50 protein-coding genes and 1 tRNA gene (1 of these 51 only partly in view) are annotated in these 57,671 nt (G+C 58.9%); 22 read left to right on the top strand and 29 right to left on the bottom strand.

The window, feature by feature from the left end; all coding sequences use genetic code 11:
• The 3 genes from HMPREF2765_RS03630 to HMPREF2765_RS03620 form a co-directional block, all read left to right on the top strand.
• Positions 1-1,263, top strand: partial view of a DEAD/DEAH box helicase gene (locus HMPREF2765_RS03630; RefSeq protein ID WP_070604289.1) — the final stretch only. It extends 1,806 nt beyond the left edge of the window; the window shows 1,263 of its 3,069 coding nt (coding positions 1,807-3,069); its start codon lies off the left edge, out of view; the stop codon is at positions 1,261-1,263.
• A 244-nt stretch (positions 1,264-1,507) separates the two neighbouring features.
• Positions 1,508-2,686: an amidohydrolase gene (locus HMPREF2765_RS03625; protein WP_070604288.1), complete on the top strand. Its 1,179-nt coding sequence runs from the start codon at positions 1,508-1,510 to the stop codon at positions 2,684-2,686.
• 124 nt (positions 2,687-2,810) lie between these two features.
• The gene (locus HMPREF2765_RS03620; protein WP_070604287.1) at positions 2,811-3,545 is read left to right on the top strand and encodes a polyprenol monophosphomannose synthase; all 735 of its coding nucleotides are present in this window, start codon (positions 2,811-2,813) and stop codon (positions 3,543-3,545) included.
• A gap of 277 nt (positions 3,546-3,822) precedes the next feature.
• On the opposite strand, the gene HMPREF2765_RS03615 is transcribed toward HMPREF2765_RS03620, so the two are convergent.
• The 6 genes from HMPREF2765_RS03615 to HMPREF2765_RS03590 form a co-directional block, all read right to left on the bottom strand.
• A complete protein-coding gene (locus HMPREF2765_RS03615) occupies positions 3,823-4,161 on the bottom strand; it encodes an RNA polymerase-binding protein RbpA (RefSeq protein ID WP_005506034.1) in 339 nt (112 codons plus the stop codon).
• Between the two features lie 189 nt (positions 4,162-4,350).
• Positions 4,351-5,346 carry an SPFH domain-containing protein gene (locus HMPREF2765_RS03610; protein WP_070604286.1) on the bottom strand — a complete coding sequence of 332 codons (996 nt, stop codon included), beginning with the start codon at positions 5,344-5,346 and terminating at the stop codon, positions 4,351-4,353.
• 93 nt (positions 5,347-5,439) lie between these two features.
• On the bottom strand, positions 5,440-5,889 hold the full coding sequence (locus HMPREF2765_RS03605) for an NfeD family protein (RefSeq protein ID WP_070604285.1): 450 nt from the start codon (positions 5,887-5,889) through the stop codon (positions 5,440-5,442).
• Between the two features lie 543 nt (positions 5,890-6,432).
• Positions 6,433-7,503 (bottom strand): anthranilate phosphoribosyltransferase, encoded by a 1,071-nt coding sequence (gene trpD / locus HMPREF2765_RS03600; RefSeq protein WP_070604284.1) that lies wholly within the window; start codon positions 7,501-7,503, stop codon positions 6,433-6,435.
• Between the two features lie 103 nt (positions 7,504-7,606).
• Complete coding sequence (locus HMPREF2765_RS03595; RefSeq protein ID WP_049358261.1) at positions 7,607-7,960, bottom strand: HesB/IscA family protein; 354 nt, start codon at positions 7,958-7,960, stop codon at positions 7,607-7,609.
• A 234-nt stretch (positions 7,961-8,194) separates the two neighbouring features.
• The gene (locus tag HMPREF2765_RS03590; protein WP_049327183.1) at positions 8,195-9,589 is read right to left on the bottom strand and encodes a M20/M25/M40 family metallo-hydrolase; all 1,395 of its coding nucleotides are present in this window, start codon (positions 9,587-9,589) and stop codon (positions 8,195-8,197) included.
• 127 nt (positions 9,590-9,716) lie between these two features.
• Here HMPREF2765_RS03590 and HMPREF2765_RS03585 point away from each other — a divergent pair, with 127 nt between their 5' ends.
• Positions 9,717-10,346 (top strand): DUF3043 domain-containing protein, encoded by a 630-nt coding sequence (locus HMPREF2765_RS03585; protein ID WP_049349625.1) that lies wholly within the window; start codon positions 9,717-9,719, stop codon positions 10,344-10,346.
• A gap of 231 nt (positions 10,347-10,577) precedes the next feature.
• Here HMPREF2765_RS03585 and HMPREF2765_RS03580 read toward each other — a convergent pair whose 3' ends face one another.
• The 8 genes from HMPREF2765_RS03580 to HMPREF2765_RS03545 all read right to left on the bottom strand — a co-directional run bounded on the left by HMPREF2765_RS03580 (position 10,578) and on the right by HMPREF2765_RS03545 (position 20,668).
• On the bottom strand, positions 10,578-11,234 hold the full coding sequence (locus HMPREF2765_RS03580) for a DUF6318 family protein (RefSeq protein ID WP_049349627.1): 657 nt from the start codon (positions 11,232-11,234) through the stop codon (positions 10,578-10,580).
• Between the two features lie 455 nt (positions 11,235-11,689).
• The gene (locus tag HMPREF2765_RS03575; RefSeq protein ID WP_070604283.1) at positions 11,690-13,771 is read right to left on the bottom strand and encodes an AIPR family protein; all 2,082 of its coding nucleotides are present in this window, start codon (positions 13,769-13,771) and stop codon (positions 11,690-11,692) included.
• Between the two features lie 276 nt (positions 13,772-14,047).
• Complete coding sequence (locus HMPREF2765_RS03570) at positions 14,048-15,136, bottom strand: quinone-dependent dihydroorotate dehydrogenase (RefSeq protein WP_049341239.1); 1,089 nt, start codon at positions 15,134-15,136, stop codon at positions 14,048-14,050.
• Positions 15,137-15,205: 69 nt separating this feature from the next.
• On the bottom strand, positions 15,206-15,997 hold the full coding sequence (locus tag HMPREF2765_RS03565; protein WP_049341241.1) for an isoprenyl transferase: 792 nt from the start codon (positions 15,995-15,997) through the stop codon (positions 15,206-15,208).
• A 175-nt stretch (positions 15,998-16,172) separates the two neighbouring features.
• Positions 16,173-17,024 (bottom strand): DNA repair protein RecO, encoded by an 852-nt coding sequence (recO, locus tag HMPREF2765_RS03560; protein WP_070604282.1) that lies wholly within the window; start codon positions 17,022-17,024, stop codon positions 16,173-16,175.
• Between the two features lie 174 nt (positions 17,025-17,198).
• Positions 17,199-17,474, bottom strand: a complete 276-nt coding sequence (locus HMPREF2765_RS03555) for a hypothetical protein (RefSeq protein ID WP_049341244.1) — start codon at positions 17,472-17,474, stop codon at positions 17,199-17,201.
• 403 nt (positions 17,475-17,877) lie between these two features.
• Positions 17,878-18,837 carry an L-lactate dehydrogenase gene (locus tag HMPREF2765_RS03550; RefSeq protein WP_012903553.1) on the bottom strand — a complete coding sequence of 320 codons (960 nt, stop codon included), beginning with the start codon at positions 18,835-18,837 and terminating at the stop codon, positions 17,878-17,880.
• Between the two features lie 289 nt (positions 18,838-19,126).
• Positions 19,127-20,668, bottom strand: a complete 1,542-nt coding sequence (locus HMPREF2765_RS03545; protein WP_070604281.1) for an amidohydrolase — start codon at positions 20,666-20,668, stop codon at positions 19,127-19,129.
• 339 nt (positions 20,669-21,007) lie between these two features.
• Here HMPREF2765_RS03545 and HMPREF2765_RS03540 point away from each other — a divergent pair, with 339 nt between their 5' ends.
• A complete protein-coding gene (locus HMPREF2765_RS03540) occupies positions 21,008-22,093 on the top strand; it encodes a 2,3-butanediol dehydrogenase (RefSeq protein WP_070604280.1) in 1,086 nt (361 codons plus the stop codon).
• Between the two features lie 173 nt (positions 22,094-22,266).
• Here the strand turns inward: HMPREF2765_RS03540 and HMPREF2765_RS03535 are convergent.
• Positions 22,267-22,352 (bottom strand) — tRNA-Leu (locus tag HMPREF2765_RS03535).
• 222 nt (positions 22,353-22,574) lie between these two features.
• Between HMPREF2765_RS03535 and pepN the strand changes: the two genes are divergently transcribed.
• Complete coding sequence (gene pepN, locus HMPREF2765_RS03530) at positions 22,575-25,235, top strand: aminopeptidase N (protein ID WP_070604279.1); 2,661 nt, start codon at positions 22,575-22,577, stop codon at positions 25,233-25,235.
• A 388-nt stretch (positions 25,236-25,623) separates the two neighbouring features.
• A complete protein-coding gene (locus HMPREF2765_RS03525) occupies positions 25,624-26,880 on the top strand; it encodes an HIRAN domain-containing protein (protein WP_070604278.1) in 1,257 nt (418 codons plus the stop codon).
• A gap of 234 nt (positions 26,881-27,114) precedes the next feature.
• On the opposite strand, the gene HMPREF2765_RS03520 is transcribed toward HMPREF2765_RS03525, so the two are convergent.
• The 6 genes from HMPREF2765_RS03520 to HMPREF2765_RS03495 all read right to left on the bottom strand — a co-directional run bounded on the left by HMPREF2765_RS03520 (position 27,115) and on the right by HMPREF2765_RS03495 (position 32,565).
• Complete coding sequence (locus HMPREF2765_RS03520) at positions 27,115-28,302, bottom strand: LCP family protein (protein ID WP_070604277.1); 1,188 nt, start codon at positions 28,300-28,302, stop codon at positions 27,115-27,117.
• A 327-nt stretch (positions 28,303-28,629) separates the two neighbouring features.
• Positions 28,630-28,884 carry a type B 50S ribosomal protein L31 gene (locus HMPREF2765_RS03515; protein ID WP_005506069.1) on the bottom strand — a complete coding sequence of 85 codons (255 nt, stop codon included), beginning with the start codon at positions 28,882-28,884 and terminating at the stop codon, positions 28,630-28,632.
• A 253-nt stretch (positions 28,885-29,137) separates the two neighbouring features.
• Positions 29,138-30,016, bottom strand: coding sequence for a TrmH family RNA methyltransferase (locus tag HMPREF2765_RS03510; protein WP_070604276.1), 879 nt, complete (start codon positions 30,014-30,016; stop codon positions 29,138-29,140).
• Positions 30,013-30,801 (bottom strand): ABC transporter ATP-binding protein, encoded by a 789-nt coding sequence (locus HMPREF2765_RS03505; RefSeq protein ID WP_070604275.1) that lies wholly within the window; start codon positions 30,799-30,801, stop codon positions 30,013-30,015. The genes HMPREF2765_RS03510 and HMPREF2765_RS03505 overlap by 4 nt, the downstream gene beginning before the upstream one ends.
• A 230-nt stretch (positions 30,802-31,031) precedes the next feature.
• Positions 31,032-31,775, bottom strand: a complete 744-nt coding sequence (locus HMPREF2765_RS03500; protein WP_005506073.1) for an SDR family oxidoreductase — start codon at positions 31,773-31,775, stop codon at positions 31,032-31,034.
• Between the two features lie 73 nt (positions 31,776-31,848).
• Positions 31,849-32,565 (bottom strand): beta-ketoacyl-ACP reductase, encoded by a 717-nt coding sequence (locus tag HMPREF2765_RS03495; RefSeq protein WP_005509097.1) that lies wholly within the window; start codon positions 32,563-32,565, stop codon positions 31,849-31,851.
• Between the two features lie 286 nt (positions 32,566-32,851).
• Here HMPREF2765_RS03495 and HMPREF2765_RS03490 point away from each other — a divergent pair, with 286 nt between their 5' ends.
• Both HMPREF2765_RS03490 and HMPREF2765_RS03485 read left to right on the top strand, forming a co-directional pair.
• Entirely contained in the window at positions 32,852-33,079 is a 228-nt protein-coding gene (locus HMPREF2765_RS03490) for a hypothetical protein (RefSeq protein WP_005506080.1), read from the top strand.
• Positions 33,080-33,248: 169 nt separating this feature from the next.
• On the top strand, positions 33,249-33,977 hold the full coding sequence (locus tag HMPREF2765_RS03485; protein WP_070593272.1) for a metal-dependent hydrolase: 729 nt from the start codon (positions 33,249-33,251) through the stop codon (positions 33,975-33,977).
• A 759-nt stretch (positions 33,978-34,736) separates the two neighbouring features.
• Here HMPREF2765_RS03485 and HMPREF2765_RS03480 read toward each other — a convergent pair.
• Positions 34,737-36,335 (bottom strand): ABC-F family ATP-binding cassette domain-containing protein, encoded by a 1,599-nt coding sequence (locus tag HMPREF2765_RS03480; protein ID WP_070604274.1) that lies wholly within the window; start codon positions 36,333-36,335, stop codon positions 34,737-34,739.
• A 292-nt stretch (positions 36,336-36,627) separates the two neighbouring features.
• On the opposite strand from HMPREF2765_RS03480, the gene HMPREF2765_RS03475 reads away from it, so the two are divergent.
• Genes HMPREF2765_RS03475 through HMPREF2765_RS03465 form a run of 3 tightly spaced genes read left to right on the top strand, consistent with a single transcriptional unit; the run spans position 36,628 to position 38,874 of the window.
• Positions 36,628-37,269, top strand: coding sequence for a biotin transporter BioY (locus HMPREF2765_RS03475; protein ID WP_070604273.1), 642 nt, complete (start codon positions 36,628-36,630; stop codon positions 37,267-37,269).
• Between the two features lie 32 nt (positions 37,270-37,301).
• Positions 37,302-38,210, top strand: coding sequence for an energy-coupling factor ABC transporter ATP-binding protein (locus HMPREF2765_RS03470; protein WP_070506319.1), 909 nt, complete (start codon positions 37,302-37,304; stop codon positions 38,208-38,210).
• Positions 38,200-38,874 carry an energy-coupling factor transporter transmembrane component T family protein gene (locus HMPREF2765_RS03465; protein ID WP_070506321.1) on the top strand — a complete coding sequence of 225 codons (675 nt, stop codon included), beginning with the start codon at positions 38,200-38,202 and terminating at the stop codon, positions 38,872-38,874. Before HMPREF2765_RS03470 ends, HMPREF2765_RS03465 begins: the two co-directional genes overlap by 11 nt.
• Positions 38,875-38,952: 78 nt before the next feature.
• On the opposite strand, the gene HMPREF2765_RS03460 is transcribed toward HMPREF2765_RS03465, so the two are convergent.
• Positions 38,953-39,807, bottom strand: coding sequence for a DUF4253 domain-containing protein (locus HMPREF2765_RS03460; protein WP_070593264.1), 855 nt, complete (start codon positions 39,805-39,807; stop codon positions 38,953-38,955).
• Positions 39,808-40,348: 541 nt separating this feature from the next.
• On the opposite strand from HMPREF2765_RS03460, the gene HMPREF2765_RS03455 reads away from it, so the two are divergent.
• Positions 40,349-40,849 (top strand): HD domain-containing protein, encoded by a 501-nt coding sequence (locus HMPREF2765_RS03455; RefSeq protein ID WP_005506097.1) that lies wholly within the window; start codon positions 40,349-40,351, stop codon positions 40,847-40,849.
• Between the two features lie 81 nt (positions 40,850-40,930).
• On the opposite strand, the gene HMPREF2765_RS03450 is transcribed toward HMPREF2765_RS03455, so the two are convergent.
• The 6 genes from HMPREF2765_RS03450 to HMPREF2765_RS03425 form a co-directional block, all read right to left on the bottom strand.
• The gene (locus tag HMPREF2765_RS03450) at positions 40,931-41,509 is read right to left on the bottom strand and encodes an Ltp family lipoprotein (protein WP_070604272.1); all 579 of its coding nucleotides are present in this window, start codon (positions 41,507-41,509) and stop codon (positions 40,931-40,933) included.
• Positions 41,510-41,745: 236 nt separating this feature from the next.
• Positions 41,746-42,075, bottom strand: a complete 330-nt coding sequence (locus HMPREF2765_RS03445) for a metal-sulfur cluster assembly factor (protein WP_012903572.1) — start codon at positions 42,073-42,075, stop codon at positions 41,746-41,748.
• 40 nt (positions 42,076-42,115) lie between these two features.
• Positions 42,116-42,874, bottom strand: coding sequence for a Fe-S cluster assembly ATPase SufC (sufC, locus tag HMPREF2765_RS03440; protein WP_049337645.1), 759 nt, complete (start codon positions 42,872-42,874; stop codon positions 42,116-42,118).
• 19 nt (positions 42,875-42,893) lie between these two features.
• Positions 42,894-44,168 (bottom strand): Fe-S cluster assembly protein SufD, encoded by a 1,275-nt coding sequence (gene sufD, locus HMPREF2765_RS03435; RefSeq protein ID WP_049337646.1) that lies wholly within the window; start codon positions 44,166-44,168, stop codon positions 42,894-42,896.
• Positions 44,168-45,625: a Fe-S cluster assembly protein SufB gene (gene sufB / locus HMPREF2765_RS03430; protein ID WP_049327160.1), complete on the bottom strand. Its 1,458-nt coding sequence runs from the start codon at positions 45,623-45,625 to the stop codon at positions 44,168-44,170. The genes sufD and sufB overlap by 1 nt, the downstream gene beginning before the upstream one ends.
• Before the next feature lie 221 nt (positions 45,626-45,846).
• Positions 45,847-46,695, bottom strand: coding sequence for a helix-turn-helix transcriptional regulator (locus HMPREF2765_RS03425; protein ID WP_049327159.1), 849 nt, complete (start codon positions 46,693-46,695; stop codon positions 45,847-45,849).
• A 174-nt stretch (positions 46,696-46,869) separates the two neighbouring features.
• Here HMPREF2765_RS03425 and HMPREF2765_RS03420 point away from each other — a divergent pair, with 174 nt between their 5' ends.
• The 9 genes from HMPREF2765_RS03420 (at position 46,870) to HMPREF2765_RS03385 (ending at position 57,588) form a co-directional block, all read left to right on the top strand.
• Positions 46,870-48,003: an ABC transporter ATP-binding protein gene (locus HMPREF2765_RS03420; RefSeq protein ID WP_070604271.1), complete on the top strand. Its 1,134-nt coding sequence runs from the start codon at positions 46,870-46,872 to the stop codon at positions 48,001-48,003.
• Complete coding sequence (locus HMPREF2765_RS03415; RefSeq protein WP_070604270.1) at positions 48,000-48,932, top strand: ABC transporter permease; 933 nt, start codon at positions 48,000-48,002, stop codon at positions 48,930-48,932. The genes HMPREF2765_RS03420 and HMPREF2765_RS03415 overlap by 4 nt, the downstream gene beginning before the upstream one ends.
• Positions 48,933-49,617: 685 nt before the next feature.
• The gene (gene tkt, locus HMPREF2765_RS03410) at positions 49,618-51,720 is read left to right on the top strand and encodes a transketolase (protein ID WP_070604269.1); all 2,103 of its coding nucleotides are present in this window, start codon (positions 49,618-49,620) and stop codon (positions 51,718-51,720) included.
• A gap of 171 nt (positions 51,721-51,891) precedes the next feature.
• A complete protein-coding gene (tal, locus tag HMPREF2765_RS03405; RefSeq protein ID WP_070604268.1) occupies positions 51,892-52,992 on the top strand; it encodes a transaldolase in 1,101 nt (366 codons plus the stop codon).
• 276 nt (positions 52,993-53,268) lie between these two features.
• The gene (gene zwf, locus HMPREF2765_RS03400; protein ID WP_070604267.1) at positions 53,269-54,816 is read left to right on the top strand and encodes a glucose-6-phosphate dehydrogenase; all 1,548 of its coding nucleotides are present in this window, start codon (positions 53,269-53,271) and stop codon (positions 54,814-54,816) included.
• Positions 54,813-55,799 (top strand): glucose-6-phosphate dehydrogenase assembly protein OpcA, encoded by a 987-nt coding sequence (locus HMPREF2765_RS03395; RefSeq protein WP_005506118.1) that lies wholly within the window; start codon positions 54,813-54,815, stop codon positions 55,797-55,799. Before zwf ends, HMPREF2765_RS03395 begins: the two co-directional genes overlap by 4 nt.
• Positions 55,792-56,880 (top strand): 6-phosphogluconolactonase, encoded by a 1,089-nt coding sequence (locus tag HMPREF2765_RS03390; RefSeq protein ID WP_070604266.1) that lies wholly within the window; start codon positions 55,792-55,794, stop codon positions 56,878-56,880. Before HMPREF2765_RS03395 ends, HMPREF2765_RS03390 begins: the two co-directional genes overlap by 8 nt.
• A gap of 119 nt (positions 56,881-56,999) precedes the next feature.
• Positions 57,000-57,251, top strand: a complete 252-nt coding sequence (locus tag HMPREF2765_RS09050) for a toxin HicA (RefSeq protein WP_005506120.1) — start codon at positions 57,000-57,002, stop codon at positions 57,249-57,251.
• On the top strand, positions 57,244-57,588 hold the full coding sequence (locus HMPREF2765_RS03385; RefSeq protein WP_070604265.1) for a type II toxin-antitoxin system HicB family antitoxin: 345 nt from the start codon (positions 57,244-57,246) through the stop codon (positions 57,586-57,588). The genes HMPREF2765_RS09050 and HMPREF2765_RS03385 overlap by 8 nt, the downstream gene beginning before the upstream one ends.
• Positions 57,589-57,671: the final 83 nt, after the last annotated feature.

Below are 57,671 nucleotides of genomic sequence, written 5' to 3'. Positions count from 1 at the left end.
CAGGCAGACAAATCGGTCGTCGGCGTCGCCTCCCGCGTACGCAAAAACGAAAGCGCCCTAGAAGGCTACCGCGAAGCAATGGCATGCCACCTGGGCGACTTCACCGAATACGTCCAGCTCAGCCGCCAAATCACCGAACTGGAAAAGAAAGCATCCAAGAGCAACGAACGCCACGCCCGCGCGCAGGCACACCACAGCATCCAACAGCTACTGCCCGGCGACATCATCTACATTCCGCACGGCCGCTCCCGCGGCTACGCAGTCGTCATCACCCGCTCCGATTCGCACGCCGACCCGCGCATCGGCATCGTCACCGAGGACGCGCACCAGCGCACCGCCTCAACCCGCGATTTCGAAGGCGCCGTCGAACCGGTCTCACGCATCAAAATCCCCAAGCGCCTAAGCCTCAAAACCGCCAAGGAACGCCGCGACACCGCAAGCCGCATGCGCCAGGCACTCTACGACGGCCGCGCCCCGCGTGCGCTCGCACAGCAGAACATCCCGGCTCGTCAGAACAGCATTGACGCGCAGCTGGAGGCGCTGCAGGCTCAGTTGCGTAACCACCCGTGCCACGGCTGCTCCGACCGCGCGAACCACATGCGTTGGGCTGAGCGCTGGCAGAAGCTCAACTCCGAGACGGAAGGGTTGCGCCGCCAGATTGCCCGCCGCACCAACACGATTGCGCAGGTCTTCAACCGCATTGCGCGTCTGCTGGAGAGCTACGGCTACGTCGAACGCACCGAGGATAACGAACTGTCGCTAACCACCGGCGGACAGGCTCTACGCCGCATCTACGGCGAGCGCGACCTACTGACCGCTCTGTGCCTGGACGCGCACTTCCTCGACGGACTGGAACCCGCCGCCATCGCAGCAACCGTCGCCGCACTAACCTACCAGGGCAAGCGCGACGCCGTAGAATACCTGGCGCACTACCCGCACCCGTCCCTGCGCGCACCCATCGCGACAATTACGCAGCGCCTCGCCGACCTGAACGCAGCCGAAGAACAGTTCAAGGTCAACCCGACCCCCGCATGCGACTTCGGCCTGGTCGAACCCATGTACGCCTGGGCGAACGGCGCACACCTCGCAAAGGCAATCGAGGACACCGGCCTTGCCGCCGGCGACTTCGTACGCTGGGCAAAGCAGGTACTGGACGCCCTGGACCAGATCGCGCACATCCGTTCACTGGACCCGGTCATCCGCGCCCGCTGTGAAGAAGCAATCGAGGCGGTACGCCGCGGCGTAGTCGCACTCGACGTCTAACCCGCACCGTAGTGCTACACCGTACATAGTGCTACACCGCACCCGACCAGCTCGGGCCACCACCCCCGCGACTGTGTATTGTTCTGTACCATCTAAGTTCCGCCTCATCTAAGGACGAACGAACTACCACAGGCAGCGGGGGTGCTTCTATACTCAAATGAGACGCTCAGCTAAGCTACGCGAGCACAATTGAAGTGCCCGCCCCGTGTGCGCCTCGGCGCGCCTCAAAGGTGAAAGGAATCTAATGTCTACCCGTATTTTTGTAGATGGTAGCGTGTACAGCCCGGTCGACCCGTACGCAACCGCAATGCTCGTCGAAGACGGCTTCGTCCGCTGGGTTGGTTCCGACTCCGGGGCACGTTCAATTGCCGACGAATCAGCCACCATCACCGAACTCGACGGCGCCCTGCTGACCCCCGCCTTTGCGCGCGCACTGGCACCGGTAGCAGGAAAAGAAGCACCCGAAATCCTCGACTACCTGCAGGCATACCGCGCCGCCGGCTACCACACGCACACCCTACTCGCCGGCATGGAAGACGTACCCGACCTCGTCTCCGCACTCAGCTACTACAACGCCGAACACGGCGTACCCGACATCCGCCTCATCCTCAACGCCACCGGCGTAGAAACCGACGAACTAATCAGCGCCATCAAGGCACTACGCCCCCTCACCGAAGGCGAACGCGCCATCAAAGGCCTGCAGCTAGTCGGTATCTCCGTCGCACCCACCGAGGCACCCGCAGCAGCACAGGTAGCCGAAGACGCAGCACTCCTGCTCTCCATCGACGCATCCACCAGCTTTGCCGACGCAGCCGACGCAGCACTCACCGCACGCAAAAACCGCCCCTGGCTGCCCATCCGCCTCGACGCAGCAACCAGCACCCCGCAAGACCCCATCACCGACGAACACCTCATCCAACTAGCAGAAGCACGCATCAACCTCGGCCTGAGCGTCTGCGAACCCGAAGAAGACGAAGCCACCAACGACACCGTCCAGGCACTCCTCGCACACGCCGGGGGAGAAGCGCGTGAGTCTGTTGCCTCAGTCGCCCGCCGCGCAAACGCAACCGGCACCTCCATCGCCCTCGGCTCCGACACCCAACTCTACGCACCCGGCGCCTGGTCCCTCATCCGCGAACTCGTCAACGACGAACACGGCATCTCCGCACGCAGCGCCTTCGCCGCCCTCACCCGCGGCGTATACCGCCTAGCACACGAAGAAAACCCCTTCACCGGTCAGCTCACCCCCGACACCCCCGCATACGTAGCACAATGGCGCGTCGAAGCCCTCATGGTTCAAGCACCCGACTCCCGCGTTGCATCGTGGAGCACCGACCCCCGCGCTCGCATTCCGCTACTTCCGGTGCTGGATGAGGATTCGCCTCTGCCCATCCTGGAATCTGTTTACACTGAAAGTAACTAATTTTTTAGCTTGTCAGAGGCTTTTTATGGGGATAAAACCCCTCAATAATTCATCAATCTGAATGTTTACCCGGTATACTGGATATCTACCGGCCTTGTTTTATATGCACCTGTGAGGGAGTAATATGCGCGTTCTAACTGTCATCCCGACGTATAACGAGAAGGAGAACCTGCCCATCGTGGTTGAGCGTCTTCGTAAGGCAGCTCCCGAGGTGGACATTCTCGTGGTGGATGATAACAGCCCCGACGGCACCGGCCAGATTGCTGATGAGCTGTCGGCTAAGGATTCCCAGATTCACGTTCTGCACCGCACCGTTAAGGACGGCCTGGGCGGCGCATACCTCGCTGGCTTCGATTGGGGCCTTGAGGCAGGCTACGACGTTCTGATTGAGATGGACGCTGACTGCTCGCACCAGCCTGAGCAGCTTCCTTCTCTAGTTCGTGCTGTGGAGGCGGGCGCTGACCTGGCTATTGGTTCGCGTTACGTTCCCGGCGGCAAGACCAAGAACTGGCCGGCTCACCGCCAGGTTCTCTCTCGCGGCGCCAACCTGTACACCCGCCTGATTCTGGGCACCTCCATTAAGGACATTACCGCTGGTTTCCGTGCATACCGTCGTGACGCTCTGCAGCGCCTGAACCTGGACGGTATTGACTCGAAGGGCTACGTGTTCCAGGTTGATTTGGCGTGGCGTTCTGAGCAGGCCGGCCTGAATATTGTTGAGGTTCCGATTACCTTCGTTGAGCGTGAGATTGGCGCTTCGAAGATGGACGGCAACATTATCTTTGACTCCATGTCTAAGGTGACCCGCTGGGGTATGGCTAACCGCATTCAGAAGCTGAGGAAGGCTCTGGGCAAGTAAGCCCGCAACTTCTTTTCTTGCTCAGACGATTCTCGTACCTGAGATTTATACGAAAGACCGGGGCGGATACGTAACGTATCTGCCCCGGTCTTTTTATGCTTTCTGTAGCGCTCTTTCCTGACTCACGCCTGGCTCACGTACTGATCCTGACTCATGCACCGACGGAAGCCAGTACCACAACAAAGAAAAGGCCCGCTAAGAGCACGAGTGGTGCTTAGCGGGCTTTTCTTTACAGCGCGGGCTTCTACAGCGTTTCTACGGAGCCTCTACGGTGCTTTTAGAGCGCGTAGTGCTTGCGGTAGTATTCCAGGCGGTCTTCCAGAGTCTTTTCCAGCTCTTCGATGCTGCGGCGTTCCATGAGCATATCCCAGTGGGTACGTGCGGGCTTCTCTTCTTCGGCGTCTGCGGTGGAGTCGCCGTTGACGAGGTATGCTTCCTTACCGGACTTTGCGGTCCATACCGAGGGGATTTCTGCTTCTGCCGCGAAGGTCACGAAAACGCGGTCACCGTCAGCGGTACGGTATTCGACGCGCTGGCGGGGCGCGGGCTGTACGTTCGATTCGGTTTCCATCGACTGGGAACCCAGGCGCATACCGCGCAGGCTACGATCGCTCATTTTTCCTCCAGTGTCGTCGGGTGCGCTCTTTGGCGCTTTAGGCATAACGTTGGGCGGGGGAGAGCTATTCCCTCGAACGTTTACAAAACATCCATTATATCGGTAATAGTCTCCACCCGCCCAACGTGGTGGTGTTTATTCGGCGTGATTTTTGGTGATTCACGCTTTTTTATGCGTTAGATTTCGCGTTTAGCCGTTGATGCCGTAGCTTCCGGGTGCCTGCGGGGCGCTCTTGGGTGCCTCTGCTGCGGGCTTCTTCGGTGCGTCCGCAAGGTCGGATGCGGGCAGGGTGCCGAATGCGTTGCCGAGGCCGCGCAGTGCATCGCCGAGTTCGGTCGGGATGAACCAGAGCTTGTTGGCGTCGCCTTCGGCGAGCTTGGGCAGGGTCTGCAGGTACTGGTAGGTGAGTAGCTGCTGGCTGGGGTTGGATTCGTGGATTGCTGCGAAGACCTTCTGCACGGCTTCTGCTTCACCGTTTGCGCGCAGGATTGCGGACTGTGCGTCACCTTCTGCACGAAGGATCTGTGCCTGCTTTTCACCCTCTGCACGCAGGATGGCTGCGCGGGATTCACCTTCTGCGGTCAGAATGTCGGACTGCTTCTGGCCTTCTGCGGTGAGGATTGCGGCGCGGCGGTCACGCTCTGCACGCATCTGCTTCTCCATGGAGTCCTGGATGGATACCGGGGGCTGGATTTCCTTGATGTCCACGCGGGAGACGCGCAGGCCCCAGCGGCCAGTGGTGGAGTCGAGTACGCCTCGCAGCTCCGCGTTGATCTGGTCGCGGGAGGTGAGGGTCTGCTCCAGGTTCAGGCCACCGACGACGTTACGCAGGGTTGCGCTGGTCAGTTCGTCTACGGCGCGAATGTAGTTGGTGATTTCGTAGGTTGCGGCCTGGGGGTCGGTGACCTGGAAGTACACGACGGTGTCGATGCCGACCACGAGGTTATCTTCGGTGATCACGGACTGCGAGGGGAAGGAAACGACCTGTTCACGCAGGTCGATGAGGGGCAGCACGCGGTCAACTACGGGGATGACGATGTGCAGGCCGGGGTTGAGAACGGCGTGGAACTTACCCAGTCGTTCGACGATGCCGGCTCGTCCCTGCGGGATGACGCGCACGGTCTTTGCGAGCATCGTCAGCACGAAGAGGATGAGTAGAACCGTCAGAATAAGGCTGATAGGCATTGTTTCTCCTTATCGGTGAGTTATATGGTGTGTTCTAGGGCATCTGAATTGGCATTTGGAGCCGGTATTCAGATGGGTCTTAGTTTGTTGGTCTTAGTCATGGGGGAGAGGCTCTACGATTGCGGTAGCACCCTCAATGGCTCGTACCCTCGCGTGTGATCCTGCTACGAGCGTTCCGGAGGCGGTGCGCGCCGTCCAGGTGTCGCCAGCTAGTACAACCAAACCAGTTTCACTAGTCACATCTTGAGTGACGCGCACCTCAGCGCCAACGAGTGCTTCTGCATTAGTGATAGCTCCGGTGGCTGTTTTATTGAGTTTCTTCAGCAGCGGCGGGCGCAGGCCAAGAACTAAAATCAGGCAGATCACCACGAAAATAACGGTTCGAATCAGCATGTTATCCACGAAGGGCGATATTGCTGCGGTGATGCCTGCGCTGATCGCCAGCATGAGAAAGAACAGGTCGAGGCTGAGCATTTCTATGACGGCGAAAACGAGGGCGAGTGCAACCCAGAGTGTCCAGGGTGTCTCAAAGAGCCAATCCACGAGTTTTCTCCTTTGGTGTACATCAACCGGCGTGGTTGACGTTGGATCTGCACACGAGGCGACAGCACCTTCGTGATGCGGGGTATATCCATTATTTCAGGTGGATTGAGTGCTGGCGACAGTTCTGGTGACTGAGTGAGGTTAATACATGAACTGTTAAGACTTTATTTAGATACGGGGAATCTTTGGTTCATTCTAGACCTCCCTAAAAAGCCGATAATATACATTATGTAAAGTAGACCTATTTTTCACTACCCCACCGGCTGCTCACCGGTGCTTTCTACGCTCAGGCTGGCACGGGTCAAACCTGCGCTCCTCGCAGTGCGACTACACTGTTCCATCCGCGGTTCTGAGCTCCGCACGCCTCACACCTTTCTCTGCGCTCCGCGCACCTCAGCTAGCAGTACGCTCACATGCTCCGAACCTCAGGTTCCTCAGTATCTCCCGGTAAACGACAAACACCCGAGACGAGCTCACACCATTCGGTGCGCCCCATCTCGGGTGCCTATCATCAGCTACTGAGCTTCTTTATTCTGAGCTTCTTTATTCTGCGTGCTTGGAGCTGAACTCTACCCAGGCGTTGAGCACGCGCTCCGCTGCGCCGGATGCAATGGATTCGCGTGCATCAGCCAAAGCCTGGGTGAAACGGGTCTCAAAGCTCTCCCCGTTGACCGGGCGGTACGCGACCAGGCCAGCCGCAGCGTTCATCACCACAGCGTCGTGAATGGCGCGCAGCGGGCTCTTCGGGGACTCGCCCTCCCCCGCCAAAATTGCACGGAAAATGCCCGCGTTGTACTCGGCGTCGCCGCCTCGCAGCTGCTCCAGCGGTGCATTCTGCAGACCATACTCGGTCGGGTCAAAACGGTACTCGGTCAGTTCGCCGTCGACAGCCTCCCACAGGCGGCTCGTAGTCGCGATGGTCAGCTCGTCCAGGCCGTCATCACCGCGGAAAATCAGGGCGTGATCGCCGCGCTCCGCAAAGACGTGAGCCATCTTCTCAGCCATGACCGGGTTAGCAACGCCGATAGCCGAGGACTTCACGCGAGCCGGGTTCGTCATGGGGCCCAGGTAGTTGAACGCGGTCGGAATGCCTAGCAGACGGCGGGTCGGGCCCACGTGGCGCATTGCCGGGTGGAAAGTCATCGCAAACAGGAACGTGATGCCGGTCTCGCGAGCGCATTCGGCGACTGCGGGAATGGGCATGTCGAGGCGGATTCCGAGGGCTTCGAGGACGTCTGCGGAGCCGGATTTGGAGGTGGAGGCGCGGTTGCCGTGTTTGACGACGGTGGCGCCGGTGCCTGCGATGACGAGGGCTGCCATGGTGGAGATGTTGACGGTGTTTTGTTGGTCGCCGCCGGTGCCGACGATGTCTACGGCGTGGGGGTCGATGTCGACGGTTTCGGCTTTGGCAATCATGCCGGCTGCGAGTGCGCCGAGTTCTTCGGGGGTTTCGCCTTTGGAGTGCAGCGCGGTGAGGAAGGATGCGAGGATCGGCTGTTCGGTTTGGCCGGTCATGATGTGGTCCATTGCCCAGGCGACTTCGGTGTCGGTGAGGTTTTGGTGTTTGACGAGCTGGTTGAGGATGTATTTCCAGGTGATTTCGTGCGTAGTCATGTGTTAAGTGTAAAACCCCCGCCGCGTATCTGCATGGTTGGGTGCAGTATGCGAGACGGGGGTTTGTGAGGCGCGTTGCGCTTTAGTGGTGGGTGCCTTCGGTTTAGTGGAAGGAGTCACCGCATGCGCAGGAGCCTGCTGCGTTGGGGTTGTCGATGGAGAAGCCCTGCTTTTCGATGGTGTCTTCGAAGTCGATGGTGGAGCCTTCGAGGTAGGGCGCGCTCATCTTGTCGACGATGACTTCTACGCCGTCGAAGTTGCGGACTGCGTCGCCGTCGAGGACGCGCTCGTCGAAGTAGAGCTGGTAGATGAGGCCGGAGCAGCCGCCGGGCTGGACGGCGATGCGCAGGCGCAGGTCGGTGCGGCCTTCCTGTTCGAGGAGGGTGCGGACCTTGGTCTGTGCTACTTCGGTGAGGTTGACGCCGTGGGTCGGCAGTTCGGTGGTGGTTTCACTCATTGGTGTTGTCCTTTTGTTTTGTTGGTTGCCCGTGTGCGCCGCGTGTGGGTGCGTGTGGGCGTTTTAGCCTTCACGATACGCGCCTGGGTGTTTGATGTACAACCTAGGGTGTGCATAGTTCGCCGGGGGCGTGAGTCTTGGTGTGGGGGCTTGACATGTAATTCTGCTTCTAGGATACCGAAAAAGTGGGGGTTGGGGTTTGTGACCCTTCTCCCCCACTTTTTGTGGATGTTTCTAGCGAGCGCCGAGTGCGCTGAGCAGTAGCGCCTCCGCGAGGATTGCGTTCTTGAAGTCCGGGATGTAGAGGGACTCGTTGGCGCTGTGTGCGCGGGTGTCGGGGTCTTCTACGCCGGTGACGAGGATCTGTGCCTGCGGGAAGAGGTCCTTCAGGTCGGAGATGAACGGGATGGAGCCGCCCATGCCGGTCTGTACGGGTTCTACGTCCCAGGCGGCGCGCATTGCGTCGAGGGCGGTCTGTGCGCCGTCTGCGTCGACTTCGGTGGCGAAGGGCATGCCGGAGTCGACGGCGGTGTAGTTCGCCTGGGCGCCGTGGGGTGCGTGTGCCTTGATGTGTTCGGCGAGGGCGCGGTGTGCGTTTTCGGGGTTGTCGCCGGGTGCTAGGCGGGTGCTGATGCGTGCGCGGGATACGACGGCGAGGGTGTTGGAGGAGGTTGCGATGGAGGGGATGTCCATGCCGATGACGGAGATTGCCGGTTGGGTCCACAGGCGGGAGGCAACGCTACCGGTGCCTGCCAGGGGTACGGTGTCGAGGATGCCGGAGTCGTTGCGGAAGTCTGCTTCGGCGTATTCGAGTTCGGGTTCGGGGGCGCGGTGCAGGCCTTCGACGGCTACGGCGCCGGTGGCGTCGTGCAGGGTTGCGAGGAGCTGTGCCATGAGGGTGTGTGCGTCGAGCATGGGGCCGCCGAACATGCCGGAGTGGATGGCGTGGCTACCGACGCGCACTTCGATGTCGCCGGATGCGACGCCGCGCAGGCTGGTGGTCAGTGCGGGTACGCCGGCACGCCAGTTGGCGGAGTCTGCGACGACAATGTAGTCGGCGGACAGTTCCTCACGGTAGGTGTTGAGGAAGGAGACGAAGGAGGGCGAGCCAGCTTCTTCTTCGCCTTCGATGAAGAGCTTCACGCCGAGCTTGAAGTCCTCGCCGAGGGTTTCGTTGAGGGCTGCGAGCGCGGCGAGGTGCACGAGGATGCCTGCCTTGTCGTCTGCGGCGCCGCGGCCGTAGAGGCGGTCGCCCTTGCGGGTTGCGACGAAGGGGTCGGTGTCCCACAGGTCGAGGTTGCCGGCGGGCTGTACGTCGTGGTGGGCGTAGAGCAGGATGGTCGGGTAGCCTTCTGCGGCGGGGCGGGAGGCGATGACGGCGGGCATGCCCTGCTTTTCGGTGCCGTCGGCGGTGGTGTAGGTGGCGCGTTCGATACGTACGTTGTTGAAGCCTGCCTTGGTTGCGAGCGCGGCGACTGCCTCGGCGCTGCGGTCTACCTGGGTGAGGTCGTGCGATTCCCAGGCGATGGAGGGGATGGCAACGAGCTCGGTGAGGGTCTGCAGGGTTGCTTCGAAGTTTTTGGTGACGGCGTCGCGTAGGGCGCTGTGGTGGGTGAATTCAGTAGTCATGTTTCTACCTTACCCCCACCTTGACCCTGCCTTGGCCCTAACCGTCGGGTGGTTGGGGTTGTTTCAGTGGTTGGTGTGGGCTTGTGGGGGGCGGGTTTGGTGTGTGCCGTTCGGGTATGATGGGAGGGTGTTTGGTCGTAAGAAAGAGAAGGCTGAAGCGGAAGCTGTTCAGCCGCAGGTTGTAGAGGAGCCTCAGGCTCCGGTTAATCCGAAGTTCACCCCGAAGAAGGGCCGTCCTACTCCTTCGCGTAAGGAGCAGCAGGCGGCTCGTCGTCAGCCTCTGGTTGTTAGTGACCGTAAGGAGGCGAAGGCTCGTGAACGTGAGGCGATGGCGAAGGCTCGTGAGCGTCAGAATGATGCGTTGATGGGTGGCGATCAGCGTTACCTGCCCGCCGTGGACCGTGGTTCGCAGCGCCGTTATATCCGTGATTATGTGGATGCGCGCCGCAATATTGGTGACGTCATGTTGTTTGTCATGCTGGCGTTCTTTATTTTTACCCTGTTTATCCCCGGTTTCTTTGGTTCTGCTGAGGCTGCGGATGGTTTCCAGCGTATTACTACGTACGTCCTTTGGGGTCTGCTGCTGCTGTGGATTGGTGATTCCTGGATTCTGTGGCGTGGCCTGAAGAAGAAGGTAATTGCGAAGTTCGGCGAGATGGAGCCTCGTTCCGGTATGTATACGTATAACCGTGTGATGGTTCCGCGTCGTATGCGCCGCCCGGTTCCGATGGTGAAGTACGGCGAGTACCCGCACTAAGTCGTTTGTGCCCTGTAGTGTGGCTCCCTGGTGGCTCTGTGGCTCTGGGGGTTGCGCTTGTTGGGTGTGGGGAGAGGTCCTGAGTATTCTCGGGCCTCTCCCCTATTTTTTATGCCCGCTAATCCTCCATACGCGAAAAGCCACATGTGTTTCGAGAAGCCACTTCTTTGGTGGCTTTTCGAAACACATGTGGCTTCTGGACATATATGTCGCGGCTGGATACCGGTACGACTAGGCTTCGATTCGAGAGTAGAGAATCTGCCATTTACCGTCGCGGTGTTCGAGGGCGAACGTGTAGATTTCTTCTTCCTTGTCGCTGCTCCAGGTTTCTTGGCGGCCGTCGGGTTCCACCTCGGTGTGTTTGTCCCATTCGTGGAGGGTTTCCAGGTAGTAGGTTTGATGGTCGTCAGTCCTGGGTATGCCGGCGGGTTTGAAGTATTCGATGCCGTCGATGACCCAACCGCCGCGCTGGTAGAGCGCTTCTACTTCCTTGTAGATTTTGAGTTCTCCGTCGTTTGAGGTGGAGAGGAATTCGCGTGCTTTGCTGTAGTCGCCGGTTTGGACGCCGTAGTTAATCCACTGGTTCCAGGCGTCCATGGTTTTGAGGAGGCCGTCGGCGGTCTTTGCACGGTAGCCGTCGTCGGGCGCGTTGGGCTTGGGGACGTTTTGGGCGGGGCCTTTGGCGTCTGCTTTGCGGTATTCGCCGCTACCGGCATTGTTGCCGGCGCTACTGCTTGGGCTACTGTTGGCCGCGGCTGCGCCGGATGCGGTGGATCCGTCTCCTGCAGTTGTGATGTCGTGTGGGGCGCAGGCGGCGAGGAGGGTGCTGAGGCTGATGAGTGTGCCGCCGGTCAGCATTGAGCGGCGGTTCAGCGTGTTGGGGTTCATGGTTAGTCCTCCACATCGTTGTAGTGCATGGTCTCCCACTTATCTCCATTATGCGCGAGCGCGCGCTGGGAACCTGTCATTGTTCTTACCCTCTGGGTGTGTGGCTTTCTATCTTGTGGAAAGATTACGAGGACTTCACTTTGGTGGTTGATTCAATCAACCATCGCTCGCCATTATGACGCAACTTAAAATCCCACATATTGTTATTTTGCTCGCTATTTTCCCGGGTTTCCCAACTACCATCCGGCTGAACGTACATCGCATAATGCCAATCACGATAAACACGCCAAGCATAGGTTTCCCCATCCTCACACCAGGGTGCACTGTCAGCAATTGAATAATTTCCTTATTAATACACATCATCCATTTAAATGCTTAATTTAAAACTAATGTTAATGGAAAAATATAGGGGTCTCGATTTTCCGGTTCAAACATCGAGACCCCTTCCACAATACTTATTTTTTAGAGATATAGTTCACAAGACCACTATTCTTATTGATTTCATTATTCTCAATATCTTTATTATTTTCTTTAAATTCTTGCAATGCCCTATTAAATCTCCTGTACGACCTCTCGTACAAGTCCTTAAAATTCTGCTCCTGATACATATCTAGATACATATCTAGAATCTCTCTAGCATCCTTCGAATTTCGACGTTCAGCTATATTTTTCAACTTATTCTTCTCTTCCTTCTTTTCTTCTTCCTTCTTTTCTTTGGGCAAATACTTTTTCTTATAACTTGGAGGCATTAACTCAATCAGTTCGATAAACATAGCATATATGATATGCCACAGATATCTTTCATGCTTGCCACGCTCCTCCCTACTGGGAATATTTTCTGGCTTTACATAACCAATTAGATCAACATACATCTTTGCAACCAAAAAATATGCCGCCCTATTATGATATTCCGAAAATATGTCTCGATGTTTATCAATTGAATCAATCTGATTAATTTTACTTGTCGTTAGGCGCCCAAAGTTACGAGCTGCCATATGTGGAACTTTAAGGTACACAGAACTGAATGACTTTAACAGAATATTTGCATCAACATATTTAGTATTAGGAGCGTAGTGCCTAGACTCACCAGATAGACTCTCATAAAGAAGCTTGCCGGCACTAATTCCCTTAAAATACTCTTCCAGGTTTTTATGGAATTCCCCTCTTGACTCAAACTGGATAGCCTTAACTGGATTTTGGGTATTAGTTGATCTAACAATATCAAGAACTAATTCATCATCTTCACTAACTACAATCCTCAAAGGTACATGAATCAATTCCTTAATATCTTCAATTTCTTTTAATATGGCATTAATTTCTTTCAGACATGCGTCATTAGCCTTCTTATATTTTTTATATTTGTCGCCACTAATCTCATTATTGCAAAACATTTCAAATAATTGAGAGTCTGTTTTTCCTCGAGCATCCAGCGGAACACTATCTTCAATTTTCTTCTTTTCATCCAATGCGGCACGGTAGTAGTCACTTAATATATAGCTAGTTTGGCATCCATTAACAATATTATAATCATATATGGACATGAGACCCTCATCCTTATTCACTTCTGCTCGATTCGCAGTAACTGTAACACCATTATTTTTTGCAAAGAAGTTCCGCCTTCCACTGTCAGAATCCAAGGCTTCTTTAATTGATGAATTGACATTTGTGTTTCCTTGGAAGCTACGCACATTCTTGTGGAAAACATTAATATTAATGTTATCCTCATCGTCATGGATTATCTTTAGATACTCACCTAATGGAAGGTAACCAATATAAACTTCATCAACTCCCCCACCTCCGGTTGACACTTGATAAAGTCCATCATATTTGAACTTTGTACTCTTTTTATCTTGTGTTACTTTTCTATATATAGACAGAAGATGTTCACCATCAATTATTTTAGATTCGCCATACTCACAACTATGAATATTACGTAACACCTTCTTAGCAGATTCATACCTAGGAAGAGCCCTCTTATCCACAGTATCATCAGTGAAGCTATCCGCCGCAGAAACATAGTATGCATATATTTTGGGCTTATTTTTTGGCTTTAGAATTTCCTCAACCATATTCTTCAATTCAATGAATTTTTGAATCCGCTGAGAAAACTTATCTAGATGCTTTTCATCTTCATTAAGAATGGCATCTATTCCCGATGTAAATGACGCGAAATTTGCAATAAAATTTTTGTTATCAAGAATATTTTTTGCCTGAACAAAAATATACTTTACATCAAATTCATCGTCACTGTATTTTAAACTACGGACATCAATTTCATCATTTACTACAACTCCATTGACAATAATTGATATTGCATCTACTCCTTGATCATCCCCTCCCCCACTATGAACACTTATTGGATCCAGCCGGTTATCTATGCTATGCATGGCAGACAGTAGATATCCTGTAAAATATTCAAATAATTTATCTTCATTTGATTCAGTAATTTTAAATTTATCAATAATTTGATTAACAGCGCTCTTTAGTAAAGTACTTTTTTCATATCGTTCGGTAGCTGTCACTTCGGTAGCTGTCACTTTTATTCTCCTTTGGATTATCGTGAGTGGTGCAATCGTCGGTGCTACACCACTCTGATAGTACTATCGCTCCAGGTCAGGGTGCAATCCACAACACACAAAACGCTAACAGAATCTCAGGTAAAAATTCAGCCCCCCTCCCTCAGATACCAGCACAACCACCCCTTACACGTTGAGAGGGCACGCAAAAAAGGGGCACCGCCTCCACCCCCTAGGGTAGAGAACGGTGCCCCTTTCAGTACGACAGGGAGCATAAAGCTCCCGCCCGTAAACCTTTTAGCGGCGAGCGCGGCGCAGCTTCACCAGGCCACGGTTAATGTGTGCCGCCCAGAGCGGACCCTCATACAGGAACGCGGTGTAGCCCTGCACCAGGTCAGCGCCAGCGTCCAGGCGCTCCTGCACATCCTCAGCGGTGGTCACGCCGCCAACGGAGATGATGGCGAGGTCGTCGCCGATTTCGCGCTTGAGCAGGCGCAGCACCTCGAGGGAGCGGGGCTTCAGCGGTGCGCCGGAGAGGCCGCCTGCACCAATTTCCTTGACCTTGGTCATGTCGCTGGTCAGGCCCAGACCGTCGCGGGCGATGGTGGTGTTGGTGGCGATAATGCCGTCCAGCTTCAGCTCCTTAGCGAGGGCTGCCACCTCGATAACGTCCTCATCGACCAGGTCGGGTGCGATCTTCACGGTCAGCGGTACGTGGCGGTTGGGGCATACGCGGTCTGCCTCTTCACGCACTGCGGCAAGCAGCGGGCGCAGCGACTCGATAGCCTGCAGGGTGCGCAGGCCGGGGGTGTTCGGGGAAGAAACGTTGACGACCAGGTAGTCTGCCTGCGGTGCCAGGGTGCGGGTAGAAATCAGGTAGTCCTCGATAGCGTTCTCAAGCTCAACGACCTTGGTCTTGCCGATGTTCACGCCGATGACCGGGCGTACGGCGCCGCGGTATTCGGTTTCGAGGTCTGCGCGGGCAGCAGCAACACGCGGACCTGCCGCTGCGGCACCGTCGTTGTTGAAGCCCATACGGTTGATGACCGCCTTATCTTCCACGAGGCGGAAGAGGCGCGGCTGGGGGTTGCCGGGCTGCGCCTGACCGGTAATAGTACCGATCTCGACGTGGCCGAAGCCGATACCAGCCAGCGCGGCAATGCCCTTACCGCCCTTGTCGAAGCCTGCAGCCAGGCCGAACGGCGAGGGGAAAGTAATGCCCATGACGGTGGTTGCCAGTTCGGGGGCGGGCTGGAAGTACTTGCGTAGCGCGCGGGTGATGCCGACGTTGCGCAGGGTCTGAACGCCCCAGAAGCCGACGTGGTGTGCCTTCTCGGGGTCCATGCCCTTGAAGAAGATGTTGAAGAAGGTCGGGTAGATGCGCATTTGTTCTCCCTAGTGTTGGAGGGTATGGGTGGTTTATGGGGCTATGAGCCGGGACTGTATGCCGGGCTGCTACTTGTCGTTGGCGACGGCGTCGACAGCGCCACCGTAGCGGCGGTCGCGGCGCGCATACTCTTCGACAGCTTCCCAGAGGGTGCGGCGGTCAACGTCGGGCCAGAGCACGTTCATGAAAATCATCTCGGCGTAGGCGCTCTGCCACAGCAGGAAGTTCGAGATGCGCTGCTCACCGGAGGAACGCAGGAACAGGTCAACGTCGGGCAGGTCGGGCTCGTCCAGGTACTTCTGGATGGTCTTTTCGGTAATGTTGCCGGGCTTAATCTTGCCCGCCACAGCGTCCGCTGCGATAGCTGCCGCCGCGTCAGCAATTTCTGCGCGGCCGCCGTAGTTCACGCACATGGTGAGGGTGCAGACGGTGTTGTCGATGGTTTCGCGCTCGCAGTGTTCGAGCTCTTCGATGACGTTCTTCCACAGCTTGGGTCGGCGGCCAGCCCAGCGGATGCGCACACCCCAGGTCTTGAGGGTTGCCAGCTGACGCTGCAGCACCTCGGTGGAGAAACGCATGATGAACGCGACTTCGCTGGGTGAGCGCTTCCAGTTTTCGGTGGAGAACGCATAGGCGGTCACGTACGGGATGCCCATTTCGATAGCGCCCGCGACAACGTCCAGCAGTGCCGCCTCGCCGGCGCGGTGGCCCTCGGTGCGGGGCAGGCCGCGTTCGTTTGCCCAGCGTCCGTTACCGTCCATGACGACGGCGACGTGCTGTGGAATGAACTTCTTCGGAATCGGCGGCGGGGTTGCCCCGGTGGGGTGTGCGGGCGGGGGTACGGGCTGGGTGCGTGCCATGTGTGCCTTTCTTCCCTGGCGGGTTCTCCCCCGGGGTCGTTTGCCTAAATATGCGCCAGATATAAACCTGGCGTGCTGTTAGCTATTTTACCGTGACACAGCGCGCATGGGCGGGTGCTTCGGGGGTTATTTTGCGTCCTGGTTGGCCCATGTTTGACGCATCGGCGTGCATCTTTTACGATGCAGGAATTTCTGCTTCGAGGGCGCTCGCCGTTTTCAGAGGGTGTTCGAGCAGGTTCTGGGTGGTTTTCAGGTAGAGACCCAGAATTTTGGAGGCGACCGGCACCGGTGCTGCGTCAATAGTCGCCCAGGCGCGCGGATCCGCCGATGCGGTAGCGAGCGCATAGCCGAGCTCTTCGGCACGCAGGCCGGTTAGGGGTGTGTCGGTGGCGGGTGCGCATTGGGGGCAGAGGACCGTGTGGTGCCCGTAGGTGTGGGCGGTGTGGAAGGCAATGTACCTGCCGCTTCCGCCTGTGGCGACGGGGGCATTACTGCCTGCCCCGTTATCGCCCCGGCTATCGGCGTTCACGAGCGGGTTTCCGCATCGGGTGCAGTTCTCACCGATGAGCGGCCAGCCGGCGGCGTTCATGCTACGCGCCAGGTAGCGGGTCAGAATCCTCTGCGGCACGTGTTGCCCGTGCGCGAGCGCGGCAAGCGCCCCATGGGTGAGAGTGTAAATATCGGCGGTGCTGTCAGTGTCTTTGGTGAGTGCTTCTGCAAGTTCAGCGATGGTGGAGGCGCACGTGTACGCATCGTAGTTAGCCATGATGGGTGCGGTGTAGGCGTGCAGGGTTGCCGCCTGGGTGATGGTGTGCAGGTTGGTTCTGCCGCGGCTGAAGGACAGGTCGGTGTGCATGAACGGTTCGAGTCGTCCACCGAATTTGGAGGTGGGTTTGCGTACGGCTTTGGCGACGGCGTGGGTGATGCCGCCGTCGCGGGTGAGCATGATGATGATGCGGTCGGTTTCGCCGAGTTTTTGGGTACGGAGGATGAGGGCGGCATCGCGCCAGGTGCGGGGTTCGCTCACGGGTGTCTCCGTTCTCGGTACATGCTCGGTGGGTATCAGGCGGGCGCTGAAGGCAGTAAGCGCTGAGTGCAGGGGCTGCACGGGTGTTGCGGGTACGGTTCGACCCCTGCCGTATTACCCCGCATAGGGGGTACCGGTCAGGGGTCGGTTCGTAACGTATGGGCGAGGCGCTATTTAGTCCTCGTACTCGATATCGTCGTCGTCATCTTCTTCGTCGTCGACCAGTTCATCGAGGTCGTCCTCGTCTTCATCACCGTAGACGCTCAGGGGGGTGACCTCGTTGTGAGCCTCGAAGAGGGCATCTTCGTAGGCTTCGAAGGCGTTGGCGATTTCTACGTACGCCTCATCGACGGCGGGGTCGTGCTCGCCGGTTCGGTTTACGACGGCGGTCAGGTGCGCCTCCAGCGCGTCAAGGAGGCGGGTGAGTTCGGTGCGAGGATCAATGCTCATGCCATTTATTCTACTACCTACAGGCCGATGGTGTGCGCCGGGCGGTCATACGGCGGTTTAAACGCGAAACTATGAACGGGCGCGACAGGTGAATCGGCAGGTAAATTCGGTGCCGTGAAGAGAACACCAAAGCCAGAGCGGTAAGCCCGGTTAGTCAAGCCAGGCTCGGCAAGCCAGGTCGATAAAGCCAGATTGGGCAAGCGAAGCATGCACGCGGCACATCAAGCCCCGCATAAAAACCTCACAGACACAGCGAACCCGCCGTCCCCAGCTTCCCCACTCCTCAAGGGAGCGGGTGCCGGGTGCGGCGGGTTCTTCTGTCGGTTAGCTCAGCTTGACGCTACGCCTACTGAATGTTTGCTTCTTGCGGGTTATGAGCCCGAGAGAATTAGAAGCCGGGTTTTTAGAAGCCCAGGGAAGCTGCGGATGCGCGGATTGCCTCAGCGGATGCCTTCAGCTGTGCCAGCTCAGCCTCGTTCATGGGAACCTCGAGCACGCGCTGGATGCCCTCACGGTTGACGATGGTGGGCAGGGACAGTGCAACGTCCTTGAAGCCGTACAGCTCGCCTGCAATGGTGGTGGAGACGGGCAGCACTGCGTTCTGGCCGCCGAGGAATGCCTCGGCGATACGTGCACCGGAGATACCGATGGCGTAGTTGGTGGAGCCCTTGCCCTCGATAACCTTGTATGCTGCGCGCATAGCTTCGGTTGCCAGTTCTGCACGGACCTCTTCGGTGAAGACGGGCTTGCCGTCCTGCTCCCACTCGGTCAGGGGAACCATACCGATGTTTGCTGCGGACCAGACGGGGAACTCGGAGTCGCCGTGCTCGCCAACAACGTTTGCGTGAACGCTCTTGATGGAGACGCCAGCCTTGTTAGCAATCAGCCAACGCAGGCGGGAGGAGTCCAGAACGGTACCGGAGGACAGCACGCGGTTTGCGGGCAGGCCGGTAATCTTCTGGGCCACAACGGTGAGAACGTCACAGGGGTTGGTGACGAGCATGATAATCGCGTTGGGTGCTACGGACAGAATGTTCGGCAGCAGCTTCTCGAGGATTGCGACGTTTGCGCCTGCCAGTTCGAGGCGGGGCTGACCCGGCTTCTGGCGAGCACCAGCGGTGATGATGACCATGTCGCAGTCGCGCAACAGCTCGATGTCGTCGCCACCGGTTACGGTTGCTTCGTGTGCGAACATTGCACCGTGTGCGATGTCCAGTGCTTCAGCGTGTGCACGCTTGCCGTCGATGTCGTACAGGACGATTTCGTCTGCGGAGCCGCGGACCATAGCTGCGTATGCGGTTGCGCTACCGACGCCGCCTGCACCGATGACGCCGAGCTTGGTGGGGTTGTTGACACCGTTCATTGCTGTATGCCCTCTTTTCGTGAGAGTTATCCGTGTGGTGCGAGAGGATTCTCGCGGGGTTTATTAGGAAGCGGGTGTGTGCCTCGGGGTTGAATTTCCTTGGATGGGCGTCCTTCCCCGGTGAGCTTGCTTCGTTACTTTCTATTATGCCGCAGATTCTGCGTTTTGTGTTGGGTTATTTTGCTTTTTTCGATGGGTGCTGGTGACTTTATGGGCTATTAGGGGTGTTTTTCACTCATAAAACCAAATAATGACCTTCTGACCTTTTGAGCAAGCTCACATGTCGCTCTCACATATCACTAAAGTAGCCCTCAACATCCACGGCACCGCCGGAAGCCTCAAAATCAGCACGAACCGCCTGCGCCAACTTGTCGTCAATCAGGAAATCCAAAGCCACAGACGCCAAACCGAACGCCGCATCCAGGGCAGCATCCACCGCCGCCGGAGTGTCCGCACAGTGCGCGAACTCCACCGTGTGCATACCGGTACCTTCGGGCGCAATCTGAATCAGCGGGTGAATACCGGGCACGCGCAGGCTCACATTACCGAAATCAGTAGAAGCCGCCAGGGTGTCACTGACCGTGCCAGGCGGGTACGGGTGGCGACCCACCGAACGCTGAGCCGAAACCCAACGCTTCAACAGCGGACGGTTCGTGCGCACTGGCATGGTCATCGGCGAAGAATCCCACGTCACCTCCGCACTCACACCAGCCATAAGCGCCGCACCGCGCAGCACCTCCTCAACCCGTCGCGACAGCGCACGCAAAGTCGGCGCGTGCTTAGAACGGATATTAATGTGCAGGCTCGCGGAAGCAGGAATCAGGTTCGGGGCGTCCCCACCGTGGTCAATAATCGCGTGAATACGGTCAGAACCGGGAATCTGCTGACGCAACAAACCCAAACCCTGATACGCCAGATTCGCCGCGTCCAGGGCGTTACGACCCATAAACGGGTGCGAGGAAGCATGCGCGCTCACGCCCGTGTAGGTCACGCGACATTCACGGCGACCCAACCACGCCTGATCAGCCACATCGATAAAGTAGGGGTGCACCATAATGGCGGCATCCACCTGCTCGAACGCGCCGGCACGCGCCATCAGCTCCTTACCGGCATCGGACTCTTCGGCAGGCGTGCCGTAATAGAGGACCCTACCGCTAAACGCCTCGGGGCCGGTGGCGAGCGCATCCGCCAGGGCAAGGAAAGCGCCCAGGCCGGATACCGCAATGACGTTGTGACCGCAGCCGTGACCGATGCCCGGCAGCGCGTCATATTCGGAGAGAATCGCGATGGTGCGGTGCTTGGCGGGGTCGTAGTCGGCGCTGGCGAGCTCCACCTTAAAGGCAGTATCCAGCCCGAAGGCGGGGTACTCGACGCTAAGGTTCGGGTGGGCTTCGCGGACGGCGTCAACGAGCGTGCGGGAGGCAAAATACTCCTCGTAGGCAGTCTCGGGATGCGCGTGAATCGCCTTGAGAATTGCGGTCAGAGAATCCGCGCGAGTGGCGACTGATTCGGCGAGGTCGCGGCGAATATGCGCCAGTCCGCTGTCATCGTCGAGGCGGTGCCCGTGATGCTTGCCGTGACTACGTTCCTGCTCGGGATGCGCATGGTCGGGGTGCTTGTGTCCGCGCTTGCGGCGGTGCTCAGCGGCACGCTTACGCTGCTCAGTTTCAAGGGCAAGGATCTCGGAATACTCGCTACCGCGCACGCAATCGGCATCGGGTGCGTCGTAGTGGCGGGTTGTTGCGGCGGGTCGGTTCGGTACCGTTCGACCGGAGTTGTCGGAAGTGGGCTGGGTGTGGGCGGCGGTGCCCTGTGCGTTCGCGTCAGTCATGCTTCTACGCTACCGTCTGCGCTCGCCGGGCGCTAGAGGGTCGGGCGTGATGGAGTCGAAAACACCCAAAAAGAAATTTGTGTCACATAAAAGAAATTTTGTATATATCCTAGGAATCTTTGATTCATTGGAGTAGCGTTAAGCACATGGGAGCGACAATCCAGCCGCACCCGTCACCATCCGGCGCTAGCGATGCGAATGCCGGCAGGACAGTTCACAACCGGTCCAAACCATGTCGTTTGGGCCTCTGTCAACGCTGTGACAGACCCATGGATGCGAACCGTACCGGCAAGCACACACCGCAGTGAGCGCCATAACCACGCTAAGGAGCTCCATCCCATGAAGGCAGCACGCTTCTACGACCGTAACGACATCCGCATTGAAGACATCCCCGCACCCGAAGCCGCTGCGGGCGAGGTTCTGATCAAGGTCGCATGGTGCGGTATTTGCGGTACCGACCTGCACGAATACCTGGACGGCCCCATCTTCTGCCCCCAGCACGGTCACCCCCACCCCATTTCTGGCGAGGACTCCCCCGTCACCCTCGGTCACGAATTCTCCGGTGTTGTTGAGGCACTGGGCGAAGGCGTAGACGACCTTGAGGTTGGCGACCACGTTGTCGTCGAGCCCTACATCATTCGTGATGACGTCTACACCGGCCCCGACTCCAAGGACTACCACCTGTCTAAGGACATGAACTTCATTGGTCTGGCAGGTCGCGGTGGCGGTCTGTCCGAGAAGGTTGCTGTCAAGCGCCGCTGGGTTCACAAGATCCCTAACACCATTCCCCTGGACGAGGCTGCACTGATTGAGCCCCTGAGCGTTGGCTACCACGCTGTTGAGCGTGCAGGCGAGTTCGAAGAGGGCGCATTTGCACTGGTGACCGGTGCTGGCCCCATCGGTCTGCTGACCTCCGCAGTTCTGAAGGCTAAGGGTGCTAAGGTCATCATCTCTGAGCTGTCCCCGCTGCGCCGCCAGAAGGCTCTGGACTCCGGTGTTGCTGACTACGCTTTCTCCCCCGCAGAGACCGACGTTCTGGCTGAGATTCACAAGCTGACCGACGGCCGTGGCACCGACATCGCGTTCGAGTGCACCTCCGTTCAGCCCGCACTGGACCTGATCCTGGATGCCCTCAAGCCCACCGGTAAGGTCGTCATCGTCTCCATTTGGGGTAAGCCCGCTTCCCTGGATGTTCAGAAGATTGTGCTCAAGGAGCTCGATATCCGCGGCACCATCGCATACGTGAACTCCCACCCGGAGACCATCAAGCTGGTTGAGTCCGGCAAGATTGACCTCAAGCCCTTCATCACCGGCAAGATCGCTGTGGAAGACTTGATTGACAAGGGCTTCGACACCCTGATCCACCACAACGAGACCGCTGTGAAGATTCTGGTCACCACCGACCCGGAGCGTCTGGCTGAGTAATACTGATTCGTTCAGTTTCAGCTGATGCAGCTGTTCTTCTAGCTTCCTTAGCGCAGCTAGTGTGGGGTGAGGTTCTTTCAAGGAGCCTCACCCCACTATTTTTTGCGTGCTTTTACCGGACATACAACCGAGCATACAAAAATCCCCGGTTCCGAAGAACCGGGGATTATCTGTGCGCGAGGGGGGACTTGAACCCCCACCCTCTAATACGAGGACTAGCACCTCAAGCTAGCGCGTCTGCCTATTCCGCCACCCGCGCAGGTGACTTTCGAACGTTTTCCTTTCGGTGCCGTTCGAAGCAACACGTAATACTATACGGGCTTTCTGGACACTCCGCAAATCGAAAGAGTATGTTCTGCATCACATATTCGAGGTTGACTGGTTCCCCACACCCCCGGCGATCTTCTCGCACCTTGAGTAATATGACCGGCACGCCCACTCAACTGCCATATTTTCGGTCATAACGACTAGAATAAAGAGCATGAATAATGAGAACCTCTCCCGCGAAGAAGCCGCAGAACGTTCGGCTCTCATCAGTGTCGACACCTACGACGTGCATGTCGACCTGACTAACGCCAAGGACCCCGAATTCGAGTCCTACCCCACCGTCACCACCGTCCGATTCTCCTGCAACACCCCCGGTGCAGAAACCTTCATCGACTACATCCACCACAGCGTCGACTCCGTTAAGCTCAACGGCACCGAACTGACCCTGGCTGATGTCGTCAACGGCGCACGCATCACCCTGCCCAACCTGCAGGCAGAAAACGTGCTCACCATCCACGGTCGCTCCTACTACTCCCGCTCCGGCGAAGGTATGCACCGCTACTTCGACCCCTCCGACGGTCGCGTCTACCTGTACACCCAGTACGAGCCCTCCGACTGCCGCCGAGTCTTCCCGAACTTCGAGCAGCCCGACCTGAAGGCAGTCTTCAACTTCCGCATCACCGCACCCAAGGACTGGGTCGTCAGCTCCAACGGCGTACTCGAATCCCAGGTCGTAGACCCCACCGACGACTCCATCACCAAGCGAGTCTTCTCCCCCACCGCAAAGATCTCCACCTACATCACCGCAATCGTTGCCGGCGAATACTTCACTGCAACCACCACCTACAAGCCCAAGAGCAAGGTCAACAGCGGTGACATCCCCCTGGTCGTATACTGCCGCCAGTCCCTCAAGCCGCACTTCGACTACGACCACATCTTCAAGGTCACCGAAAACGGCCTGGACTTCTTCCAGGACCTCTTCGACTACCCCTACCCGTACCCCAAGTACGAGCAGGCATTCGTACCCGAATACAACATCGGCGCAATGGAGAACCCCGGCCTGGTCACCTTCACCGAAGACTACATCTTTGTCTCCGGCGCAACCGAGGACGACCTCGAAGGCCGCACCAACACCATCTGCCACGAAATGGCACACATGTGGTTCGGCGACCTCGTCACCATGAAGTGGTGGGACGACCTGTGGCTCAAGGAATCCTTCGCAGACTTCATGGGCACCCTCGGCGCTAAGGAAGCCAACAACTTCAACGACGCATGGGTCACCTTCGCGAACAACCGCAAGGCATGGGCATACATGCAGGACCAGCTGCCCACCACCCACCCCATCGTCGCTGACATCCCCCACCTGGAAGCAGCATCGCAGAACTTCGACGGCATCACCTACGCAAAGGGCGCATCCGTGCTCAAGCAGCTGGTCGCCTACGTCGGCTTCGACACCTTCATCGAGGCAGCACGCGTGTACTTCAAGCGCTTCGAGTGGGGCAACACCTCTCTGAACGACTTCCTGCAGGTACTCAACGAGGTGTCCGGCCGCGACATGCAGGCATGGGCTAACGCATGGCTGCAGACCTCCGGCGTGTCCGCACTGGGCACCAAGCGCGTCTACGGTGAAGACGGCCAGCTCACCGACCTGATCCTCACCCAGGAACTGCCCGCACAGCAGCCCGCAGGTCTGGGCCGCCCCCACGTGGCAAAGCTGGAAACCTTCGCGCTGACCGACGGCAAGCTCACCTCCACCGGCCTGCTCTCCCTCGAGTACCCGGCAGAGCCCGTCTCCGAGCACCGCGTGGATCTCACCGAGGAGCAGAAGAAGCTCGTTGGTGAAGCTGACCTGCTCATGCTTAACGCAGAGGACCACACCTACGCCAAGGTTGCCCTGACCGACGAAGACGGCCTGCTGGCAGCTATCGAAGGTGTCTCCACCCTCGAATCCGCACTCTCCCGCGGTCTCATCTGGGGATCCCTCTGGGAGAACGTACGCGATGCACGCCTGCCCGTCACCACCTACGTCGACGCAGTCGTACGCAACGTCTCCAAGGAACCGAGCGCATCCCTGCTGGGCACCATGGTCAACAACGCACAGGTCGCTATCGCAACCTTCTCCGCACCCACCGGCCGCGAGCGCCTCTACGACGCATTCGCAGCCGCACTGGCGCAGGCTAAGCCCGGCTCCGACGAACAGCTGATTCTGCTGCGCGCCCTGATTTCGGTCTCCACCAACGCGACCAAGGGTGAAGAGCTCTGCCGCGATATTGCCCGCGGTGCTTTCGAAGACACCACCGGCGATATTGCTGACGCAACCGGCATTCCTTACGACCAGAACCTGGGTTGGAGTGCACTGGGTGCGCTCGCAAGCCGCGACCTGGTGACCGTTGAGGATCTGGACCGTGCGGCGAAGTACAGCCCCTCCTCGATCTCTTCGAATGGTTACGCGTACGCGATTGCTGCCCTGCCCTCTGCTGAGCGTAAGGCTGCCGCGTACAAGACCATCATGGAAGACGAGTCGCTGTCGAACGACGCTCTGGCCTCGACCATTAACGGTTTTGCTCGTGGCCCGGTTGAGCTGCGTGAGTCCTACTACGACTCCTACTTTGAGGCTCTGTTGCCTCTCTGGGCGTCTCGTTCGATTGGTATGGCGACCCGCATTGTACGTGGCCTGTACCCGAAGGCTCCGTACAACACCGGCTCCACCGAGGGTCTGGGTGTTGAGGGCAACCCCTCCGTGGCGCTGGCTCAGCGTTGGCTGGAGGCGAACCCCGAGGCTCCTTCGGCTCTGCGTCGTCTGGTTCTGGAGGCTCAGGACCACGGCCACCGTTCGATTGTGGCTCAGAAGTTCAACGCTTCCCTGCAGAACTAAGCTGCATGGTTTGAGTAGCTGAGGCGGGGTGTGGACCGGTGCCTAGACTAGGTTCCGATCTCCCCCGCCAGGTTCTCAAACTGATTGATGTAGACCGCCGCTTGGCACTTACCCGGTTGTGAACCGGGTGGTGTCGAGCGGTGGTCTTTTTCGCGGCTTTCTCAGCCGAAATTTTTGTTTCGGGAGGCTCCACGCGGAGGGTTCGCGGCCCTTTAGTGCGGCGACGTGAGCCATCGTTACCGGGGCTGATTCCCCCAAACGCAAAACTATATGCACCCGGTGCTAAAAGACAGATAAATGTCACCCGTTTTTGTGAGCTGTCCGCTCTGAAAGCATGAGAGAATAGACTAGGTATCCGCTCGCTTAGACATATCAGAAGGAGTTTTCAGTGGTCGATTACGCACTCGGTGACCGCGGTAGCGTTGACATCGTCACCGATGATTACTACGAAGCAGAAACCCTCCAAATTTTCGAGGAACTGCACATCGACCGTGAACGGATCTGGTACGGTGAAGCGCGCCTGGTTCCCGAACCGGATAACCCCTACGAGCCCAATAGCATCGCCGTCTACATTGACGAATTCAAGGTAGGCCGCATGAGCGTGGAGGACTCCGCCGCGTACTGGGATTCCATTACCCGCGTGGTCGCCTCCGGCTACGAACCTATCGCGCATCTGCAGCTCTCCGCTGTTGCCGTACGCGCTGAAGGCGGCAGCATGCACGTGAAGAGCACCGGTGTGCTCTCCCTGTCCGCACCCGGTTCTCTCTTCCCCCTCAACGACGCACCGACCCGCGCAACCCTGCTGCCCCAGGGCCCGTCCATGAAGGTGCTCGACGAGAAGGAACACTCCGAATACCTGCACAGCATCCTGCCGCCCAGCGGTGAAGGCCGCGTGATCCTGACTCTGGAAGCGAACCAGCTGAAGACCTCCGACGGCCGCGTTGTTGACAGCGTGGAGGTGCGCCACGACCGTAAGCTCGTGGGCCGCCTGAGCACCCAGATGTCTGAGCAGCTCGCACCCGTGATTCGCTACGCGTTCGAGAACGACCGCCTCACCAGCGCATGGGGCACTATTCGCGGTAACACCCTCGAGCTGTCCCTGACCGTTCAGGCTGCACGCCCTGCCGATATTCCGCAGGAATGGTACGAGACCCTGCCCAACAACGTTCCGGCTCTACTGCCCGTTGGTGAAGACTACGAGGTGCCCCCGGCATTCGTGCCCACCGAAGGCGAACGCCACTACCTGGAGTCCTCCGCACAGCAGGCGCCGAAGAAGCGTCGCGGTTTCATGAGCTCCCTGACCGGTGGTTCCTCCGCCCCCGAGCCGACCCGCAGTGAACCCGCCGCAGAGAAGCCTGCCATCGAATACAGCCTGGAAGAAGAGGAGTACTACGAGCCGAACGAGCGTGACCGCCTGCTGAACCTGATCAAGGGTGCAGGCCTCGCCGTTCTGGTCGCCGGCCTGATCTCGATACTGTGGACCCCGATGCTCGGCATCCTCATCGCTATCCTGGGTGGCGCTGTCGCGGCTGTAGCGTTCTACTTTGGTCGCCAGCCCCACTACGACGACTACGAGGAATACGACGAGTACGAGGAAGAATACGAAGAGACTGACGAGGCTGAAGAAGCAGACTCGAAGGCATAAATTCCTCTGCTACAGGGCGTAAAGATACAACGCAACGATACAAAAGGGGCGGCTACCCCACCACCGCGGTGAGGTAGCCGCCCCTTTCGTGCGCCTCGTGTGCCCTCCAGTCTGAGCCTCTTTATCCTGCGCCCCTCCCTCTATCCTGAGCGCCGTGAGCTACGCGTGGAGAGCCGATTAAAACCAGCGGGGGTAAAAGCCTCATCAGCTTTCACCCCCGCAAGGAGTCAGACCTTAGTCCTGACCGTAAGTCGCCATGAACTGATCCATCGTGTCATTCTGCAGAGCATGTGCCAGCTGCGCATTTGCAGCCTGGTCTACAAAAATGATTGACTGACCATCGTAAGACCAGCCCGGACCCGCGTTCGGCAGGGTGGTCATACGCATCGTGGTGTCACCACTAGTCAGCACCGGAGCCGCAATCTGAGCAATCTGCGCTGCGTTTAGACCCTGGTCCACGCGCATATAGTCAGTCAGAGACTCGATAGAAGACTGGAAAGATGCCACGTTGCTCAACGCGCCCTTCGCCTTCATCGTGTTGTACAGACCGCGCAGGAACGCACGCTGGTTACGGACACGCTGGTAGTCGCCATCAGCGAAAGAGTAACGTTCACGAACAAAGCTCAGAGCGCCACTACCGTTGAGGTGCATCAGACCCGGAGTAAAAGTCCAGACATTACTGGTGAATGCGAAGGGAACCTGAACGTCCACGCCGCCAATAGCGTTCACGAGAGACTTGAAGCCTTCAAACTCAATCTCAGCCACGTGGTCGATCTTGACGCCCACCAAGTTCTCGATGGTAGCAACCTGCAGGGAAACACCGCCATAGTTCAGTGCTGCGTTCACCTTAGCCGTACCATATCCGGGAATATCAACCCAGGTATCTCGCATAATCGAGATGATGTACACGCCCTTGCCGTCAGCCGGGATGTGCATGAGCATAATGGTGTCTGCACGGGAACCGCTCACCAGAGCTGCATCAGCGCCGGTACGAGTATCGCTACCGAGCAGCAGGATATTCTTGCCGGGGCCCTTGATAACGCCGTAATTATAGCCGTTATCCAGGATACCGTCGCCGTCCTTATCGTGCTCGCTGGCGTTCGCTGCAAGAGCCGCGGCAGCATCGGAGCCGTTAGCGTTAGTGCCGTTCTTGCCAGTATCCGAGTTAGTCACGGTCGGAGCCTTCAGCTCCGTCACATTGAGCTTCTTAGCCTCGCCAAGCTGCTCCTTAATTTTACTGAGGTCTTCATCCACCTTAGTGATGGAGTCGAACTTCTCGGTCTTGCTATCCCAGGTGTGGCCAGCACGCCAGATGAAGAAACCAATACCGAGGGTAATAACCAGCAGAAGAATCAGCAGAATCAGCAGAATACGCTTGACCCATTTCTTCTTCTGCGACGGTTCAGAGTGAGCGTCGCCCATTAAGTTGTCCTTTGTTTGAGGTGGTGATACGCGAGGTGCGCGGCGCATCCAGCGAAGTCTCTAGAGTGCAGAGAGCCGGAAAATAACCCGCCGATATAGGGCGGTGCTGGAGGGCACAGAAAATGCACAGCTCGCAAAATACTTTCCCATTGTAACGCCGTCAGCGGGTCTACGCACCAGTGAACGAAAGGTTTTACATTACAACTTTCCTCACGTTCGCGCGAGCTATTCTGCGATGGTTCGCAGAACGCACAATGCCCCGCCTCCCTGAAAACCAAGGAGAACGGGGCATTGATTTCGCTAAAAAGCAAAACTGGGAAAGAAGATTTACTTCTTACCGAAGTTGCCGAAGCGTGCGTTGAAGCGCTCGACGCGACCTGCGGAGTCCATGATGCGCTGCTTACCGGTGTAGAACGGGTGCGACTCGGACGAGATTTCAACCTCGACGATCGGGTACTCGTTGCCGTCTTCCCACTTCTCGGTCTTGTCCGAGGTCATGGTGGAACGGGTCAGGAAGACCTTGCCGGATGCGAGGTCGCGGAACAGAACCAGGTTGTAGTCCGGGTGGATTTCTGCCTTCATTGATTACCTTCTTCTGCTACTGGATTTTGCCAGTAGCCCTTATATAGATGGAGTAGGTTTTTCGATGTGCAGCTATCGAGAAAATCTCAGAGCGCATCACCATTGTGCACGCATAGGGCGCGCACAACCCATTAAGGGTACCACCTTCACGGATTAAATCCCAGTACGTTCCCTCACAGGCACCAACCTAGCTGCCGCAAGAGCACCCGAAGAAGGCGCTCACGGGGGTTAAGAATCAAGCTAGGAACTCAGGTTATGAACGCGGGCGAGTCTCCCAGAACGCCACGGCGCTTGCCGCCGCAACGTTCAAAGAATCCACGCCGTGCGACATCGGAATCATCACCGTATCGTCACACGCAGCCAGGGTGCGCGGCGACAGACCGTGCCCTTCCGTACCCAGAATCAGCGCCAGCTTCTCATCCCGACGAGCAGACAGCTCCTCCAGGGTCAGCGAGTCCTCTTCCAGCGCCAACGCCGCGCTCTTAAAGCCCAGCTCGTGCAGGGTCTGCAGGTCGGCAGGCCACGACTCCAATCGAGCCCACGGCACCTGAAAAACAGTGCCCATCGACACGCGAATCGAACGGCGATACAGCGGGTCGGCGCATCGCGGAGTCACCAGCACAGCATCCACGTCCAACGCGGCAGCCGAACGGAAAATAGCGCCCACATTCGTGTGGTCCACAATATCTTCCAGGATCGCCACGCGAGAGGCACCCTGCAGCAACCGTTCCAGAGGCTGCGGCTCCGGACGAGCCATCGCCGCCAACGCACCACGATGCAGATGAAAACCGGTCACCTGCTCCAGTTGCTCCTCACTGCCCACATACGCGGGAGTGTCAGGATGGGCGCGCAAAACATCCGCCAAATCATCAGCCCACTTCTCACTCATCAGGAAAGAAACGGGCTGATGACCGGCAGCGAGCGCACGACGAATCACCTTCGAAGATTCCGCTATGTAGATGCCCCACTGCGGTTCCATGGCGCTACGGAGCTTCACATCGGTCAGCTGCGTGTAGTAGCGCAAAGCCTGCTCGGGTGCCTGCGCCAGAGCTGTGACCGACTCGATGGCGTAGACACGCTCGGCACGCTCAGCGATCTGTTCGGCGCTCAGCTGCTTCGGGGCACGACTCATGCGCGCTTAAACGCGGAGTAACGACCCGCGGAGGTGACGGTCAGAGCCAGATCCATGTCGTAGGTTGCTGCGAGGTTCGCCTCGGTGATGGTGGACAGGATCGGGCCGGCGGCGACCACGCCACCGTCACGGACCAGCAGGGCGTGGGTGAAGCCCGCCGGGATTTCCTCGAGGTGGTGGGTGATGAGCACGGTAGCCGGTGCGTAGGGGTCAGCGGCAAGCGCGGTCAGACGCTCGACCAGGTCCTCACGACCGGAAATGTCCATGCCTGCGCCGGGCTCGTCCAGCAGCAGCAGTTCGGGGTCGGTCATGAGGGCGCGGGCAATCAGTGCACGCTTACGCTCGCCGTCGGAGAGGGAGCCGAAGGTGCGGTCAGCGAGGGTATCGACACCCCATTCAGCCAGCAGCTCGGTGGCACGCTCGTCGTCCATGACGTCGTATTCTTCCTTCCAGCGGCCGGACACAGCGTACGCTGCGGTCACAACAACGTCGGAAACCTTCTCGTTGGCGGGAATCTGGGTTGCTGAAGCACCGGAGGACAGACCAATGCGCGGGCGCAGGTCGAACACGTCAACAGCGCCGAGGGTCTCGTCAAGGATTTCAACCTCGCCGCTGGTCGGGTGCAGGCGGGCTGCCGCAACCGACAGCAGAGTGGACTTACCGGCGCCGTTGGGGCCCAGAACAACCCAGCGTTCACCTTCGTTCACAGTCCAGGAAACGTCGTTGAGAATCTTGCGGCCGCCGCGAATCACGGAGACATTCTGAAGGTTGAGTACGGTGCTCATGGTTCTTCTTCCAGTGAGTTAGATGGATGGGATGCGCCCCCCACCCCGCAACCCGTGCCGGGTTATCGGAGCGGTTGGCGCACATAGTGCGCGGGCACCCCACATTGGGTTCCTCGCGCTAAGTCTTAGGGGCTATAGGTGCCGCCGCGTCAGGGGCGGCGCGCCTCATCAAATGTACCTTGTCAGAGGGGCGGGCGCATCCGCAACGGCACCTATAGCGGCTGAAGTTATTAGTCGATGAAGCCGCGTGCGCCGCCGACCAGCTCAACGTGGCCGGTCTCAACGTCTGCGGTGACCATCTTCGCGATTTCCTGCGCGAACTCGTTGACGGTGTAGAGCTTGCCGGCGGTCTCGCGGCGCTGCTCAATAGCGCCGGGGTGCAGGCGGTTCAGCAGGGTTGCGGTGACGGTGCCTTCAATCATGTCAGCGGACACGACGACCAGGGAGATACCCTTCTCGGAAAGTGCGGGGATCTCGGCGATCAGTGCGTCTTCGCCTGCGCGCTTGGACTCTGCGACGGGCTTGTACTCGTCCATGGTCTCAACCTCGCGGATGAAGTGCGCCTGGTGGCTGGTCACGAACACGATGCGTGCGCCTTCGGGCATCTTCTCTGCAGCCAGGCGTGCCAGGTTCAGCTGTGCGTCACGGTTCAGACGCATTGCGTAGTCTTCGCCCATGCCGGTTTCCATGCCGCCCGACGCGTTCAGGATCAGGTAGTCCAGGGAACCGAAGGTCTCCACGGCGGTGTTGACGAGGTTCTGCAGGTCCTCATTGTTGGTCACGTCAGCCTGCACTGCGATTGCCTTGCCGCCAGCCTCTTCAATAGCCTTGACGATCTTGTTCGCGCGCGGTGCCTTGGAGCGGTAGTTCACCACAATGTTCGCGCCCTCAGCGGCGAGAATCTGTGCGGTGTCTGCGCCAACGCCGCGGGAGGAGCCGGTAATGATGATGGTCTTGCCGGTCAGCTGTGCCATAGTTTTATGTCCTTAAAGTTTAGAAAGGGTGCACCCACGTTCGGGTGCTTCGTGCAGTCCGTACGGGGTGGGGTTAGTGACCCATGCCCAGGCCGCCATCAACGGGGATGACCGCGCCAGAAATGTAGCTAGCCTCATCGGATGCGAGCCAGCGAATCACGCGAGCGACCTCTTCCGCTTCCGCGAAACGACCAGCCGGGATGGACGCCAGGTAGTTCTTCTTGGTCTCTTCGGGCAGAACCTCGGTCATTGCGGTGTTGATGAAGCCCGGTGCCACCACGTTAGCGGTGATGTTACGGCCGCCCAGCTCACGGGTGATGGAGCGTGCCATACCGACCAGTGCAGCCTTAGATGCGGAGTAGTTGACCTGGCCGGGGGAACCGTACAGACCCACCACAGAGGAAACCAAGATGATGCGGCCGCGCTTGAGCTTCAGCATGCCCTTGATGGCGCGCTGAACCACGCGGAAAGAACCGGTGAGGTTGGTGTCGACCACGTCGGTGAAGTCGGATTCCTTCATGCGCATCAGCAGCATGTCGCGGGTGATACCTGCGTTGGCGACCAGCACCTCCACGGGGCCGAATTCTGCTTCAATTTCCTTGAACGCTTCGTTAATGCTGTCGGCATCACGTACATCTGCCTTGACGGCGAAAAATTCTTCGGGGGCTTCACCGCTACGGTAGGTGATGCAGACATTGTGTCCTGCTGCCTGGAATTCCTTGGCAATTTCGTAGCCGATGCCTCGGTTGCCGCCGGTGACCAGCACGGTCTTGGGAGTGTTCTCGCTCATGAGCTTCCTTGATGAGTCGACCCCTCACGATCAGAGCCGATGCAGCGGCTACTCGGTTGGGGTGTGGACGGATGGACAGACAAACCCTATTTTACCGCGTTTTAGCGCAAAGGTGCCGCAGGCTACACTCCACTCTTGAACACTGAACACCTGCTCCCCTTCTTTTACATGCCTCATCGGGCGCGTACACTAGCTGAAGCGGAACAGCCCGCACCCCTTTTCTGCCCGGTCGCGCGGGCACGGAATAACACCGCACGTCGAGGCGCAATAGTAAGGACAAGAAAACATGGATCTGCTCGGTTCACTTTCTCAGGATGCACAGCCCGAGTACGCCAAGTGCTCCCGCAAGGGCTGCCAGCAGGCGGCAGAATTTCAGCTGCTCTGGAACAACCCGAAGGTGCACACCCCCGAGCGCCGCAAGATTTGGTTGGCGTGCTCCGAGCACGTGGGCTGGCTGGAGAATTACCTGCGCGAGCGTGAGTTCTGGAAGCAGACTCTTCCGTTTGAAGGGTAGTGCCACTTGAGAGGTGATGCCGGTTGAGGTGGCTCCGCTTGAGGGATAACCCCGCTTATCGAAAGTAATTTCGATATATGCTATATTTGTTCTAATTAGTTCGAATGAACACCCCGGCACCCGGGCAACCACACTCGCAGGGCAATTACATTCAAGGAGGCACCTCCCCATGATGGGCTATTCGCACACCGTCAGCGCCGCAGCTGGCTGGCTAGTGCTCGTCGAGACGGGAGTAGTGCAGGTTCCCGATACCCCCACCCTCATCGTGACCACCCTGGCGTGCGCCGGTGCGGGCATGCTGCCGGATATTGACCACCACAACGGCAGTATCGCCAACTCCATCCCGCCCATTTCACGCTGGGTAGCACGCATTGTCGGGGCGGTCAGCGGCGGACACCGCAAGGGAACGCACTCCATTTTGGGCCTGGTAGCTTTCTGGGCAATTGCCTATTTCAGTGCCAACCTGAGCTACAACGGAATCCCCTGGGCTTCACTGCTTCTTGCCGCATTCTCGGGCGGCCTGGCATTGCGCGTGCTCGGCGCACCGGGTGGATGGATCGGTGCCGTCGCCCTCGGGTACGCCGCCTACACGACTGATTCGCTGGCACTACTCCCCTGGGCTATTTCGGTCGGCGCGACCATTCACCTCATTGGCGACCTACTGACAACTCGCGGACTGCTGCCCCTCTACCCCATTGTTATCAAACCCCTGGTGGCGTCCCCCCTATGGAAAAAGAGCGGCTACATGGCACTGCCTATTCTGGGCGATGCCGGCAGCGTACGCGAGAAGGCACTCGTTCTAGCACTGACCGGGTACATCGCCTGGTACGCGGCAGCCATGATGGGCTTTACCGAATACCCCCTGCAAATGTTCGGACTGGGTATTCACGCCGCATAACGTGCCCCATAACTAAATTCTCACTGAGGACAGCAAGGCGCCCCGTCACTTCCCTACGGAAGCGGCGGGGCGCCTTTCTAATCCTTATCCCGACCTATCGGGGTGAGAGACTAAGCGTCCTGGATGGGCCAGAAGACGTCAACCTCAACGTTCTCTTCACCGGAGGTGGGGTACTTCTCGAACTCAGTGTTGTGCATTGGCAGTTCTCCTTCGTGAGCGGGCGGGAATCTCTTCTCCCCCGCGTTAGCTCACCATCGGTAGTGAGCCCTAATGTTTCGCATTTGCGTCCTCGCAATGGCGGGAACAGTTACAAGTCTACGCCCCACGCATGTTGTGTTTCTACCATTTTTCCCACAATGTATGTAGAGACACATGAAAAATTCAAAAAGCCCACACAGACCCCCTGAAATATAGCCTGAGAGCTTTTCTTTCCCGCAGAAAAACCCACAAGGCAACATTTTTTCCCGTCAAATACGCCGCAAGTTTCGTGTGTCAGAACCCACAAATCACATGCACGGGAACGCAATTACACCACATATGATCAGAAAACAATACAACCCCACGGGTCAGGTCACATTTTTCCGCACTATTCACGAGAAAAATACCGACAACATCTCCGCAACACATTTTCAGAACACAAAAAATACGCCCTGGACAATACGCCCCAGACAATAAAACAACGCGCAATACACGCAAAGAGGCCCCGGCACCACACGGCACCGGAGCCTCCCCCATGCTTTGATGTTCAGCGAATATTGCTTACGCCAGCGAAATCAGATCCTGGTAATCCTTCGACCATAGGTCCTCCACCGCATCCGGCAGAAGCAGCACACGCTCAGGATCCAGCGCCTCCACGGCACCCTCATCGTGAGAAACCATCACGATAGCGCCCTGGTACGCCTTCAACGCGTTCAGAATCTCCTCACGCGAGGCGGGGTCCAGGTTGTTGGTCGGCTCATCGAGCAGCAGCACATTCGCACTCGACGCAACCAGGGTCGCCAAGGACAGACGGGTCTTCTCACCGCCGGAAAGCACACCGGCAGGCTTATCCACATCATCACCGGAGAACAGGAACGAACCCAGAATCGTGCGCACGCGGGTGTCATCCAGATCCGGCGCAGCAGACTTCATGTTCTCAAAGACAGTGCGGTCACCATCAAGAATTTCGTGTTCCTGCGCAAAATAGCCCAGCTTCGCGCCGTGACCGTACACGACCTCGCCCGTATCAGGCTTGGTGGAACCAGCCAGCATGCGCAGCAGAGTGGTCTTACCGGCACCGTTCAGACCCAGCACCACCACGCGCGAACCGCGGTCAATCGCCAAATCAACGTCCGTGAAAATCTCCAGAGAGCCATAGGACTTCGACAGGCCCTGGGCAGAGAGCGGAGTCTTACCGCACGGCGCCGGATCCGGGAAGCGAATCGCCGCAACCTTATCGCTCTGACGCTCATCCTCCAGGCCGCGCAGAAGCTTCTCAGCACGCTTAATCATCTGCTGAGCAGCAACAGCCTTCGTCGCCTTCGCGCGCATCTTATTCGCCTGCTCCATCAGAGCATTCGCCTTCTTCTGCGCATTCGCACGCTCACGCTTGCGGCGGTGCTCATCCTGCTCACGCTGAGTCAGGTAGTTCTTCCAGCCCATGTTGTACTGGTCAATCACACAGCGGTTCGCGTCCAGGTAGAAGACGCGGTTGACGACCAGCTCCATCAGGTCAACATCGTGGCTAATGACCATCAGGCCGCCTGAGAAGTTCTTCAAGAAGTCACGCAGCCACAGAATCGAGTCGGCGTCCAGGTGGTTGGTCGGCTCATCCAGCAGCATGGTGTCCGCATTGGAGAAGAGAATACGCGCCAGCTCCACGCGGCGACGCTGACCACCCGACAGAGTAGACAGCGGCTGGGCAAGCACACGCTCCGGCAGGTCCAGGTTGGAGGTGATGACCGCCGCCTCCGACTCAGCCGCGTAGCCGCCACCGGCAATAAACTCAGCCTCAAGACGGTCGTAGCGGCGCATACCCTTAGCGCGAACCGCCGGATCCTCACTCGCCATATCCTCCTGCGCCTGACGCATCTTGCGCGCCACGCCGTCCAGGCCACGCGCCGAAAGGATACGGTCACGAGCCAGCTGGCTCATGTCATCCACCTTCGGGTCCTGCGGAAGGTAGCCGATAGTGCCGCTGCGGGTCACCGTACCGTCAGCGGGCAGGGTCAGACCGGCAAGCACCTTAGTCATAGTGGTCTTGCCGGCACCGTTACGGCCCACCAGACCAATCTTGTCGCCCTTATCGATGCGGAAGGTGACCTCTTCCATGAGCAGGCGCGCGCCTGCACGCAATTCGAGGTTCTGTACAGCAATCATGGGTGCCTTTCCGGATGGCGGTCTGGTGTGTGGGTTGATAGTGCTCGGTAGGCGGGATTCGCCGGGTTAGAAGCGGCGAGCGCGCAGAGCACCTCATCAATTTTAGTGCAGGTGTGCCGAGTGCGCATGTGGGGCACCTTTTGTTTTCATGGTATGCGGTGTACGATACATACCGAACACTATTCGTAGAACATTGTTCAAAAATTGGGTTGTGACAAGCAGTCAACCACCGCCACCCTCAACTCTGTAGAAAAATCTGCAGAGCAATACGTATCAAAGGAGTACCACCCCAATGACCGATTCCGCACGCGAATCAGCCCAGGCACCCCAGGCAACTCAGGCACCGCGCCGTAACGTAGCGGCAAAGACCTCCCTCGCCACCGACCTTTCCCTCATCGCAGTGTTCGCGGGCTTCATCGCCGCGCTCGCCATCATGCCCGCCGTCAGCTTGGGCGGCGTTGCGGTTCCCTTCACCTTCCAGACCCTCGGCATTTACATCACCGCTCAGGTGCTCGGCGGCAAGCGTGCCACCGCCTCCGTGGCGCTGTACCTGCTGGTTGGTTTCGCTGGCCTGCCCATCTTCGCTAAGGGCGGCGCCGGTTTGGGTACGCTCGCCTCCCCGAGTGCCGGCTACCTGCTCGGCTTCCTGCCCTTCGCCGCTATTGCCGGTACCCTCGCCTACCTGTTCACCCGCAACACCCGTTCGGTTGGTGCGACCTTCCTTATGGCTCTGGTCGCGAACTTCTGCGGTTTTGTGGTTCTGACCGCCTGCGGTATCGCCGGTATGATGGTGAACGCCCACATGACTTTTAACGCCGCATTCAGCGCGGCAATGGTATTCGTTCCCTGGGATCTGGTGAAGTCCACGATCGCGGTTCTGGTTGGTTTGTCGGTACGCCGCGCCTTCCCGTCCCTGGCTTCTGCCCAGCGTTAAAGGCACACGATGTGCCACACGAGAGGATAACTATGTTTTTTCGCCGCTCCACGCGCCAGCCTGCACCGCAACAGGTGCAAGGCGAGCAGGCGGTGAGCGCCTCTACCAGCATGCCCGCCCTTGAGCTTGAATCGGTGAGTGTTTTCACTGAGCTGCCCGAAGGTGGGCATCGCCGTATCCTCAAGGATGTGAGCCTGCAGTTCACGGCGAAGCGCACCGCGGTGCTGGGTCTGAACGGTAGCGGCAAGTCCACCCTACTGGGGCTTTTCAATGGGCTCACCCACCCGGATGAAGGTATTGTGCGCGTGAACGGCGTCGACACCCTGGAGGCACCGAGCCGTGGCTCGCAGAGCACTCGCGGTAATTCCCATGGCGCTCGCGGTAATTCGCAGGGCGCTTTTGAGGGTGTGGGCATGCTCTTTGCCCAGCCGGAGGCGCAGCTGATTATGCCCACCGTCGCCGAAGATATTGACCTGAGCCTGCGCCGTGCCGCCGCCGTTGAAGGTAGTGCCCTCAGCGGTGAGCAGCGCCTCGAACGGATTCGTGAACTGCTCCGCGAGCGCGGCCTCGAACACCTTGAAAACCAGAGCGTTTTCACCCTCTCAGGAGGCGAAAAGCAGCTGGTCGCTCTCACCAGCGTACTGGCGGCGCGCCCGCAGATTCTTCTGCTCGATGAGCCGACCACCCTGCTGGATTTGCGCAATCGCGCGCGGCTACTCAAGCACTTGGAGTCGCTGGATCAGATGCTGGTGCTCAGCACGCACGACCTGGATTTGGCGGCGGGCTGCGATGAAGCCGTGATTATTCATGACGGGCGCCTGCTCGCTCAGGGGGATGCTGCGCAGCTGGTGCAGCAGTACCGCACGTGGTGTGCCGAGGGGTTCCCCAACGAGGGTGCGACCGAAGGTCTGGATTCGGCAGGAGGCGCGCATGGGCGCTAACACGCCGCGCGTGAATCCTCGCCCCGCCTCACAGGGCTCGGATTTCAACCCCGGTACTCTGCTGGTGGGTTTCTACCAGCCGTTGAACACGCCGGTGCATCGGGTGCCGCTATGGCTCAAGGGCACGCTCTTCTTTGGGCTGTTTCTGCTGTTGGCGGTGACCGGCTGGCAGGTGGCGCTGGTGGCTTTGGTGGCGTCCACGTTCTGCGCGTTGTGGGCTGGTGTGCCTGCCTCCCAGCTGTGGTTGGTGGTTCGCGCGCTGTCTCTGCTGCTACTGATTATGGTTGGCTATTACGTGTTGACGGGTCAGTACGCCTCCGGCGCGGATGCTATCGCGACTATGCTGACGGCTTTTTATGCGTCCCGCGCTCTGCTGGTGAGCACTCCCCTGCCGGTTCTGATTGACGGCTTTGTGAGGCTGTGTTCGCCGTTGCGTTTCGTTGGTCTTTCCCCAGAGCGTCTGGGTCTGCTGATTGCGTTGATGGTCCGGTCGATTCCGGCGCTCATGGACCGTTGGGGTGCGTTGCGCAGGGCGGCGGTGGCGCGTAACCTGCCCAAGCGCATGTATTGGCGGCTGCTGATTCCGTGGGTGGTGCAGGCGGTTGATTACGCGACGGCGACCGCTCGTGCTTTGCGGGCGCGGCACGTGGACGAACTGAAATAGCGCAGACACGCGAGAGGGGCGGGGTGAACCTTGTAGGTTCATCCCGCCCCTTCGCTTTAATCGCCCAGCTAGGCTGGTTTAGGGCATTTCAATGAGGAGCGCCGCCGGGAGCTGCTCCCACCACAGGTACCAGTCGTGCTGACCGTAGAGCGCCTCCACGAGCTTGTCGAAGCCGCGGTAGACGCGCACCGGCATCGCCGAGGAAACCATCGTGTGCTCGACCGCCAGAATCTCGGCGTCGCGGCGGGTCGTGACCGGTACCGGCGTGTAGAACTCGATAAAGTCTGAGGCGATAACAGCCGGGTAGGCGTCATCGCGTTCAAACCAGTAGCGGGCAATGGACAGCATCGCCTCGGGGCTGGGGCTGGAATCCCAGCCGCCGAAGGGCAGGTAGGCGAACACCCCGGATACATCCCGCAGCGGCAGGTCCATAATCAGCAGTTCCGCGGCGCTGTCGATGTCGGTGGTTTTGACCTTCTCATTGATGATGCCGGCGGTCAGTTCGAAGGGGTACTCCGCTTTCAGGGGCGTACCAATATCGTCTTCGCCAAGTTCACCGTTTTCCATGAGGCGGCGGTAGGTCTGCAGGTAGGCGCTCTCGTTCAGGTGCCGGAACGCCTCATGCGCGGCAACTTCTACACCGACTTGTTCCAGGTAACGCTGCTGGTCGGTGATGAGGTCGTGTGCGTACCGCTCGATGGTTTCGGCGGTGATGTTCTGCACGGGCGTTGAGGTGCGCAGGGAGACGTTATTCTCAATGGTCCCGAGCAGGGTCGGGTCGAGGGCAACCACGATGGGGGTTGTTCCCCGGTTCTTGCCCTCGTAGAGGTGTTCGAGGTATCGCCGGTTAAGTTCGGCTCGTGGGGCGCCGTGGCGGATTCGCTCGTGTGGGTAGGGATACAAAGCGACGAAGCGCTCGTAGAGCTCTGCCATGGTGTTCTCCGATGTTTGGTTGCCCCCAGTTTATCGCGTATTTTCGCACAAAAATACGGGTTTTTGAAGGTTTTAGCAGGGCGCGGAGGGCGTGTAATTTTTTCGTTTGATGAGTGTGTATCGGTGTGTGCTAAACACGCTTAAACTGCCTTTGTGTTGGGCGGTTTGCGCACCCGTTTTCGCCAGAAAAAGTTAGAAATTTTTTTGCCACCATATGAGATTTTGGGCGAGTTACACCGGGCGGTGTCAAAGGGTTCGGCAGACACTTTCGCGGAGGTGCGGGGCGCCTCCTGCAGGTCGGTATCCGCTGCAGAACTCGGGTAGAACAGGCACCAAGTTCATGATTTACAGCCATAAAGCACCCTATTTTCTTCTTCTGCGCGTCATATTTGACGTATTAAGGGTGTTTCGGGCGAGTTCCGCCACAGCCACCCCACAGCTGGCGTAGAGTGTTGGTACCAGCTACCACCCGTGCCGCGTTGGTGCGGAAAACGTCGCTGGGACCATCAACTCGCAGGAGTTCAAACCAACGGAGGTTCTCATGTCGAATAACTACTACAAAGAGATGGTTCGCCTGGCAGACAGCATCGCTGATAAGGCGCATGAGGGGCAGACTGACCGTAACGGCTGGCCCTATATCTCCCACCCTCGCCGTGTGGCTCTTGGGGTACGTAAGCTTGCGTGTGAGTTGGCTGCCGCGACTCACCCTGATATCTCTTTGGAGGAGCTGAAGGCTGAAGCGCAGATTGTGGCGTTGCTGCATGACACGGTGGAGGATACCGGCGTTTCTCTCGCTTTCTTGGCGCGTCACTTCTCGGCGCGTATTGTGGATGCGATTGAGGCCTTGACCCGCCGCCCGGGTGAGTCGCGTGAGTCGTATCTGAGCCGGGTGCGTGTGAATGATTTGGCTCGTCTGGTGAAGCTTGCCGATATTGCGGATAATACTGACCCGCAGCGTTTGGCGCTTCTGGAGGAACCGACTCGTACCTGCCTCATGATCAAGTATGAGCACTCGCTGAAGCTGCTACACCTGAACGACTAGGTTCAGCGCTAACCGAAAATAGAAGCCGCCCGGTATGGATTGTGTTCCATGCCGGGCGGCTTCTATGAATCATCTATTGAATTAGCTCAGGTGAGAGACTGCGTAATCAGCTTCTTCCTCGGTGAAACCTTCAACGGAAGAAGTCAGCTGAGAACGGATTGCTTCAGGAGACATGTTCATCGTCTTCTGGTAGCTCTTTGCGCTCTCCAGGGCATTTGCGTTCCAGTCAGCCTTCATATTGTCCACAGCATACTGAGCAGCTTCAGGAGTGAACTTTTCGAATTCACTGGTGAGCTGGTCGTAGATACGCTGCTTGGACATGTGCATGGTGCGAGAATAAGACTCCGCCTTCTTCAAAGCAGACTTATATTCAGTGGGAACGCTGTTATCATTCTGCTTTGCGTTGGATTCCGCCCCAGCTACGGGAGAGGATTCAGTACCAGTTTTCTGAGAAGCCTCAGTAGTAGCAGAAGAAGAATCAGCAGCTGCAGAAGATGAAGAAGCGCTCGCACTCGTAGACTTGCTGGAGCCGCCGCCCATCATCGAAGCGCAACCGCCAAGAAGAACAAGAATAACGAGAGTGATAAACCACCAACGGAGGTAGAAAGGCTTCTTCTTAACGTAGACAGAACCGTCCGCGGCAATAATCTTTTGTGCCATGATTTCCTTTCGGCATCCTCAAGCAACCATTGCATAAGGAGCCTAAATATGATGTGAGTGTATGATTCACAAGGAAATATACTTGACCCCCCCCCCATTGTCAAAGTGGCAAAAATTGGCGTTGCTCAGAACAAGCATCCACTGCTCACATATCTGATATCGCACAAAAATACCCGCCCGGTGCCGAAGGCATACACCTTCCGCACCGGGCGGGTACTTTATTTGCGGTCAGGAGCTTAGATGTTGAAGCCCAGCGCGCGCATCATATCGCGGCCGTCCTCAGTAATACGCTCCGGGCCCCACGGCGGCATCCAAACCCAGTTCACACGCCAAGAATCAACCAGGTTCTCCAGGTTGCTCTGAACCTGCTCCTCAATAACCTCCTGCAGCGGGCACGCCGCGGTGGTCAGAGTCAGGTCCAGAATGAGGGTTCCATCCTCATCCCAGCGCAGACCGTAGAGCAGACCAAGGTCAACAATATTGACGCCGAGCTCCGGGTCAATGACCTCCTTGAGGGCTTCCTCAATTTCTTCCTGAGGAACACGAACCTGCACAGTCTCAGTCATAGTTCTATCTTTCTATCAGAATCCGATAAGGAGAAGAAGCTTACTTCTTACCCACGTAAGAAACGTAGCCCTCTTCTTCCAGGCGGTCAGCCAGCTCGGGGCCGCCCTGGTCAACCATCTTGCCGTCCACGAACACGTGCACGAACTGCGGCTTGATGTAGCGCAGAATGCGGGTGTAGTGGGTAATCAGCATAACGCCCATGTCGTTCTCGTCGTGCGCACGGTTCACGCCCTCAGACACGATCTTCAGTGCGTCAACGTCCAGACCGGAGTCGGTCTCGTCCAGGATGCCGAACTTGGGCTTGAGCAGCTCAAGCTGAAGAATCTCGTGGCGCTTCTTCTCACCACCGGAGAAGCCCTCATTCACGTTACGTGCGATGAACGCGGGGTCAATCTCCAGGTTCTTCATGGCTTCCTTAACGTCCTTGGTCCAGGTACGCAGGGAGGGAGCCTGACCGTCCACAGCGGTCTTAGCGGAACGCAGGAAGTTGGACATGGTCACACCGGGGATCTCAACCGGGTACTGCATAGCCAGGAACAGGCCTGCGCGGGCACGCTCGTCCACGCTCATCTCGGTGATGTCCTCACCGTCGAGCAGGATCTGACCGGAATCAACCTGGTACTTGGGGTGGCCAGCAATGGTGGAAGCCAGGGTGGACTTACCGGAACCGTTCGGGCCCATGATTGCGTGAATCTCGCCCGAGTTGATGGTCAGGTTAACGCCCTTCAGGATGGGCTTGGTGGTTTCGTCGTCGAGGATAACCGAGACGTGAAGGTCCTTGATTTCAAGAGTAGACATTGATTTCTCCTGGTAAAGCTTAGTTGTTGCTGAGGGCGAGCTCTGCCTCAAGGGCCTCGGTGAGCTGCTCTTCAAGTTCGGGAACACGAATCTGCTGAATGATCTCGTTCAGGAAGCCGCGCACGACCAGACGGCGTGCCTCAGCCTCCGGAATACCGCGAGCCTGCAGGTACCACAGGTGCTGCTCATCGAGCTGACCGGTGGTGGATGCGTGGCCGGCGCCCTCAATCAGGCCGGTCTCAATCTCCAGGTTCGGCACGGAGTCGGCGCGGGGGCCAACTTCCAGCAGCAGGTTACGGTTCAGCTCGTAGGTGTCGGTGCCTTCTGCATCCTTACCAATCAGAACGTCACCAACCCATACGGAGTGCGCACCCTTACCCTGCAGCGCGCCCTTGTAGGTCACGCGGGACTTGCAGTTGGGTACGGAGTGGTCCACGAACAGGCGGGACTCAATGTGCTGACCTGCGTCTACGAAGTACAGGCCGTACATTTCAGTCTCAGCGCCGGGAGCGGTGAACTTAGTGGAGGGGGTCACGCGCACCAGGTCGCCGCCGAGGGACACCACAACGTGCTTGAAGCGTGCGTTGCGGCCCAGCTTAGCGTAGTGTGCGGAGGCGTGGATTGCGTCGTCAGCCCACTGCTGCACGGAAACAACGTTCAGCTCAGCCTCGTCGTTCACCACGAACTCAACGTTCTGTGCCAGGACGGTGGAGCCGGTGTGGCGTAGAACCACGACAGCCTTCGAGAAGGGCTTAGCCTCAATCACGATGTGCTGCGCGGCTGCCTCGTTGCCGGTGCCGGTGATGTCGATTTCCACGTGCTCAGCCAGTTCAGCTTCGGCGGGGATGGTCACCACGGTTGCTTCGGTGAAGCTGGACCACGCGTTCGCTGCCACACGGTCCTCGGGGATACCTGCGGAGCCGATGCGTGCATCCTCGCGGGAGACGGTCTCAACCTGAACCTGCTCGGGTGCAGTGATCTGCGGTGCCGGTGCGGTGCCGGTCAGCTTCTCCAGGTGCAGGCCGCCCAGACGCTTCAGCGGGGTGAAGCGCCAGTCCTCTTCGCGACCGGTCAGGGGCGCGAAGTCCTCCACGTTGTAGGAGGTCTTACGCTCTGCACGGGATGCTTCGAGTACCTTCTGGATGTTGTTCGGGTTGGAGCCCTGGTGGTGTGCCTCGGTGGCACGGTACAGGGTGTCATCGTGGGCGAACTCGGTGGCGAGCTTCTCGCCCTCCTGGTCCATGCCGGGGATGATCGGGGAGTGGTAACCCAGGGTTTCTTCGTTGGTCGGCATTAGCCCACAGATCCTTCCATCTGAAGTTCGATCAGGCGGTTCAGTTCGAGTGCGTACTCCATCGGCAGCTCACGGGCGATAGGCTCAACGAAGCCGCGGACGATCATCGCCATTGCTTCTTCTTCGCTCAGGCCGCGCTGCATCAGGTAGAACAGCTGGTCCTCGGAGACGCGGGAAACGGTCGCCTCGTGACCCATGGTCACATCGTCCTCGCGGACATCCACGTAGGGGTAGGTGTCGGAGCGGGAGATGGTGTCCACCAGCAGTGCGTCACAGACCACGGAGGACTTGGAGTGCTTAGCGCCCTCACGAACCTGAACCAGGCCACGGTATGCACTGCGGCCGCCGTTACGTGCCACGGACTTGGACACAATGGTCGAGGAGGTGTTCGGTGCAATGTGAACCATCTTCGAACCGGTGTCCTGGTGCTGACCCTCACCCGCGAATGCGATGGACAGGGTCTCACCCTTAGCGTGCTCACCAACCATGTAAACAGCCGGGTACTTCTGGGTGACCTTCGAACCGATGTTGCCGTCCACCCATTCCATGGTGGCGCCCTCGTGCGCAACCGCACGCTTGGTCACCAGGTTGTAGACATTGTTCGACCAGTTCTGGATGGTGGTGTAGCGAACGCGTGCGTTCTTCTTCAGCACAATCTCAACCACTGCGGAGTGCAGGGAGTCGGACTTGTAGATGGGGGCGGTGCAACCCTCAATGTAGTGAACGTAGGAGCCCTCGTCAGCGATGATCAGGGTGCGTTCGAACTGGCCCATGTTCTCGGTGTTAATGCGGAAGTATGCCTGCAGCGGGATCTCCACGTGAACTCCCGGGGGAACGTACACGAAGGAGCCACCGGACCATACGGCGGTGTTCAGTGCGGAGAACTTGTTGTCACCAATCGGGATGATGGAGCCGAAGTATTCCTTGAACAGTTCGGGGTATTCGCGCAGACCGGTGTCGGTGTCGACAAAGATCACGCCCTGCTTCTCCAGGTCCTCACGGATCTGGTGGTACACGACCTCAGACTCGTACTGTGCAGCCACACCCGCGACGAGGGAGTTACGCTCCGCCTCGGGAATGCCCAGACGCTCGTAGGTGGTGCGGATATCCTCGGGCAGTTCGTCCCAAGAAGCCGCCTGACCCTCGGTCGAGCGCACGAAGTACTTGATGTTGTCGAAGTCGATTTCGGAAAGATCCGCGCCCCAGGTGGGCATGGGCTTACGCTCGAAGAACTTCAGCGCCTTCAGACGCATATCCAGCATCCACTGGGGTTCGTTCTTCTTCGCGGAGATGTCACGGACGACGTCCTCGTCCAGGCCGCGCTTTGCTACCTGGCCTGCTTCGTCGGAGTCTGCCCAGCCGTACTCGTAGTTGCCAATGCCCTCGAGTTCGGGGTTCATCTCCAGGATCTCTGAAATGACGGTGTCGTTGGCGTTCTGCCCAACTTTCTCAGTCATTACGGCCTTTCTTCGATGGTTATTACATTTCTCTCCGCCACCTGCCGGTTGCAGGCGCGGTAGTTTAGGGGGCTGATGCCGCGCTCGACCACGGCGTTTAACGTAGCGTGGGGCGGGCGGGTTCCAGCGTGCGGGTCGCACCCTTTGAGGGGTTCATCGGAGTGCGCCGCGAGGTACTGCGGTAAGTGTTACGCGGAAGGTTTCTCTAGGAATAGGTTTCTCTAGGATTCTTCTGCGTTCTTCTCACCCTCGGCGGTGACGCGGTTCAGGGGCACGTGCGTGGTACACACGTGAGCGCCCGAAGCCATGGTTGAAAGCCTACGGACATCAACGCCAAGCAGGTCAGAAATAATCCCGGTTTCCTGCTCGCAGAACACTTGGAAGTCTCCAGCGAGGTCACGTACCGGGCAGTGACCCTGACAAAGCTGAATACTTGCCAGAAAATGCTCGGGAACGGTCCGTCCTGCAGGAGGCGCGGTGACCTGAGCGGTCGCCACAAAACCGTCCTTGCTCATTGCCTCTGCGAGCGCCTGCGCTCTGGCTGCCACGTCATCACCGGCGGCTTCTACGACGGGTCGGTAGCGGGCTTCCATTTCTGCGGCGCGGGCGGAGGCGAAAGCTTCGAGGGCTTCCTGCCCAACCGTGTCGCGGAGCATTTGCAGGGCGTCGCGGGCGATGATGAGGTAGTCGTTGCCGAGGCGTTCGTGGCCCTGGGGGGCGATCACGTAGCGGCGGGCGGGTCGTCCAGCTCCGGCGCCGTGCTTTTTGATGGGCGCGACCTCAATCATGTTGTTGGATTCGAGGGCGTCGAGGTGGCGGCGTACCGCTGCGGGAGTGAGGCTGAGGAGCTCACCGAGGGTTGCTGCGGATACGGGGCCATTGTTGAGGACTTCGCGCAGGACGCGGTCCCTGGTGCGTTCTTCTGCCTCGGCTTTGCGCTTGGATGTGCGTGCCGCGGAGGACTTTGTACTGGAAGCACCAGTAGAGCCCGAGGCGGCGGTTCGGGTGCCGTTTCGGGTCTGCGCCTCGTTCGTTGAGGCGCGCTGAGGGGTCTTATTCACGGAATACACAAATAAAGTATGTCCTAATTAGTTTTCCTTTGGCTAGTTAGGTACTCCTACTTGCTAACTTTTCTACCTTAAGGTGAACTTTTGAGTCGTTACGGGTGTGCTTTAAACGTGAGTTAGGGCATAAGATGAAGGGGTACACACGCTCATCAGCGAAAAAATCGAAAGTGACTGTCTATGGAGACCACCACCGCGGGCCAGCAGGACCACCCTGGGCGTGCATCCGCCGTACCAACGGCACACACTGAGCACCACACGGAGCCCAGCGCCTCCCCCACCGCACGACGACGCATCGTCGCCGAAGAACCGGCGCTCAGCATTAAAGACCTCATCAAAGAGTTCAAACCCTCACGCGCATTCCGCACCCAATACCCCGAACGGCTCACCGCCAGCGGGCTCTACCGCGCCGTCAACAAGGTCAACCTGCGCGTCTTCCCCGGTGAAGTGGTCGTCCTGCTCGGAGCTAACGGTGCCGGCAAAACCACGACCCTCGCCTGCGCCCAGGGTCTGCTCAAGCCCACCCGCGGTACCGTGCGCCTCCTTGGTGAAAACCCGCTGCAGGCAGACCCGGAGCTGCGCGCCAAGGTCGGCATTATGCTCCAGGACGGCGGCCTGCCCAACGCCATGCACCCCATTCCGCTACTAGAGCATATTTCGACCATGTACACCGACCCGTACCCGGTCGAAGAGCTTGCAGAACGCCTCGGCATTGATGCTTTCAACGGCACCACGATTCGCCGCCTCTCGGGTGGTCAGAAGCAGCGCGTCTCCCTCGCCGCCGCCCTCATTGGCCGCCCGGACGTGCTCTTCCTCGACGAGCCCTCCGCGGGCCTGGACCCGCAATCCCGCAACGTCGTCTTCGACATCATTCGTGAACAGCGTGAACTCGGCACCGCAATCGTGCTCACCACGCACCTGATTGACGACGCGCAGAAGCTCGCCGATTACGTCTACATCATTGAAAACGGCGCCACGGTTCAGGAAGGTACCGTCTCCGAGCTCATCGCCAGCGACGGCACAAACCGCCTGCAGTACACACTGGATGCACCCACCCCCACCCGTGAGCAACTGCTACCCGCGCATCTGCGTGCCGGTGTGGAGCTCATCGAGAAGGCGCCCTACACCCCGGCTCGTGACGGCGCACCCTCCGTGCCCGGCGCGTATGAGCTGGTCGGCGCGCTACGACCCGAGCATCTGGCGGCGTTCACCTCGGCGCTCGCCGAACGTTACCTCATGCCGATTTCTCTCACCATGGAACCGAAGACTCTTGAGGATGTCTTCCTCGACATTTCAGGACGTGATATCCGATGAGCAACACCGCACGCACTAACAACAACTGGGCTGGAGAAAACCAAGTAGAAGAAAAGCCTGCAGAAGAGAACCGAGTAGAAGAGAACCGAGCGGAAGGGAACCGAATGGAAAAACACCCCGTAGACACCCACCCCAAGGTCTCTTCTATTGACGAAGATGAGGAGTACATTCCCCCGCGCGCGAACTACCCGCTCGTGCGCGTCATTGAGCAGGGCCGCTACGAGACCATGGCGATGCTCCGCAACGGCGAGCAGCTGATGCTCAACATTATTTTTCCCGTCATGGCGCTCATTGCGTTGCGGTTCACCGGTCTGATTGATGAGTACGCAAACTCAGTCGGTGTATCCCGCATGGATGCGGCGGTCCCCGGCGTTCTGGCGCTCTGCGTGATTTCTACGGCGCTGTCCGGTCAGGGCATTGCCACCGGTTTTGATCGCCGCTACGGCGTGCTGCGATTCCTTGCGACCACTCCCCTGGGCCGTAACGGTCTGATCATGGGCAAGTGCATTGCGGTGCTGGTGGTCGTGGCGATTCAGTTCACGCTGGTTGCGGTGCTCGGCTACGGTCTGGGCTGGCGCCCGGACGCTATCGCCGTCTCTCGCTCCATCATCACGATGCTCATGGGTGCCGGCGCGTTTACAGCACTAGGCCTACTCATTGCAGGCACGGTGCGCGCGGAGGCGACCCTCGCCATCGTGAATATTGCCTGGGTCATTCTTGCCGGTGCCGGCGGCGTGGTGTTCCCGCTCAAGTCCTTCCCCGACTGGTACGCCGGAATCGTGGCGTGGTCGCCCTCGGCGGCTCTGGGTGACGCGTTGCGCGGCAACTTCATTCAGCATCAGTGGCTCGCCGACCCGCACTGGGTACTCATCGTGTGGACCGTGGTCATTGGGTTTATTGCCTCGCGCAAGTTCAAGTGGTCTGACTAGTATCAACCTGGCAGGCAGCGCTTTTCGCGCATACAGCTAAAGCAACTGCAGGTTAAAAAGGCGGGCGCCGGATATGTTTCCGACCATATCCGGCGCCCATTCATATAACACAAACCTTTAGCCTCAATCATGCACAAAGTGCACGGTCAGAGACTAAAAGAAAGCACTCTCCTCCAGAACCTTTTATCTCACCACCACAGTAAGATAATCGACGGTTCTTACGCGGAGGAGGGGCTTCAATCACCGAGATGCAGACCGACCCAACCACTGTTTCGGTCTGCAACCTTCCTGCTCAACCTTAACATGAGCTTCACCACTTACACAAAAATTGTTACGTTACTGAACAATATTCAGCGCATAGCTCAGAAACACAGCTCAAACGTGCACCGCGAAATCCGCGGAGCCCGCGTTGTAGCGTCGCTTTTTCTCCATCTCAGCCCCGTATCACCCTGTGAATGTCTGCATTCACACACCGGATACTTCCGCCCAGTGAACTATCCTGTTAAAACGAAAGGGTCGAAACAACTCTCCGGACGCCCCGCGCACAGCACCCCGTGTGCCCCGCACCTACCCGGGTGCCTACCGGCGCGGGAATAAGCGCCACCGAAGGCACGTTACACCCGACGGACAGCGCGCTAGCACAAGCCTGCTGGCGCATCCACTCACGTTGTGAAAGGACACCCACGTGGCAGAGAACTTCCAGTGGACAGAAACCGACCAGCGCGCCGTAGATACCGCACGTATCCTCGCCGCAGACGCCGTAGAAAAGGTCGGATCCGGCCACCCCGGCACCGCAATGAGCCTGGCGCCGGTCGCCTACCTGCTCTTCCAGAAGGTCATGAACCAGGATCCCTCCGACGACCGCTGGGAAGGCCGTGACCGCTTCATCCTCTCCCCCGGCCACACCTCCCTCACCCTGTACACTCAGCTGTTCCTCGGCGGCTACGGCCTCGAAATGAGCGACCTGGAAGCCCTGCGCACCTGGGGTGCCCTCACCCCCGGCCACCCCGAATACAAGCACACCAAGGGCGTAGAAATCACCACCGGCCCGCTCGGCCAGGGCCTGGCATCCGCTGTTGGTTTCGCCTACGCACAGCGCCGTATGCGCGGCATGTTCGACCCCGAAGCAGCCCCCGGCACCTCCCCCTTCGACCACCACGTCTACGTCATCGCCTCCGAGGGTGACGTGCAGGAAGGCGTCACCGCTGAGGCGTGCGCGCTCGCAGGTCACCAGGAGCTCGGCAACCTGATTGTCGTGTGGGACCGCAACCACATCTCCATTGAAGAAGACACCGACGTTGCCTTCACCGAAGACGTGGCAAAGCGCTACGAGTCCTACGGCTGGGACGTTCAGCGCGTGGACTGGACCCGCACCGGCGACTACGTTGAGGACGTCGCAGAACTGTACGCCGCTATTGAGCGTGCGAAGGCTGTCACCGACAAGCCCTCCTTCATTGAGCTACGCACCATCATCGGCTACCCCGCCCCCACCAAGCAGAACACCGGCGCAGTGCACGGCTCCAAGCTCGGTGCTGAAGAGGTTGCCGCAACCAAGGAACTGCTCGGCTTCGATCCCGCCAAGAGCTTCTTCATCGAGGAGAACGTCCTGGCGCACACCCGCCAGCTTGTCGAGCGCGGCGCCGCAGCGCACAAGGCATGGGACGAGAAGTTCGAGGCATGGGCCAAGGCTAACCCCGAGCGCGCCGAACTGTACAAGCGCCTCGTCGCAGGCGAACTGCCCGCAGACTACAAGGCTGCTTTCCCCGTGTTCGAGGCTGGCACCTCCGTGGCAACCCGCGCGGCATCCGGCACCGTCATCAACGCTATCGCTGACACCTTCCCCGAACTGTGGGGCGGCTCCGCTGACCTCGCCGGCTCGAACCTGACCACCATCAAGGGTGCAGAGTCCTTCAACCCGGCATCGCACAGCACCGAAGACTGGACCGCGAACCCCTACGGTCGCGTGCTGCACTTCGGTATTCGTGAGCAGGCTGCCGCAGCCATCGTCAACGGCATCGTGCTCTCCTCCCCGACCCGCGCGTTCTCGGGCACCTTCTTCGTGTTCTCCGACTACCAGCGCCCGGCTGTTCGCCTCTCCGCGCTGATGGGCGTTCCCGCACTGTACGTGTGGACCCACGACTCCATTGGTGTGGGCGAGGACGGCCCCACCCACCAGCCGATCGAGCACCTCTCCTCCCTGCGCGCTATCCCCGGCTTCGACGTGGTTCGCCCCGCGGACGCAAACGAAACCGCCGTCGCATGGCGCACCATCCTGGAGAAGTCCGACCGCCCCGCAGGTATCGTGCTCTCCCGCCAGAACCTGCCCGTCTGGGCTCGTGAAGACGTGCACGCAGACGCTGAGGGTGAGAAGTTCGCTTCCGCTGAGGGCACCGCACGCGGCGGCTACATCATGGCTGACACCGAGGGCACCCCGGACGTCATCCTGATCGCTACCGGTTCCGAGGTTGAGCTGGCCGTTCAGGCTCGCGCAACCCTCGCAGAGCAGGGCATCGCCGCCCGCGTGGTTTCCATGCCTTCGCGTGAGTGGTTCGCCGAGCAGAGCGAAGAGTACCGCGAGTCGGTTCTGCCCTCCTCGGTTGCAGCCCGCGTCTCCGTCGAGGCTGGCCTGGCGATGAGCTGGTACGACCTGCTCGGCACCGCCGGCCGCGCCGTGTCCATCGAGCACTTCGGTGCATCCGCCGATGCGAAGACCCTGTACCGCGAATTCGGTATCACCGCGGAGGCTGTCGTGGCTGCCGCTATGGAATCCATCGACGCCGCTAAGTAGGCAATAACAACGCCGCGGTAACCGCCGCGCATACTGCGCTCCCCCTGTACGGGTGGGGTGCGGACGCAACGGGTAGGCTCCGGCTGACCGCTCACCCGGAGCCTCCCGCCGCCCAGAAGATTTCGCCGATATCTCAAATTTCAATTTCGACAAAGAATCGAAGGTTTTCACATGTCTGAGTCCACTCAGAAGCTTTCCGACGCCGGTGTCTCCATCTGGCTTGACGACCTCTCCCGTGAGCGTCTGACCAGCGGCAACCTCGCCGAACTCATCAAGACCCACAACGTCGTCGGTGTGACCACCAACCCCACCATCTTCGCTGGTGCGCTCTCCAAGGGCGCCGCATACGCTGAGCAGATGCGTGAGCTTGCCGCCGCCGGCGCAAGCGTTGAAGAGGCAGTCTTCGCCGCAACCTGCGACGACGTGCGCGCAGCCTGCGACGTGTTCGCACCCGTCTACAAGGCATCCAACGGTTTTGACGGCCGCGTCTCCATCGAGGTTGACCCCCGCCTGGCACGCGACGCCGAAGGCACCGCCAAGATGGCACGTGAACTCTACGAGCGCGTGGGCCGCGAAAACGTCATGATTAAGATCCCCGCAACCCAGGAAGGCCTGCGCCCCATCGCGGAGACCCTGGCTGCTGGCATCAGCGTGAACGTAACCCTGATCTTCTCCCTGACCCGCTACCGCGAGGTCATCAACGCCTACATGCTCGGCCTGGAGCAGGCGCTGGAGAACGGTAAGGACCTGTCCACCATCCACTCGGTCGCATCCTTCTTCGTCTCCCGCGTAGACACCGAAATCGATGCACGCCTCGAAGCTGCCGGCGGCGACGCTGTGCAGCTCAAGGGCAAGGCAGGCCTGGCAAACGCACGCCTCGCCTACGAGGTGTTCGAGGAAATGTTCTCCTCCGAGCGTTGGGCACGCCTGCAGGCACACGGCGCAAACGTACAGCGCCCGCTGTGGGCATCCACCGGTGTGAAGGACCCCTCGCTGCCGGACACCCTGTACGTCACCGGCCTGGTCGCACCCAACACCGTGAACACCATGCCCGAGGCAACCCTGAACGCTGTTGCCGACCACGGCGAGGTTACCGGCAACACCATCGTGCCGAACTACTCCGAGTCCAACAACGTTCTGGACGCTATCTCCGCTTACGTCTCCTACCCGGAGGTCGTGGAGAAGCTCGAGGTTGAGGGCCTGTCCAAGTTCGACGTCTCCTGGGAAGAGCTGCTGCAGACCGTCCGCGAGGCACTCGAGCAGGCTAAGTAGCCGCACCCCAGCAGCCGCTGAAATATAGCGCGGCACTAAACACTGTCGGTGTGCACCGCCCGATGCGCACCGCGGCACCGCATCCTAATCCGCCGGGGTTCCCGCCAGAGCTTCACCGTTCGGGGAATCTCGGTGGATTAGGGTGCCACTGAGACAATCCCGTCAAAACCGGTACAATACAGGGTACACACCTTCCAGAATGCGGCATCGCCTCCGCGCGACAAGGTACGAACCGCGCGCCGCACGAACCAACCAAGGCAATCAAAGGAATATATTGTGACTATCGGTCATGAAGCGAACCCCCTCAGGGACACTCGCGACCGCCGCATTACCCGCATTGCGGGGCCGTCCGCGCTCGTCTTCTTTGGCGTAACCGGTGACCTGGCCCGCAAGAAGCTGCTTCCGGCAGTGTATGACCTCATGAACCGCGGTTTGCTCCCCCCGAGCTTCGGCCTTGTCGGCTTCGGCCGCCGCCCCTGGAGCGATGACGATTTCCGTTCCTACGTACGCGAATCCGTTGAAGCACACGCCCGTACCCCCTTCCGCGAAGACGTATGGAACCAGTTCCAGCAGGGCATGCGATTCGTCGTAGGTGCCTTTGACGACGACGCAGCCTATGAACAGCTCAAGAGCACCCTCGCCGAACTCGACGAGCGTGGCGCTCACGGCAACCACGCCTTCTACCTCTCCATCCCCCCGAAGGCATTCGAGCAGGTCCTCACCAAGCTCGCCGAACACGACCTCGCATCCCGCGATAACGACACCATCAACCCCGTAGACGGTTGGCGCCGCGTGGTCATTGAGAAGCCCTTCGGCCACAACCTTGAAAGCGCACGCGAACTGAACTCCATCGTGGAGGCAGTCTTCCCACCCGACGCAGTGTTCCGAATCGACCACTACCTGGGCAAGGAAACCGTGCAGAACATCCTGGCGATGCGTTTCTCCAACCAGATGTTCGAACCGCTCTGGAACTCCAACTACGTTGACCACGTCCAGATCACCATGGCAGAAGACATCGGCATCGGCTCCCGCGCAGGCTACTACGACGGCGTGGGTGCAGCCCGCGACGTCATCCAGAACCACCTGTTGCAGCTGCTCGCCCTCACCGCCATGGAAGAGCCCCTCAGCCTCGACGCCAAGCACCTGCGCGCCGAAAAGGCTAAGGTCCTCGAAGCGCTCCGCATTGACGATCTGCCGAACTCCTTCGCGCTCGGCCAGTACGCCGCAGGCTACCAGGGCGGCGAGCACGTCAACGGCTTCTTCGACGAAAACGACATCCCCGCAGACTCCCGCACCGAAACCTTCGCAGCGCTGAAGGTGTCCATCGCAAACCGCCGCTGGGAAGGCACCCCCTTCTACCTGCGCGCCGGCAAGCGCCTGGGCCGCCGCGTCACCGAAATCGCCGTGGTCTTCAAGAAATCCTCCGACCGTCTCTTCGGCGAACGTGAAAACCCGCAGGTCGGCCAGAACGCCATCGTCATCCGCGTGCAGCCCGACGAAGGCATGACCATCCGATTCTCCGCGAAGGTGCCCGGCACCCAGATGGAAATCCGCGACGTCAACATGGACTTCGGCTACGGCCACTCCTTCACCGAAGAGTCCCCCGAAGCCTACGAACGCCTCATCCTGGACGTTCTGCTCGGCGAGCCGCCGCTGTTCCCCCGCCACGAAGAAGTTGAGCTCTCCTGGAAGATCCTCGACCCCTTCGAAGAGTACTGGGAAGAAAACCGCATTAAGCCTGAACCCTACGAGTCCGGTTCGTGGGGTCCGCGTTCAGCACACGAGATGCTTGAGCGTGACAACCGCGCTTGGAGGCGCCCGTGATCTCGCACCTGCATAACACCACCGTTTCCGCTATCAACAAGGAACTGAGCCACCTGACTGCCGCCAACGGTAGCCTCAGCAGCGGACGAGTTCTCACCCTCGTTGTTCTCGCGGAAAAGGGCCACTCCCGCGAAGCAATGCGCGCCGCGATTCGTGCCTCCCACGAACACCCGAGCCGCATTATTGTGCACATCTCCCACGATCCGCTCGACCCCGACCAGCTGGATGCAGAAATCCACCTCGGCGGCGACACCGGCGCATCCGAGATGATTGTTCTGCGCGGCTGGGGTAGCGCATCTCGCCCGACCGAAGCACTGATCTCCGGTCTACTGCTGCCGGACTCCCCGATTGTGGTCTGGTGGCCGCACTCGGTGCCCGAGAACCCGGCACAGCACTCCATCGGTCGTATCGCGCAGCGTCGCATTACCGACTCTGCACGCGCCGACGACCCGAAGGAAGCGCTGCGTAAGCTCACCGACGTATTCCGTGCAGGCGACACCGACCTGGCATGGACCCGCCTCACCCTGTGGCGCACCCAGCTGGCAGCGCTCATGGAGCAGATGCCTTCCTCCCCCGTGCGCCGCGTGGTTGTGTGGGGTTCGAGCAAGTCCCCGTCCGTGGTGCTGCTCGGTACGTGGCTCGGTTGGAAGCTTGAAGCGCCCGTGCACCTCGCCACCATCGGCGCGGCAAACCGTGGCCTGTACCGCGTCAGCATTGAGCGTGAAGACGGTTCGGTGACGATGTTCCGCCCCGGCATTTCCGTGGCGACCATCTCCACCCCGTACGCACCCGACCAGCAGATTGCACTGCCGGTGCGCACCCTCGCCGAGTGCATCTCTGAGGAGTTGCGCCGCCTCGACCCGGACGACACCTACGGTGACGTGCTGAAGCAGGCGCTGTGCACCGTAACCCTCGTCGATGACACCTGCCAGCCTGAAGACATGCTGGACCTCGAAGAATACCCGGAGGTTTTCGATGCCTAAGATTCAGAACATGGGCGCATCCACCCCCACCCTGGTGGCGCACCCGACCCGCGACGCTCTCGCAGAGGACGCGGTGACCCGCATCCTCGACATCATTGAGCACGTGCTCTCTGAGCGCACGATTGCCCACATTTCGCTGACCGGCGGCACCATGGGTATCGCCACTTTGAAGGCGTGGGCTGAGAACGAGCGCGTGAAGGATATCGACTGGTCCCGCGTGCACTTCTGGTTCTCCGATGAGCGTTACGTGCCCGAGCGTAGCCCCGAACGTAATGACGGTCAGGCTATTGAGGTGCTGCTCGCTCCCCTGCTGTCGCACGGCCTGGTCGTGGGCAATGTGCACCGCATGGGTCCGTCCGATATTTTTACCGGCCTGGAAGCTGCAGCTGAGCACTACGCCTTTGAGATGCGTGACTACGCCGGTTCTGCACCGGCTGTGAGCGTGCAGATGCCCGAGGGCGCAACCGAATTGCCGCTGGCTGGCGGTCACGGTGGTGGCGCAGGTCATGAGCACGGCGGCTCCGGTGGCTGTGGTTGTGGTGGCGGCGGTTGTGGTTCTTCCGCACCCGAGCAGTCCATCGAAGAGACCACCCTGGATGAATTTGATGCTGAGGCTGCTGAGCCCGCAGGTGGTTGCGGATGCGGCGGCGGAGGCTGCGGTGGTGGCGGCCAGTGGCCCGCGCCGGTCTTTGACATCACCCTGCTGGGCATGGGCCCGGACGGTCATATTGCTTCCCTGTTCCCGGGCCGTAAGCAGGTTCTGCTGGGTACCGGCCTGCCGGAGGACCCGGTTGAGGGCGGTAAGGCTGTGACCGTGATGGTTTCTGATTCGCCGAAGCCGCCGGCTGAGCGCGTGTCGGTGACCCTGCCGATTATCAATAATTCGCGTCACGTGTTCTTCCTCATCACCGGTGAGGATAAGCAGGACGCGACCAGCCGCCTTCTGGCTGGCGCGAAGCTGGACGCTGAGGACCTGAACGCGGAGTTGCTGCTGGAGACCCCGGCGGTGGGTGCGCGCGGTAAGAAGCAGACCCTGATTTTTGCTACTGAGGAGTCGCTGGCTCCTGAGAACCGCCCGTAAGGTTCTGGTTCTGAACTGCATCAACAAAAGAGTGGAGCCCCGGATAGTTTCGACTATCCGGGGCTTTTCTCTATGGTTTTAAACCAGCCCGAATGGTACTAGAAGTGGTACTATAAAGTATGCCGAGTATTGAAGATTTAGTTGCGAAGATGGCCTCCAGCCCTCAAAACGTTACTTTCACTCAACTTCAAAAGGTATGCACCCATTTCTTTGGAGCGCCGCGTATCCGCGGTTCTCACCACTACTACAGCACCCCCTGGCATGGTGACCCTATTGTCAACATTCAACAGGGAAACTCCGGTAAAGCAAAGAAATACCAAGTCAAGCAGGTTCTAACTGCCATTCGAAAACTGGAGAATAACGATGACTAGTACTCTCCCCCGCCAAGAGCTCTACACCTACCGCGTCGAGTGGTCTGAAGACGACCAGGAATTTGTCGGAACCGTCGCCGAATTCCCCAGCCTCTCATACCTGGCACCCACCTCGACCGAAGCATTCGCAGGTATTCGAGAAGTCGTCGCCGATACCCTCGAAATCCTTGAAGAAGACGGCCGCGAGGCACCCGAGCCGTTCTCCCTGCGTTCCTTCTCGGGACGATTCAACTTGCGTGTTTCACCGCAATTGCATCGTCGTTTGGTTCAGCAGGCAGCGCTTTCTCACCAGAGCCTGAACCAGTACGTGAGCCAACAGCTCGAAGCAGTCGCCTAAGTAAGCCAGTATGTCTTCATCATCCAACGAAGATTCCAAAATGTTATGACATGACAAAAGAGTGGAGCCCCGGATAGTTTCGA

This window comes from Rothia sp. HMSC062H08, from assembly GCF_001810775.1.
In the GTDB taxonomy this organism is placed as follows: domain Bacteria; phylum Actinomycetota; class Actinomycetes; order Actinomycetales; family Micrococcaceae; genus Rothia.
Note: the sequence above shows the minus strand (reverse complement) of the source record. Positions and strands in the feature narration are given on the sequence as shown.

Bases quoted from the DNA above. Each gene is read 5' to 3' on its own strand.
- HMPREF2765_RS03625 (WP_070604288.1), top strand. From the start codon at position 1,508: ATGTCTACCCGTATTTTTGTAGATGGTAGCGTGTACAGCCCGGTCGAC.
- HMPREF2765_RS03620 (WP_070604287.1), top strand. From the start codon at position 2,811: ATGCGCGTTCTAACTGTCATCCCGACGTATAACGAGAAGGAGAACCTG.
- HMPREF2765_RS03615 (WP_005506034.1), bottom strand. From the start codon at position 4,161: ATGAGCGATCGTAGCCTGCGCGGTATGCGCCTGGGTTCCCAGTCGATG.
- HMPREF2765_RS03610 (WP_070604286.1), bottom strand. From the start codon at position 5,346: ATGCCTATCAGCCTTATTCTGACGGTTCTACTCATCCTCTTCGTGCTG.
- trpD (WP_070604284.1), bottom strand. From the start codon at position 7,503: ATGACTACGCACGAAATCACCTGGAAATACATCCTCAACCAGCTCGTC.
- HMPREF2765_RS03595 (WP_049358261.1), bottom strand. From the start codon at position 7,960: ATGAGTGAAACCACCACCGAACTGCCGACCCACGGCGTCAACCTCACC.
- HMPREF2765_RS03590 (WP_049327183.1), bottom strand. From the start codon at position 9,589: ATGACTACTGAATTCACCCACCACAGCGCCCTACGCGACGCCGTCACC.
- HMPREF2765_RS03580 (WP_049349627.1), bottom strand. From the start codon at position 11,234: ATGAACCCCAACACGCTGAACCGCCGCTCAATGCTGACCGGCGGCACA.
- HMPREF2765_RS03570 (WP_049341239.1), bottom strand. From the start codon at position 15,136: ATGCGCATCTACCCGACCTTCTTCAACATCTTCTTCAAGGGCATGGAC.
- HMPREF2765_RS03565 (WP_049341241.1), bottom strand. From the start codon at position 15,997: ATGGCACGCACCCAGCCCGTACCCCCGCCCGCACACCCCACCGGGGCA.
- HMPREF2765_RS03555 (WP_049341244.1), bottom strand. From the start codon at position 17,474: ATGAGCATTGATCCTCGCACCGAACTCACCCGCCTCCTTGACGCGCTG.
- HMPREF2765_RS03550 (WP_012903553.1), bottom strand. From the start codon at position 18,837: ATGAACGGTGTCAACAACCCCACCAAGCTCGGCGTCATCGGTGCAGGC.
- HMPREF2765_RS03545 (WP_070604281.1), bottom strand. From the start codon at position 20,668: ATGACTGACGCGAACGCACAGGGCACCGCCGCCCACACCCAGCCCACT.
- HMPREF2765_RS03540 (WP_070604280.1), top strand. From the start codon at position 21,008: ATGAAGGCAGCACGCTTCTACGACCGTAACGACATCCGCATTGAAGAC.
- pepN (WP_070604279.1), top strand. From the start codon at position 22,575: ATGAATAATGAGAACCTCTCCCGCGAAGAAGCCGCAGAACGTTCGGCT.
- HMPREF2765_RS03520 (WP_070604277.1), bottom strand. From the start codon at position 28,302: ATGGGCGACGCTCACTCTGAACCGTCGCAGAAGAAGAAATGGGTCAAG.
- HMPREF2765_RS03515 (WP_005506069.1), bottom strand. From the start codon at position 28,884: ATGAAGGCAGAAATCCACCCGGACTACAACCTGGTTCTGTTCCGCGAC.
- HMPREF2765_RS03510 (WP_070604276.1), bottom strand. From the start codon at position 30,016: ATGAGTCGTGCCCCGAAGCAGCTGAGCGCCGAACAGATCGCTGAGCGT.
- HMPREF2765_RS03505 (WP_070604275.1), bottom strand. From the start codon at position 30,801: ATGAGCACCGTACTCAACCTTCAGAATGTCTCCGTGATTCGCGGCGGC.
- HMPREF2765_RS03500 (WP_005506073.1), bottom strand. From the start codon at position 31,775: ATGGCACAGCTGACCGGCAAGACCATCATCATTACCGGCTCCTCCCGC.
- HMPREF2765_RS03495 (WP_005509097.1), bottom strand. From the start codon at position 32,565: ATGAGCGAGAACACTCCCAAGACCGTGCTGGTCACCGGCGGCAACCGA.
- HMPREF2765_RS03490 (WP_005506080.1), top strand. From the start codon at position 32,852: ATGGATCTGCTCGGTTCACTTTCTCAGGATGCACAGCCCGAGTACGCC.
- HMPREF2765_RS03485 (WP_070593272.1), top strand. From the start codon at position 33,249: ATGATGGGCTATTCGCACACCGTCAGCGCCGCAGCTGGCTGGCTAGTG.
- HMPREF2765_RS03480 (WP_070604274.1), bottom strand. From the start codon at position 36,335: ATGATTGCTGTACAGAACCTCGAATTGCGTGCAGGCGCGCGCCTGCTC.
- HMPREF2765_RS03475 (WP_070604273.1), top strand. From the start codon at position 36,628: ATGACCGATTCCGCACGCGAATCAGCCCAGGCACCCCAGGCAACTCAG.
- HMPREF2765_RS03470 (WP_070506319.1), top strand. From the start codon at position 37,302: ATGTTTTTTCGCCGCTCCACGCGCCAGCCTGCACCGCAACAGGTGCAA.
- HMPREF2765_RS03465 (WP_070506321.1), top strand. From the start codon at position 38,200: ATGGGCGCTAACACGCCGCGCGTGAATCCTCGCCCCGCCTCACAGGGC.
- HMPREF2765_RS03460 (WP_070593264.1), bottom strand. From the start codon at position 39,807: ATGGCAGAGCTCTACGAGCGCTTCGTCGCTTTGTATCCCTACCCACAC.
- HMPREF2765_RS03455 (WP_005506097.1), top strand. From the start codon at position 40,349: ATGTCGAATAACTACTACAAAGAGATGGTTCGCCTGGCAGACAGCATC.
- HMPREF2765_RS03450 (WP_070604272.1), bottom strand. From the start codon at position 41,509: ATGGCACAAAAGATTATTGCCGCGGACGGTTCTGTCTACGTTAAGAAG.
- HMPREF2765_RS03445 (WP_012903572.1), bottom strand. From the start codon at position 42,075: ATGACTGAGACTGTGCAGGTTCGTGTTCCTCAGGAAGAAATTGAGGAA.
- sufC (WP_049337645.1), bottom strand. From the start codon at position 42,874: ATGTCTACTCTTGAAATCAAGGACCTTCACGTCTCGGTTATCCTCGAC.
- sufD (WP_049337646.1), bottom strand. From the start codon at position 44,168: ATGCCGACCAACGAAGAAACCCTGGGTTACCACTCCCCGATCATCCCC.
- sufB (WP_049327160.1), bottom strand. From the start codon at position 45,625: ATGACTGAGAAAGTTGGGCAGAACGCCAACGACACCGTCATTTCAGAG.
- HMPREF2765_RS03420 (WP_070604271.1), top strand. From the start codon at position 46,870: ATGGAGACCACCACCGCGGGCCAGCAGGACCACCCTGGGCGTGCATCC.
- HMPREF2765_RS03415 (WP_070604270.1), top strand. From the start codon at position 48,000: ATGAGCAACACCGCACGCACTAACAACAACTGGGCTGGAGAAAACCAA.
- tal (WP_070604268.1), top strand. From the start codon at position 51,892: ATGTCTGAGTCCACTCAGAAGCTTTCCGACGCCGGTGTCTCCATCTGG.
- HMPREF2765_RS03390 (WP_070604266.1), top strand. From the start codon at position 55,792: ATGCCTAAGATTCAGAACATGGGCGCATCCACCCCCACCCTGGTGGCG.
- HMPREF2765_RS09050 (WP_005506120.1), top strand. From the start codon at position 57,000: ATGCCGAGTATTGAAGATTTAGTTGCGAAGATGGCCTCCAGCCCTCAA.
- HMPREF2765_RS03385 (WP_070604265.1), top strand. From the start codon at position 57,244: ATGACTAGTACTCTCCCCCGCCAAGAGCTCTACACCTACCGCGTCGAG.